The sequence below is a fragment of the Roseateles sp. P1_C1_2 genome (assembly GCF_056406535.1).
In genome coordinates this window covers 57,672-112,589 of record NZ_JBFUAB010000008.1, presented here as the reverse complement: position 1 = coordinate 112,589, position 54,918 = coordinate 57,672, and the positions used below count along the sequence as shown (strand labels likewise).

The following is a 54,918-nucleotide window of genomic DNA, read 5'->3' as shown; positions in this document are numbered from 1 at the left end:
CGGTGAGCAAGCGGGTGTGGCAACTGCAAGACGGCCTGGCCATGGCATCGCCCCAGAGCAACGGCGGCGCCTTCGTCTACGCGAGCACCCTGGCCATTGCGGGCCACGCCGTCATCGAGGCGGTGGCGACAGGCGCCGGCACGCAGGTCGGCCGCATCGGCGCGTCGCTGGCGGCCATCGAAACAGCAGCCACGCCGCTGGAGCAGCATCTGCGCCGGCTGGTGCGTGTCTTCGGCCTGGGTGCCGCTGCCATTTGCACGGTGATCGTGGTGGTTTACGGCCTGCTGCGGGGCGAGTGGATGCAGGGGCTGCTGTCGGCCGTCGCCATCGGCATGGCGATGCTGCCCGAAGAGTTCCCCATGGCACTCGCGGTCTTCCTTTCGCTGGGAGCCTGGCGCCTGGCGCGCATCAAGGTGCTGGCACGTCGTCCCGCCGTCATCGAGGCGCTGGGTGCGGCCACGGTGTTGTGCGTGGACAAGACCGGAACCCTCACCGAAAACCGGATGCAGCTGTCCCGCCTCGTGACCGGGGAGGTCGACGTCAAGCTCGAGGCCGGCAAGGACCTGCCCGAGGCGGTGCATCGGCTGCTCGAATTCGCCATGCTGGCTTCGCGCAGGGACGGCAGCGATCCGATGGATCGCGCACTGATCGCGCGAGGCGATGCCGTGCTGGCCGGCACCGAACATCTGCACCCCGACTGGACGCTGACACGCGAATTTCCGCTCAGCCCCGAGTTGCTGGCAATGTCGCATGAGTGGACGGACGCGGCCGGTCGGCTCCGCATCGCGGCCAAGGGCGCGCCGGAAGCCGTGTTTGATCTGTGCCACCTCGACCCGCAACGCACTGCCGATCTTTTGAGCCGGGTGAAGGGTCTGGCCGCACAGGGCCTTCGCGTGCTGGCTGTGGCCGAAGCCTGTTCGCCGCACGGTGAAACGGTGATGCACCCGCATGACCACGACTTCACGCTGCTGGGCCTGGCCGCCTTCGAGGATCCGCTGCGTGAAAGCGTGCCGGGCGCGGTCGCGCAGGCGCGTGAAGCCGGCATTGCGGTGGCGATGATCACCGGCGACCATGCGGCCACGGCGCTGGCCATCGCCGAGCAGGCCGGCATCGACGTGCAGGCGGGCGTCCTGACCGGCGCCGAAATCGATGCGCTGGGAGAACTCGCCCTCGCCGAGGCCGTGCGGCATGTGCGCGTGTTTGCCCGCGTGATGCCGGAGCAGAAGCTCAAGCTGGTGCTGGCGCTGCGGCACAACGGCGAGACCGTGGCCATGACCGGCGATGGTGTCAACGACGCGCCGGCGTTGAAGGCGGCGCACATCGGCATCGCGATGGGCGTGCGCGGCACGGACGTCGCGCGCGAGGCCGCCGGCCTGGTGCTCCTGGACGAAGACTTCGGGCGCATCGTGGGTGGCGTTCGCATGGGGCGGCGCATCTTCGACAACCTTCGCAAGGTGATGACCTACATCACCGCCATCCATGTCCCGGTCGCTGGCCTGGCGCTGCTGCCCCTGCTGTTCGGCCTGCCGCCGCTGATGTTGCCGGTGCATGTGGTGCTCACCGAGATGGTGATTGATCCGGTGTGCTCGCTCGCCTTCGAAGGTGCGGCAGAAGCGCCGGGGCTGATGCAGCGACCGCCGCGCCGCACGGATGATGGCATCGTGGGTTGGGCGATGTTGTGGCGGGGCTTGGTGCAGGGCGGCTGCCTGCTCGCGGCGACCCTGGGCGTGTACCTGCTGGCGCTGCAGGCCGGGCGTGAGGCCGACGTGGCCCGCACGCTGGCCGTGATCGGCCTGACGCTTGGGAATCTGATGCTGGTGGCGGCCAACATGGCCATCGGCAGCGGGCTTCGCACCTTGGCGAATGCGAGCTCCCGGGCCTTCTGGGCAGTCACCGTCGTTGCCGCCTCCGCGCTGGCGACCGCCGTGCTGGTGCCGGGCCCGAGGCGATTGCTGCACTTCGGCGTTCCCGCGGCGGAGGACCTGGTGCTGACCTTGGTGACGGTGGCGCTTGCCGTGAGCGCCGGGGCTGCATGGAGCGCGCGACTGCGCAGCGCTGCGGCCGCTTGACCGGCCGGCTTGCGCGCTCGACAAGGGCAAAAAAAAAGACACCCTCGCAAGGGTGTCTCGTGGACGCTGACGGGCAAGCCCGTCCTCGATACCGGCTCAGAGCAGGTGCTTGACGCCGTCCTGCTCGTCCGTCAGTTCCTTCAGCGTCTTGTTGATGCACTCCTGCGAGAAGGCGTCGATCTCGATGCCTTGCACGATCTTGTACTCGCCGCCTTCGGTGGTGACCGGGTAGCCGAACATGACGTCCTTGGGGATGCCGTATTCGCCGTTCGACGGGATGCCCATCGTGACCCACTTGCCGTTGCTGCCCAGCGCCCAGTCGCGCATGTGGTCGATGGCGGCGTTGGCGGCCGAGGCGGCCGACGACAGGCCGCGAGCGGCAATGATGGCCGCGCCGCGCTTGCCGACGGTGGGCAGGAACACTTCACGGTTCCACTGCTCGTCGTTGATCAGGGCCTTGACCGGCTGGCCGTCGATGGTGGCGTTGCGGTAGTCGGCGTACATCGTGGGCGAGTGGTTGCCCCACACGGCCAGCTTCTCGATGCCGGCGACGGCCTTGCCGGTCTTGGCGGCGATCTGCGAAGCCGCGCGGTTGTGGTCCAGGCGCAGCATGGCGGTGAAGTTCTTGGCCGGCAGGTCCGGGGCCGACTTCATCGCGATGTAGGCATTGGTGTTGGCGGGGTTGCCGACCACCAGCACGCGCACATTGCGCGAGGCGACGGCGTTCAGGGCCTTGCCCTGCACCGTGAAGATCTGGGCGTTGGCGGCCAGCAGGTCGGCGCGCTCCATGCCGGGGCCGCGCGGGCGGGCGCCGACGAGCAGGGCGTAGTCGGTGTCCTTGAAGGCGGTCATCGGGTCGCTGTGGGCCTCGATGCCGGCCAGCAGCGGGAAGGCGCAGTCTTCGAGTTCCATGATCACGCCCTTCAGCGCGTTCTGAGCCTTCTCGTCGGGGATTTCCAACAGTTGCAGGATGACGGGCTGGTCCTTGCCCAGCATTTCGCCGGAGGCGATGCGGAACAGCAGGGCGTAGCCAATCTGGCCAGCTGCGCCGGTGACGGCGACGCGAACGGGTTTCTTGCTCATGGAGGTCTCCGAGGGACAGTTGATAAAGCTGGGCTAGGGCGTTTCGCCCTCAACCTGTCGAGTGTACGGGCATACCCTGTGCTGCAATGCGCGCATGCCAAAGTCCCCCGCGCCGCTGTACGAGCAAATCCGCCAGTTGATCGTGGCCGCCCTCGCGGCGGGCGAGTGGCGGCCAGGGGATGCCCTGCCCAGCGAAGCGGCCCTGGCCGAGCGCTTCCACGCCAGTGCGGGCACGGTCAGAAAGGCGATGGATGAACTGGCGGCGGCGCATGTCGTCGAGCGCCGCCAGGGCGCCGGCACCTTTGTCGCGACGCACACGGCGCCGCGCGACGCCTATCGCTTCCTGCGCCTGGTGGCCGACGACGGCGCCACCGGCTTCACCCGCGAGCTGCTGCATTGCCGCCGCGCCCGTGCCACGGCCGAGACGGCGCGGGCCCTGCATCTGCGCACGGCGGAGCCCGTCATCGAGGTCAGGCGGCTGCTGCTGCGCCGTGGCCGCGCTGTCGTGCTGGACGATCTCTGGCTGCCGGAACGGCATTTCCGCGGGCTGAGCAGCGAAGTCATCAACGCCTACGCGGGCACACTGTACGCGCTCTTCGAGGAGCGCTACCAGGTGCACATGGTGCGCGCCGAGGAGAAGCTGCGCGCCATCGCGGCCACCGCCGGTGCCGCCGAACTGCTGGGCCTGCCCGACGGCGCCCCCCTGCTCAGCGTCGAGCGCGTGGCCTACACCTATGGCGACCGACCGGTCGAATTGCGACGCGGTCTCTACCACACGCAGGCGGACTTCTACCTCAATGAGTTGAACTGAATCTGACAATGCCGCAGTGCAGCAACCGCGAAGCTCGGCCTTTGTCTCTGGCCTAGAATCTTTCGGTTTCACATTGATTACGCAGGCTCGACCATGACGGACAGTGCCAAGACCCGACCGGTCTTCAGAAATATTCACGTCACGCAGATCGTCAGTTACCGCCTTCCACCCGCCGGCATCGTCTCCATCCTGCATCGCATCAGCGGCTTGCTGATGTTCCTGCTGCTGCCCTTCGTGGTGTGGATGCTGGACAGCAGCCTGAGCACGGAAATCTCCTTCGAGACTTTCACCAACGTGTTCGTGGCGGGCTTCGCCGGCATCCCCGGCTGGTTCGTCAAGCTGGTGACGCTGGCCCTGATCTGGGCTTACCTCCTGCACTTCATCGCCGGCGTGCGCCATCTGTGGATGGACGCGACGCACAGCGTCAGCAAGGCCCAGGGCCACAGCTCGGCTCTGGTCACGCTGACCCTCAGCACGCTGCTGACGCTGCTGCTGGGTGCCAAGCTGTTCGGTCTGTACTGAGGAAGAACAAGAATGAGTACTTTCGGTTCCAAGCGCATCGTCGTCGGTGCGCATTACGGTCTGCGTGACTGGCTCGCGCAGCGCGTCACCGCCGTGCTGATGGCCGTCTTCACGGTCGTGCTGCTGGCCCAGCTGCTGATGCCCGGCGCCCTCGGCTACGACCGCTGGGCGGCGATCTTTTCCCAGCAGTGGATGAAGCTGCTGACCTTCGTGACCATCCTGTCGCTCGCGTATCACGCCTGGGTGGGCATGCGCGATATCTGGATGGACTACATCCAGCCCGTCGGTGTTCGCCTCGCGCTGCAGGTGCTCACCATCGTTTGGTTGTTGGGTTGCGCCGGTTGGGCAATCCAGGTTCTGTGGAGACTGTGATGGCGGCGCTCGCTACCCGTAAGTTCGATGTGGTGATCGTCGGGGCCGGTGGCTCCGGCATGCGCGCCTCGCTGCAACTGGCATTGGCCGGCCTCAACGTGGCCGTGCTGTCCAAGGTCTTCCCGACCCGCTCGCACACCGTCGCCGCGCAGGGCGGCATCGGTGCCTCGCTCGGCAACATGAGCGAGGACAACTGGCACTACCACTTCTTCGACACCGTCAAGGGTTCGGACTGGCTGGGTGACCAGGACGCCATCGAGTTCATGTGCCGCGAGGCGCCCAAGGTCGTCTACGAGCTCGAGCATTTCGGCATGCCGTTCGACCGCAATGCCGACGGCACCATCTACCAGCGCCCCTTCGGCGGCCACACCGCCAACTACGGCGAGAAGCCCGTGCAGCGTGCCTGCGCCGCAGCCGACCGCACCGGCCACGCGATGCTGCACACGCTGTATCAGCAGAACGTCAAGGCGCGCACGCAGTTCTTCGTCGAGTGGATGGCGCTGGACCTGATCCGCGACGCCGAGGGCGACGTGGTCGGCGTGACCGCGCTCGAGATGGAGACCGGCGAGGTCCACATCCTGCGAGGCAAGACCGTGCTGCTGGCCACCGGCGGTGCCGGCCGCATCTTTGCCGCCAGCACCAACGCCTTCATCAACACCGGCGACGGCCTGGGCATGGCGGCGCGCGCCGGCATCCCGCTTGAAGACATGGAGTTCTGGCAGTTCCACCCGACCGGCGTGCACAACGCCGGCGTGCTGCTGACCGAAGGCTGCCGTGGCGAAGGCGCCATCCTGCGCAACGCCGATGGCGAGCGCTTCATGGAGCGCTACGCGCCCACGCTGAAGGACCTGGCGCCGCGCGACTTCGTGTCACGCTGCATGGACCAGGAGATCAAGGAAGGCCGGGGCTGTGGTCCGAACAAGGACTACATCAACCTCGACATGACCCACCTGGGCGCCGACACCATCGCCAAGCGCCTGCCCTCGGTGCTGGAGATCGGCCACAACTTCGCCAACGTCGACATCACCAAGGAACCCATCCCCGTGGTGCCGACCATCCACTACCAGATGGGTGGCATTCCCACCAACATCCACGGCCAGGTGGTGGCGCCCAAGAACGGCAACCCCAACGAGGTCATCAAGGGCTTGTACGCCGTGGGTGAATGCGCCTGCGTCAGCGTGCACGGCGCCAACCGGCTGGGCACCAACTCGCTGCTCGACCTGTTGGTGTTCGGCCGCGCGGCCGGCAACCACCTGGTGGCCGCAGACCTGGGCAAGCAGTCGCACAAGGACTTGCCTGCGGACGCGGCGGACCGCTCGCTGGCCCGCCTGGCGCGCCTGGACAACAGCACCAGCGGCGAATATGCCCAGGACGTGGCCAACGACCTGCGTGCCGCGATGCAGCAGCACGCCGGCGTGTTCCGCACCCAGGCCATGCTCAACGAGGGTGTGACCCAGGTCGCGGCGATTGCCGAGCGGGTCAAGAACATCACGCTCAAGGACAAGTCCAAGGTCTTCAACACGGCTCGCATCGAGGCGCTGGAGGTCGAGAACCTGATCGAGGCGGCGCAGGCCACCATCGTGTCGGCGGCGGCCCGCACCGAGAGCCGCGGCGCCCACACCGTCAACGACTACGGCGACACGCCGGCCCACCCGAACGGCCGCAATGACGAGCAGTGGATGAAGCACACGCTGTGGTACTCCGACGGCAACCGCCTGGACTACAAGCCGGTCAACCTCAAGCCGCTGACCGTTGAATCGATCCCGCCCAAGGTCAGAACCTTCTAACGCGTCCTGTCTGTCGAGAAAAACCTCATGAAGCGCACCTTCCAGATTTACCGCTACGACCCGGACAAGGACGCCAAGCCCTACATGCAGACCCTCGAGGTCGAGCTGGATGGCTCGGAGCGCATGCTGCTGGACGCCCTGAACAAGCTCAAGGCCGTCGACCCCAGCCTGTCCTTCCGCCGCTCCTGCCGCGAAGGCGTCTGCGGCTCGGACGCGATGAACATCAACGGCAAGAACGGCCTGGCCTGCCTGACGAATATGCGCACGCTGCCGGGCGTCATCACGCTCAAGCCGCTGCCGGGCCTGCCCGTCGTGCGCGACCTGATCGTCGACATGACGCAGTTCTTCAAGCAGTACAACTCGATCAAGCCCTATCTGGTCAACGACAACGTGCCGCCCGAGACCGAGCGGCTGCAGTCGCCCGAGGAGCGCGACGAGCTCAACGGCCTCTACGAGTGCATCCTGTGCGCGAGCTGCTCGACGAGCTGCCCGAGCTTCTGGTGGAACCCCGACAAGTTCGTCGGCCCGGCAGGTCTCCTGCAGGCCTACCGCTTCATCGCCGACAGCCGCGATGAGGCCACCGCCGAACGCCTGGACAACCTCGAAGACCCGTACCGCTTGTTCCGCTGCCACACCATCATGAACTGCGTGGACGTCTGCCCCAAGGGCCTGAACCCCACGAAGGCCATCGGCAAGATCAAGGAACTGATGGTCCGCCGCGCGGTCTGACGCATGCCCGAACTGATCGGTGAACGCGAACTCTCCAAGCTGCGCTGGCGCTGCCGCCGTGGCCTGCTGGAGAACGACCTCTTCATCGAACGATTCTTTACCCGGCATGCCGACGAAGGCATCAGCGTCGTGCAAGCCGAAGGCCTGACGATACTGATGGACCTGGCCGACAACGACCTTCTCGACCTGTTACTGCGCCGCAAGGAGCCCAGTGGTGAAATCGACACCACTGCCGTGCACCAAGTCCTTGCCGACCTGCGCACCTGATTTCAAAACCCTAAGGACTGCAACATGACCCCGTCCGACGTGAAAGCCACCCTGTCGTTCTCCGACGGCAGCCCTTCGATGGATCTGCCCCTGTACAAGGGCAGCATCGGCCCGGATGTCATCGACATCCGCAAGCTGTACGGCCAGACCGGCAAGTTCACCTACGACCCCGGCTTCCTGTCCACGGCGTCGTGCAACTCCACCATCACCTACATCGACGGTGACAAGGGCGAGCTGCTGTATCGCGGCTACCCCATCGAGCAACTCGCGGTGAACTGCGACTACCTCGAGACCTGCTATCTGCTGCTGTACGGAGAGCTGCCGAACGAAAGCCAGAAGGCGACGTTCGAGGACAAGGTCATGCACCACACGATGGTGAATGAGCAGATGCAGTTCTTCCTGCGCGGTTTCCGCCGTGACGCCCACCCGATGGCCGTCATGACGGGCCTGGTGGGTGCGATGTCGGCCTTCTATCACGACAGCACCGACATCAATAACCCCGAGCACCGCGAGATCGCGGCGATCCGCCTGATCGCCAAGATGCCGACGCTGGTGTCCATGGCCTACAAGTACACCATTGGCCAGCCCTACATCTATCCGAAGAACGACCTGAGCTACGCCGRCAACTTCATGCGCATGATGTTTGCCACGCCCTGCGAGGACTACAACCCCAACCCGGTGCTGGTCCGCGCGATGGACCGCATCTTCACGCTGCACGCCGACCACGAGCAGAACGCTTCCACCTCGACCGTGCGCCTGTGCGGCTCGTCGGGCACCAACCCCTTCGCGGCCATCGCCGCGGGCGTGGCCTGCCTGTGGGGCCCCGCTCACGGCGGTGCCAACGAGGCCTGCCTGAACATGCTGGGCGACATCCAGAAGCAGGGCGGCGTGGCCCGCATCGGCGAGTTCGTCAGCAAGGTCAAGGACAAGAACTCCGGCGTCAAGCTGATGGGCTTCGGTCACCGTGTCTACAAGAACTACGACCCGCGCGCCAAGCTGATGCGCGAGACCTGCCACGAAGTGCTGGGCGAACTGGGCCTGGAAAACGACCCGCTGTTCGAACTGGCCATGAAGCTCGAGAAGATCGCGCTGGAAGACGAGTACTTCGTCGCCCGCAAGCTCTACCCGAACGTCGACTTCTACTCGGGCATCGTGCAGCGCGCCATCGGCATCCCCGTGCCGCTGTTCACCGCCATCTTCGCGCTGGCCCGCACGGTGGGCTGGATCGCCCAGCTCAATGAGATGATCGGCGACCCCGAGTACAAGATCGGCCGCCCGCGCCAGCTCTTCGTCGGCGCCACCCCGCGCGACGTCAAGCCCATCGCACAGCGCTGATCGGCTCTCGCATCACCGCGAACCCCTCGGTCCTCCGAGGGGTTCTTTCGTTTGGGAACCTTGATGACCCGTCCTGAGATCCTCGTCCTCGGCAGCGTCAACCGCGACCTCATCGTGCATGCGCCGCGCCTGCCGCTGCCGGGCGAGACGCTGCGCGGCCAGCGCTTCGGCTCCTGCCTGGGCGGCAAGGGCGCGAACCAGGCGGTCGCAGCAGCACGGCTCGGTGCGCGCGTGGCTCTGGCTGCGCGCGTGGGCCTGCTGGAGAACGGCGCGGCCATGGTCGAGCAGCTGAAAGGCGAGGGCGTCGACACCCATGCGGTTGCCCAGCCCGCCGACGAAGTGCCGGGTGTTGCGTTGATCGTCGTCGGCGCCGAGGATGCCGAGAACCAGATCGTCACGGTGGCCGGGTCCAACGGCACGCTGCCGCTGGAGCAGGTGGAGGCCCTGGAGCTGAACGGCTTGCGCTGGCTGGTCGCTCAGCAGGAACTGCCGCTGCAAAGCGTCGCGCGCGCCTTTGAACGCGCCCATGCGGCCGGCGTGAAGACGCTGCTGAACGCGGCGCCGTTCCGCGCCGGCTGCGAGGCGCTGCTGCCCCTGGTCGACCTGCTCGTCGTCAATGCATTGGAGGCCCAGGCCTTGGTCACGACCCTGGGTGGTGGCGTCGCCGAGCCCGAGGCGCTGGCCCGAGCGCTGCGCGCCAAGGGCCCGGGTGCCGTCCTCGTGTCCCTCGGTGCCGATGGCCTGTGCTGGCTCGATGACCAGGGCATCCTCCGCGTGCCCGCCCGCCCGGTGAAGGCCGTCGACACCGTCGGCGCCGGCGATACCCTCGTCGGCGCTCTCGTCACCGCGCTGGCCGAGGGCCAGCCCATTGCCCAGGCGCTCGCCTTTTCCCAAGCCGCCGCGGCCATCGCCGTGTCGCGCCCCGGCGTGCAGGACGCGATGCCGCGCCGCGCCGAAGTCCAAGAATCGTTGAAGCACTGAATCCCACAAGGAGAACAAGATGTCCCAGACCCTGCTGCTGCCCCGTTGGCTGCTGACCATGAAGGCCGGCGAAGGCACGCTTGAAGATCACGCGCTGCTGATCGACGGCGAGCGCATTGCCGCCGTCGGCCCGCGCGCTGACCTGCTCGCGAAGTACCCGCAAGCCGAGCGTGTCGAACTGCCCGAGCAGATCCTCATCCCCGGCCTCATCAACGGCCACGCCCACTCGGCCATGACGCTGCTGCGCGGTGTCGCCGACGACGTGCCGCTGATGGACTGGCTGCAGAACCACATCTGGCCGCTCGAAAAGAAATGGGTCAGTGAGGAGTGGACCTATCTCGGCTCCAAGCTCGCAGCCGCCGAAGGTCTGCGCAGCGGCACGACCTATATCAACGACATGTATTTCTTCCCGACCGCCATGGCCCGCGCCGCCGTGGACTCGGGTGTGCGTGCCGCCGTGTCGATGAACGTCATCGACTTCCCCACCGGCTATGCCTCCGGCCCGGACGACTACATCGCCAAGGGCATCGCGGCCTACGAACAGTACAAGGGCGAGAAGCTGCTCGACTGGACCAGCGCGCCGCATGCGCCCTACACGGTGTCCGACGAGACCTTCATCAAGCTGCGCGATCTGGCCGAGAAGCTCGACATCCAGATGCACTGCCACATCCACGAGACGGCGGGCGAGGTCAGCGACGGTCTCAAGGCCCACGGTGTGCGTCCCATTGCGCGCCTGGACAAGCTGGGCCTGTTCAACGAGCGCATGATCGCCGTGCACATGGTCCACCTTGACGAGGCCGAGATCGAGCTGATGGCCAGGAAGGGCGTGCATCTGGTGCACAACCCCAACTCCAACCTCAAGCTGGCTTCGGGCGTCATGCCGCTGAAGGCGCTGGAGGCCGCCGGCGTCAATACAGTACTTGGCACCGACGGCGCGGCGTCCAATAATCGTCTCGACATGTTCGGTGAGATCCGCTCAGCAGCGCTGTTAGCCAAGGGCATCACCGGTGACCCGACGGTGGCCTCTGCGCGCACGGCCCTCGAAATGGCCACGATCCGCGCCGCCAAGGCCATGGGCCGCGGCGACGACCTCGGCTCGCTGGAGGTCGGCAAGCTGGCTGACTGCGTCGCCGTGTCGCTGGACAGCATCGAATGCCAGCCCGTGTACAACGCCGCGGCCCAGCTCGTCTACGTCGCCGGCCGCGAGCAGGTCAGCAATGTCTGGATCGGCGGCCGCCAGGTGCTGCGCGAGCGCCAGCCGACGACCATCGATGTGCCGGCCCTGCTGGCCGAGGTGCGCGACGTCGTCGGCCGAATGCAGGCCCCATGAGCCCAGTGTGGAGCCAGCATGGCCGCTTCAGCCTCACCTGGCGTGGCGACGTGCTGGTTCTGCGTCTGGAGGGCACCTGGAACGAGATCGCCGCAGCCCGGCTGCAGGAAGAGGGCGGACGCCTGGCGCGCGAGCGTGCCGGCCGCCCCTGGGGTCTGTTGAGCGACACGGCCGCCTGGGAAGGCGCCACGCCCGAGGCACTGGATGGCATCTGGGCCTTCTTCGAGGACGCCCTGGCCCACGACCTCGCCGCCGCGGCCACGGTCATTCCGGACAGTTTCCAGGCTCTCATCATCCAGCCGATGGCGGCTCGCGCGGCCACGCTGACCAACTTCCACGGTTGCGCCAGCGTCGCTGAGGCCGAGGCCTGGCTGCGCAGTCGCGGCCTCAGTCTGGGCGCATAGCTGGCGCAGGGCGGACTGCCGCCTAGAATGCTGGTTTCCCCTTACGCCGGCCGCGCGGCCCCGCCTCCCGACGCCATGACCCGCACCCTGCATCTGCAATGTTTCGAGGGCGGCAACGCCTTGTCCACGTTCCGCGCCCAGGCCTTGCTGGGCCGGCTGCAACAGGTCAACGAGCGCATCAGCGCCGTCAGCGCCCGCGCGGTGCACTGGGTCTGGACCGACACGGCCATGGCGGCCGGCGCTCAGCAGCGTTTCGAGGCGCTGCTGACCTACGGCGAACCCGCCGATGCGGCTGCCAGCGGCGATCTCGTCGTCGTCGCGCCGCGCTTCGGCACCGTCAGCCCCTGGGCGTCCAAGGCCACCGACATTGCGCGCAACTGCGGCCTGGCCTTGAAGCGCGTCGAGCGCGTCGTTGAATACCGCATCGCGCTGAAGTCCGGCCTCCTTGGAAGCCTTGGCGGCACCAGGCAGCTGAGCGAGGCCGAGCTGCAGGCCTGCGCCGAACTGCTGCACGACCGCATGACCGAGTCGGTGTGCTTCACGCGCGAGGCCACCGCCCATCTGTTCGACGAGCGCACGGCCGAGCCGTTGGCGCATGTGGACGTGCTCGGCCAGGGCCGTGCAGCCCTGGAGAAGGCCAATGTCGAATTCGGCCTGGCCCTGTCGGCCGATGAGATCGACTACCTCGACACCAATTTCAAGAAGCTGGGCCGCAACCCCAGCGACGTCGAGCTGATGATGTTCGCCCAGGCCAACAGCGAGCATTGCCGGCACAAGATCTTCAACGCGAGCTTCATCGTCGACGGCGAGGCCCAGCCGCTGAGCCTGTTCGGCATGATCCGCAACACCGAGAAGCTGAACCCGCAGCACACGGTCGTCGCCTACTCGGACAACGCCGCCATCATGGAAGGCCATGCCATCCAGCGCTGGATGGCGGCCGATGCGCCGGGCTCGGCCTACACGGCCCGTGCCGAGCAGGCCGAGGTGCTGATGAAGGTCGAGACGCACAACCACCCGACGGCCATCTCGCCCTTCCCGGGGGCGTCCACGGGCGCTGGCGGCGAGATCCGCGACGAAGGTGCTACGGGCCGCGGCTCCAAGCCCAAGGCGGGCCTGACCGGCTTCTCGGTCTCCAACCTGCACCTGCCGGGCCTGGTCGAATCCTGGGAGCAGAACCCGGTCGGCAAGCCGGCGCACATCGCGTCGGCGTTGCAGATCATGATCGAGGGCCCGCTGGGTGGCGCGGCCTTCAACAACGAGTTCGGCCGGCCCAATCTGGGTGGCTATTTCCGCGTCTACGAGCAGACGGTGGATGGCATCCGCCGCGGCTATCACAAGCCCATCATGATCGCCGGCGGCCTGGGCCAGATCCGCGCCGACCTGACCCGGAAGATCGAGTTCCCCGCCGGCAGCCTGCTGATCCAGCTGGGCGGCCCGGGCATGCGCATCGGCATGGGCGGCAGCGCGGCCAGTTCGATGGCGGCCGGCACCAACACGGCCGACCTCGACTTCGACTCCGTGCAGCGCGGCAACCCCGAGATCGAACGGCGCGCGCAAGAGGTCATCAACCACTGCTGGGGCCTCGGGCAGGAGAACCCGGTGCTGGCCATCCACGACGTGGGCGCGGGCGGCATCTCCAACGCCTTCCCCGAGCTGGTCAACGACGCCGGCCGCGGTGCGCGCTTCGACCTGCGCAAGGTGCCGCTGGAGGAGTCGGGCCTCGCCCCCAAGGAAATCTGGTGCAACGAGAGCCAGGAGCGCTATGTGCTGGCCATTGCGCCGGGCAGCCTGGACCGTTTCGCGGCGATGTGCGCGCGCGAGCGCTGCCCGTTCGCTGTCGTCGGTGTCGTCACCGAGGAGCGCGACCTGAAGCTGGTGGACGGCGACGCGGAAGTCACCGATCACCCCATCGACATGCCCATGGACGTGCTGCTGGGCAAGCCGCCCAAGATGCAGCGCGACGTCAAGCGCGTGGCCCGCAGCGGCGGTGCGCTGGACCTGTCCGGCGTCAAACTGGAGCAGGCCGCCTTCGACGTGCTGCGCCACCCGACGGTGGCCAGCAAGCGCTTCCTCGTCACCATCGGCGACCGCACCGTGGGCGGCCTCAACCACCGCGACCAGATGGTCGGCCCCTGGCAGCTGCCGGTGGCGGACTGCGCCGTCACGCTGGCCGACTTCAACGGCTTTGCCGGCGAGGCCATGAGCATGGGCGAGCGCACGCCGCTGGCGTCCGTGAACGCACCCGCCTCGGGCCGTATGGCCGTGGCCGAGGCCATCACCAACCTGCTGGCCGCGCCCTTCGAGCTGCCGCGCGTGAAGCTCAGCGCTAACTGGATGGCTGCCTGTGGCGAAGCCGGTGAAGACGCCGCGCTGTTCGACACCGTCAAGGCCGTCGGCATGGAGCTGTGCCCGGCCCTGGGCATCTCGATCCCGGTCGGCAAGGACTCCCTGTCGATGCGTACCAAGTGGGACAGCAACCAGGTCACCGCGCCGGTGTCGCTGATCGTCACGGCCTTCGCCAGCATCGCCGACGTGCGCGGCACGCTGACGCCCGAATGGCAGCGCGAAGACTCCGCGCTCATCCTCATCGACCTGGGCCAGGGCCAGCACCGCATGGCCGGCTCCATCCTGGCGCAGACGCTGAACCAGTTCGGCAGCGATGTGCCGGACCTCGACGACCCCAAGCTGCTGGTGTCGCTGGTCAACGCGATCAACGAACTGCGGGCTGCGGGCAAGCTGCTGGCTTATCACGACCGTTCGGACGGCGGCCTCTGGGCTGCTGCCTGCGAAATGGCCTTTGCCGGCCAGACCGGCCTGAGCCTGAACGTCGACATGCTGGTTACCGAAGGCGACGGCATCAACGACAGCCGCGCCGACATGGGTGACTCCAAGAACTGGGCCGGCCAGGTCAGCGCCCGCCGCGAAGAGCTGACGCTGCGCGCGTTGTTCAGCGAGGAACTGGGTGCGCTGATCCAGGTGCGCGCGGGCGACCGCGATGCCGTCATGCAGGTGCTGCGCGCGCATGGCCTGTCCAGGCATTCCCATGTCGTCGCCAAGCCAAACCCGAAGCGGCAGATGGAAGTCTGGCGCGATGCGAAGAAGGTGTTCGCCGCCGACCTGACGACGCTGCAGCAGACCTGGGACGAGGTGTCGTGGCGCATCGCGCAGCTGCGCGACAACCCGGCCGGCGCCGATGCCGAGCATGCCGCTGCCGGCAAGGCCGACGACCCGGGCCTGCATGTCCACACGACGTTCACGCCCGAGGCGCCGTTCATCGTCACCGGCGCGAAGCCCAAGGTCGCCATCCTGCGCGAGCAGGGCGTCAACTCGCACATCGAGATGTCCTATGCGATGGCACAGGGCGGCTTCGACAGCTTCGACGTGCACATGAGCGACCTGCAGTCCGGCGCGGTCAAGCTGGACGGCTTCGCGGCCTTCGTGGCCTGCGGCGGCTTCAGCTACGGCGACACCCTGGGCGCCGGCGAGGGCTGGGCGCGCAGCATCATGTTCAACCCCGTGCTGGCCGAGCAGTTCCGCGCCTTCTTTGCGCGCCCCGACACGCTGGCCCTGGGTGTCTGCAACGGCTGCCAGATGCTGGCCGCCCTCGCGCCCATCATCCCGGGCGCCGACGCCTGGCCGCGCTTCACGCGCAACCAGAGCGAGCAGTTCGAGGCCCGCCTGTCGCTGGTCGAGGTGCTGGAGTCGCCCAGCGTGTTCTTCCAGGGCATGGCCGGCAGCCGCCTGCCCATCGCCGTTGCACACGGTGAGGGTTACGCCAACTTCGCGCGCCAGGGTGACGCGGCCAAGGTCCTCCAGGCCATGCGCTTTGTCGACAACCATGGCCAAGCGACCGAGGCCTACCCGTTCAACCCCAACGGCAGCCCGGGCGGCCTGACGTCGGTGACGACGCCGGACGGCCGCTTCACGGCGCTGATGCCCCACCCGGAGCGCGTCTTGCGCAATGTGCAGATGAGCTGGACCTCGGGCGACCGCGCGCTGCACAGCCCGTGGCTGCGCATGTTCCAGAGCGCGAGGAAGGCGCTGGGCTAAGCCGCATCCACCTCGAGCAACAGCCGGTCGAGGCCCTCTTCGGTGCCACGCCGGCGCTGCTCCAGGTCCTGGTGGCCGTCGAGGTAGGCCAACTGCTCGGTCAGCTTCAGCGTCGAGCCGGCAGGCGTGTTGGCGAACTCCACGGTGACCAGTGACGCCGATAGCGCGCGGCCGTCCGCTGCCATTGAGTAGGCGAACACGATGCGGGCCTGCGGCACGATGTCGAGGAAGACCTTGTCGACGGCGAGCTGCGTTCCATCGGGCAGCTCGCTGCGGTAGATCTCCTGCCCACCGGGGCGGAAGTCCATGCTGAACTCGGTGGCGTTCATCTCGGCATGGCAGTCGGACCAGCGCTGCTTGGTGGCCGGGTCGGCCCAGGCAGCGAACACACGGCTGGCCGAGGCCTTGAAGCGGCGCTCCAGCACGAAGCTGGTGTGGGCGGCGGGAGTCGTCGTCACGGTGGGTTGTCCTGTTCTTCGAGAAGGGCTTCAAGGGCGTCGAACTGGCGATGCCACATCGCCTTGCGCGTGGCCACCCAGTCTTCCAGGCCGCCAAAGGCATCCGGCGCGATGCGGTAGGTGCGCACGCGGCCGGCCTTGTCCGACTGCACGACGCCGCCGGCCTCCAGCACGGCCAGGTGCTTCAGCGCCGAGGGCAGGCGAAGAGACAGCGGCTTGGCCAGGTCCGACACCGAGGCCGGCCCGCGCGCCAGCTGGTCGACCATGGCGCGGCGGTTGCCGTCGGCCAGGGCGGCGAAAAGACGGTCCAGGCCTTCAGCCGAGGAAGCGTGCAGGGAGGGCATGACGCAGGGGGTAGTACTGGAAGACCGGTCGGGCTTCGACGATGCAGCGCCACACGGAGGGACGGGCCAGCAGGCGCTCGAAGTAGGCGCTGAGCTTGACATGGGCGGGCGAGAAGGGCCGCACGATGGCCGCGTAGAACAGGGCCGGCGCTGCGGCGCAATCGGCCATCGTGAAGGCCTCTCCCGCTGCCCAGGTACGGTCGCCCAGGCGGCTTTCGATGAGGTCATAGGCCAGCCCCAGGTCATTGACGGCGCCGGTCAGCGTGGCCGCGTCGCGCTCGGCGTCGGGGCGCAGTTGCTGGCCGATGAAGCGCTGCATGGGCGTCATCACGTGCAGGTCGAAGACGCGGTCCCACAAGCGCACCTCCAGCTGCGCCTCGAAGTCATCGGGCAGCAACTGCACGGCCCCCGGATGGCGGCGATCCAGGTACTCGATCTGGATCGAGGTCTCGGGCACGACGCGGTCCCCGTCGACCAGCAGCGGGATCTTGGCCGTGGGCCAGAGCGCAGCGTAGGCCGCGCGTGCTGCCGGGTCACCGAGATTGACGGTGCGGGCTTCGAAAGGCGCACCGTTCTCGTAGAGGGCGATCAGGACCTTCCAGCAATAGGAGGAGAGCGGGTGGTAGTGCAGGGTCAGGGACATGGTGGCTCTAAAGTTTCCGTGATGGCTAAGTGTATGGAAACTTTCAGGAAAAGGAAACTGTCGAGGCAAAACAAAGGCGGGCCTCGGCCCGCCTTGTCTGGATGGCGAACCGGATCAGTCCTGCACGACGGCGGCCGCCTGCAGCCGCTTGTTCACCCGCAGCGCCACCAGCGTGCAGACCACGCCGGACAGCAGGTAGAGGCTGAGCGACACCAGGCCGAAGCGTGACGACAGGAAGAGGGCCACGACGGGCGCAAAGGCCGCGCCCAGCAGCCAGGCCATGTCGGCCGTCAGCGCTGCGCCGGTATAGCGGAAGTGAGGCAGGAAATTGGACGTCACCGAGCCGGCGGACTGGCCATAGGACAGGCCCAGCAGCACGAAGCCGATCAGGATGAAGGCGGCCTGGCCGGGTTTGCCACCGCCCAGCATGAAGGGCGCGAACAGCGCAAACACGCCGATGGCCATGGCCATGGTGCCGAGGTAGCTGCGCCGGCCGATCTTGTCGGCGATGAGGCCGGACATGGGCATGGCGACGGCCGCGAAGGCGGCGCCGAGAAGCTCCATCTTCATGAAGTCCTCGACCCCTTCGGTGCCGTACAGCGCCACCCAGGACAGCGGGAACACGCTCACCAGGTGGAAAAGGGCATAGCTGGCCAGGGCCGCAAAGGCGCCGATGACGATGTGGTGGCCCTGGGCGGGCAGCAGCTCGCGCAGATAGGCGGGGTCGAGCTCATGCTCCTCCATGCGCTTCTCGTACTCGTGCGTGACGACCAGGCGCAGCCGGGCGAACAGCGCGACGACGTTGATGGCGAAGGCGGTGAAGAAGGGGAAGCGCCAGCCCCAGGACAGGAAGTCCTTGGCGTCCAGGCTGCCGAACACGTACAGGAACACGCCCGAGGCGACGAAGAAGCCCAGCGGCGCGCCGAGCTGGCCCAGCATGGCGTACCAGCCGCGGCGGTGCGGCGGGGCGTTCAGGGCCAGCAGCGAGGGCAGGCCGTCCCAGGAGCCACCCAAGGCCAGGCCCTGGCCGACGCGTGCGAGCGCCAGCAGCCAGATGGCTGCGCTGCCGGCCTCGGCGTAACCAGGCAGCAGGCCCATGCCGACCGTGGAGCAGCCGAGCAGGAAGAGGGCGGCGGTCAGCTTGGCCGAGCGGCCGAAATGGCGCTGGATGGACATGCCGATCAGCGTGCCGACCGGTCGGACGACGAATGCCAGCGCAAAGACCAGGAAGGCGTAGAGCGTGCCCGTCAGGCGGTCGGCGAAGGGGAAGAAGACCTGCGGGAAGACCAGCACCGAGGCGATGCCGAAGACGAAGAAGTCGAAATATTCGGACGCGCGGCCGATGATGACGCCCACCGCGATGTCGCCGGGGGCCAGGTCCTCGTCCGTCCGGGTGGTCAGCGGGCCGGAATTGGGGCTATGGAAAGTACTACCTGCAACTGCCATTTCGGGCTTGTCTCCGTCTGTGCCTTGGACAAAATGTCCAATCGTTGATTTACCTCAATCAACTTACATTCCATCGCTGCGAGCAAGATCGTTAACCCTTGCGCGCACCTCAGGATGTACCCCAACAAGTCTCTCCTCAACAGCGCCCTGGTCTTGTCAGCCAGCTTCGCTTTGTCCGGCTGCGATTGGATCGTGATGAAGCCGCATGGCGACATCGCGCAACAGCAGGCGCAGCTCATTGTCACGTCCACGCTGTTGATGCTGCTGATCATCGTCCCGGTGATCGCGCTGACGCTGTTCTTTGCATACCGTTACCGCCAGTCCAACGAGGAGGCGACGTATGCGCCGGACTGGGACCACTCCACCCGCCTGGAACTCGTCATCTGGGGTGCGCCGCTGCTGATCATCATCGCGCTGGGCGCCATCACCTGGATCAGCACCCACAAGCTCGACCCTTTCCGCCCGCTGGACCGCATCGCCGAAGGCAAGCCCGTGGCGGCCGACGTGAAGCCGCTGGAGGTCTACGCGGTGTCGATGGACTGGAAGTGGCTCTTCATCTACCCCGAGCAGGGCATCGCGACCGTCAACGAACTGGCCGCGCCGGTGGACCGCCCCATCCACTTCCGCTTCACGTCCACCTCGGTGATGAACACCTTCTACGTGCCGGCCCTGGCCGGCATGATCTACGCGATGCCGGGCATGCAGACTCAGTTGCACGCTGTCATCAACAAGGCCGGTGTCTATGACGGCCTGTCGGCCCAGTACAGCGGTGCCGGCTTCTCCGACATGCGCTTCAAGTTCCATGGTCTGACGGACGAAGAATTCGCGCGCTGGGTCGACGGCAACAAGGCCGGCGGCAACACGCTGACCCGCGCTGACTACCTGAAGCTGGAACAGCCGAGCGCCAAGGAGCCCATCCGCCGCTTCGCCAGCGTCGAGCCCGGCCTGTGGAGCGCCATCGTCGACCGCTGCGTCGACGGCAAGAAGATGTGCGCCAGCCAGATGATGGCCATCGACGCGGCCGGCGGTGCCGGCAAGGGTGGCGTGGCCAGCACGATGCGCAGCCCCTGGCGTGATGCCGAGGGCACGCAGCGCGAACGCACCGTCGTCGCCGCGCTGTGCACGCCGACCAACCTGCTGGGTCTGCCCGTCGAAGCCCCCGAGGCTTCACCCGCCGCGCTGAAGAACTGAGACCGACCGATGTCCAATCCCGTCGTTGCCCAACACCAGACGCTCGATCAGCTGCATCCCATCCTCGGCCGCCTCGGCTGGGACTCGCTGCCGCTGCACGAGCCCATCCTCGTCGCCACCTTCATCGCCGTGATGCTGGGCGGCGCGCTGGTGTTCGCGCTGATCACCAAGTTCAAGCTCTGGGGCCATCTGTGGACCGACTGGATCACCAGCATCGACCACAAGAAGATCGGCATCATGTACATCATCCTCGGCGTGGTGATGCTGCTGCGCGGCTTCGCTGACGCGCTGATGATGCGGGCCCACCAGGCCATGGCCTTTGCCGACAACGCCGGCTTCCTGCCGCCGCACCACTACGACCAGGTCTTCACGGCCCACGGCGTCATCATGATCTTCTTCGTCGCGATGCCCTTCGTGACCGGGTTCATGAACTATGTCGTGCCGCTGCAGATCGGCGCGCGCGACGTCGCCTTCCCTTTCCTGAACAACTTCAGCTTCTGGATGACGGCCGGCGGCGCCGTGCTGGTCATGATCTCGTTGTTCATCGGCGAGTTCGCCAAGACCGGCTGGCTGGCCTACCCGCCGCTGTCGGGCATCCTGGCGAGCCCGGATGTCGGGGTGGACTACTACCTGTGGTCACTGCAGATCGCGGGCGTGGGCACGACGCTGTCGGGCATCAACCTGATCGCCACCATCATCAAGATGCGCGCGCCGGGCATGACCATGATGAAGATGCCCGTCTTCACGTGGACCTCGCTGTGCACCAACGTGCTCATCGTCGCGACCTTCCCCGTGCTGGCCGCGACGCTCGCGCTGCTGACGGCCGACCGCTACCTGGGCACCAACTTCTTCACCAACGACCTTGGCGGCAACGCCATGCTCTACGTGAACCTGATCTGGATCTGGGGCCACCCCGAGGTCTACATCCTGGTGCTGCCGGTGTTCGGCATCTTCTCGGAAGTGGTGTCCACCTTCAGTCGCAAGAAGCTGTTCGGCTATGCGTCCATGGTCTATGCCACGGTCGTCATCACCATCCTGTCCTACCTCGTCTGGCTGCACCACTTCTTCACCATGGGCTCTGGCGCCAGCGTGAACAGCTTCTTCGGCATCACGACGATGATCATCTCGATCCCGACGGGCGCCAAGATCTTCAACTGGCTGTTCACGATGTACCGCGGCCGCATCAAGTTCGAAGTGCCGATGCTGTGGACCGTGGGCTTCATGATCACCTTCACCATCGGTGGCATGACGGGCGTGCTGCTGGCCGTGCCGGCGGCGGACTTCGTGCTGCACAACAGCCTCTTCCTGATCGCCCATTTCCACAACGTCATCATCGGCGGCGTGGTGTTCGGCGCCTTCGCCGGCATCAACTACTGGTTCCCCAAGGCCTTCGGCTTCCGCCTCGACGCCTTCTGGGGCAAGGTCTCGTTCTGGTGCTGGTTCATCGGCTTCTGGGTCGCGTTCACGCCGCTGTATGTGCTGGGCCTGATGGGCATCACGCGCCGCGTCAGCCACTTCGACGACGTGACGCTGCAGCCTTACTTCGTCGTCGCCGCCATCGGTGCGGGCATCGTGGCCTGCGGTATCGGTGCCTTCCTGGTGCAGATCGCCGTCAGCATCTGGCGTCGCAAGGAACTGGCCGACACGACGGGCGACATCTGGGGTGGCCGCACGCTGGAATGGTCCACCTCTTCGCCGCCGCCGGACTACAACTTCGCCTTCACGCCCGTCGCCCACGAGATGGACGCCTGGCACGACATGAAGCAGCGCAATGCCGAGCGCCCTCGCCAAGGCTTCGTGGCCATCCACATGCCCAGGAACACCGGCGCCGGATTCATCATCGCCATGCTGGCCACGGCCATGGGCTTCGCGCTGATCTGGCATATGTACTGGATCGCCGCGGCGACCTTTGCCGCCACCGTCATCGCGTCCATCGTCCACACCTTCAACTACGACCGTGACTTCCACATCCCGGCCGATGCGGTGACCCGCACCGAGGACGAGCGCACCCGCGCGCTTGCATCCGCTGCCTGACCGGGAGACCGCTGACATGACTGCAACTGTGACCTCTCACGTCAACGGCGCCGCGCCCGTCTTCTACGACACGGGTGACCACCACCCGCAGCCCAGCACCATGCTGGGCTTCTGGCTCTACCTGATGAGCGACTGCCTCATCTTCGCGGTGCTGTTCGCCGTCTACGCCGTGCTGGGCCGCAACTACGCGGCCGGCCCGTCGGGCGCCGACCTCTTCGACCTGCCGCTGGTGGCCGTCAACACGGGCCTGCTGCTGTTCTCGTCCATCACCTATGGCTTCGCGATGATCGCGATGCAGGCCAAGCGCAAGAACCAGGTCTTGGCCTGGCTGGCCATCACGGGCCTGTTCGGCCTGGGGTTCCTCGGCATCGAACTGTTCGAGTTCCATCACCTCATCCACGAGGGCGCCGGCCCCGGCCGCAGCGCCTTCCTGTCCAGCTTCTTCACGCTGGTCGGCACCCACGGCCTGCACGTCACCTTCGGCTGCATCTGGCTGGTCACGCTGATGGTGCAGGTGCAAAAGCTCGGCCTCACGCCGGCCAACCGCCGCCGCCTGATGTGCCTGTCGATGTTCTGGCACTTCCTGGACGTCGTCTGGATCGGCGTCTTCACCTTCGTCTACCTGATGGGAGTGCTGTGATGGCCGACCATGCCCACGATCACCACGACGACCATCACGACGGCGAAGGCGACTTCCACGTCAGCTTCAAGGGCTATGCCGTCGGCTTCATGCTGTCGGTCATCCTGACGGCGATTCCCTTCTGGCTCGTCATGGGCAAGGTGCTGCCCACGCCCAAGCTCACCGGCCTGGTCATCCTCGGCTTCGCGGCCGTGCAGATGGTCGTGCACATGATCTATTTCCTGCACATGAACGCCAAGGTCGAGCAGGGCTGGTCCCTGCTGGCGCTGCTGTTCACCGGCGCCCTGGTCGTCATCATGCTGTCCGGCTCGGTCTGGGTCATGTATCACATGAACGCCAACATGATGCCGACGCCCGATCCCGCCGCGATGCGCAACATGCCGTGATCCGCGCGGCGCGCCTGGCACTGATCGTCGCCACGGCGCTGGCCAGCGTGGGCTTCCTCGCGCTGGCCGTCTGGCAGTTCCAGCGCCTCGGCTGGAAAGAAGATCTCATTGCCCGCGTCGAGCGCCAGGTTCATGCGGAGCCGGTGTCTCCGCCAGCCGCATCGGTTTCGGTATCGAAGGCCGACGAATACCGCCGCCTGCGCCTGCACGGCCGCTTCGAGCCGCGTGAGGTGCTGGTGCAGGCCACGACCGAACTGGGCGGTGGCCACTGGGTGCTGGCGCCGCTGCGCCTGGACGACGGCACGGCCGTCCTCATCAACCGCGGCTTCGTGCCGCCCGAGCAGCGCGCGCCCGACCGGCATGCCGCGCCCGCCGGCGCCGTCGAGCTGACGGGCCTGCTGCGCCTGACCGAAACCGGCGGCGGCCCGCTGCGCCAGAACGTGCCCGCGGAGGGGCGCTGGTATTCGCGTGACGTCGCCGGTATCGCGGCCCAGCTTGGCGTCCGCGGTACGGTCGCGCCTTTCTTTGTCGACGAGTCCGCCGATCCCGCCCAGCCGCTGCGTTATCCGCGCCCCGGCCTGACGGTGATCCGTTTCGCCAACAATCACGCCGTCTACGCCATCACCTGGCTGGCGCTCGCGGCCATGTCTGCGGCTGCCGCCATCTATCTGCTCCGCGAAGAGCGCCGCCGCTCCCTGCCTTGAACCCCACGCCGCTGACCCCCACCGCCGAACCCGCTGAGCCGGTCATCGTCGCGCCCGAGCGCCGCGCCGGCCGTGCCAACCTGCGCCAGCTCATCGAGCTGCGCTGGCTGGCGGTGGGCGGCCAGCTCGCCACGGTGCTGGTCGTGCACGTGGGCCTCGCCATCGCGCTGCCCTGGGCCGAGATGCTGAGTCTGCTCGGCATCCTCGTCGTCTTCAACCTCTTCAGCATCTGGCGCAACAAGCTCACGCAGCCGGTCTCGCAGATCGAGCTCTGCATCGCGCTGCTCGTCGACGTCGGCGTGCTGACGGGCCAGCTCTACCTGGCCGGTGGCAGCGACAACCCCTTCATCTACCTCTATCTGCTGCAGGTGGCCGTCGCCTCTGTGCTGCTGCGGCCGGCCTACCTTGGTGTCATCGTGCTGAGCACGCTGACCGGCTTTGTCGCGCTGACGCAGTGGCACCGCCCGCTGCTGCTGGATACCTCCTCGCCGACGACGCTGTCGCCCAACTACCTTGGCGGCCTGCTGCTGTGCTTTCTGCTCAACGTCGGCCTGCTCAGCGTCTTCATCGTGCGCATCAACCGCAACCTGCGCCAGCGCGACGCCGAGTTGGCCGAGCTGCAGCAGCGCGCCGCCGAGGAAGTGCACATCGTGCGCATGGGCCTGCTGGCCAGCGGTGCGGCGCACGAGCTGGGCACGCCACTGGCCACGCTCAGCGTCATCCTCGGCGACTGGGCGCATATGGCCCCCTTTGCCGCCGAGCCCGAGCTGCGCGAGGAGATCGAGGAGATGCAGCGCCAGATCCTGCGCTGCAAGGCCATCGTCACCGGCATCCTGATGTCGGCCGGCGAAATGCGCGGCGAGGCGCCACGGTTGACGACGCTGCAGGCCTTCACGGAAGGCCTGGCCAAGAGTTGGCGGGCAGCCCACGCAGGAGCCGACCTGGCCCTTCGCAACAAGGACCTGCCCGAGGTCGAGATCATCTCGGACAGCGCGCTGCAACAGGTCGTCGCCAACCTGCTGGACAACGCCCTGGAGGCTGCGCCCGGCATGCCGCTGACCCTCGTGGCCACCTGCCCGGACGAAGCCACGCTGCGCCTGTGCGTGCGCGACAACGGCCCCGGCTTCGACGCCCAGCGCCTCAAGCACTTCGGCGAGCCCTACCAGAGCAGCAAGGGCCAGCCCGGCCGTGGCATGGGCCTCTTCCTGTCGGTTAACGTGGCACGCACCTTGGGCGGCCGGCTGGAGGCGCGCAACCGCGAGGGCGGCGGCGCCGAGGTCGTGCTGACCCTGCCCATGGCCTCATTGCTGCCACGCCGCTGATGTCCGCCGCTGAATCCGACCGCCTGCTGCTCATCGTCGAGGACGACGACAGCTTTGCCCACACGCTGACCCGCTCCTTCGAGCGCCGCGGCTGGCGCGTCGTGCGCGCCACCGGGCTGGACGACATGAAGGCCTTGCTCGACGCCTTGCCCGACGACGAGGAACTGGGCCACGCCGTCGTCGACCTGAAGCTCGCCGGCGGTGCCTCGGGCCTGGCCTGTGTGCAAGCCCTGCATGGCTGGGACCCGGAGGTGCTGATCGTCGTGCTGACGGGCTACGCCAGCATCGCCACGGCCGTCGAGGCCATCAAGCTCGGTGCCTGCCACTACCTCGCCAAGCCGGCCAACACCGACGACATCGAGGCCGCCTTTGCGCGCAGGCAGGGTGATGCCGACGTCGAGGTCACCGAGCGTCAGACGGCGTCCATCAAGACGCTGGAGTGGGAGCGCATCCACGAGGTGCTGGCCGAGACCGACTTCAACATCAGCGAGACGGCCCGCCGCCTGGGCATGCACCGACGCACGCTGGCGCGCAAGCTCGAGAAGCAGCGCATCAAGTGATCAGCTCTCTCAGTGCGTCCTGCAGTTCGGCCCAGCTGTAGGTGGCCTGGGCCGCCAGCAGGCCGGCCTGGCCGAAGACCGGCGTCAAGCCGTAGCGCTGCAGGGCCGCCGGCAGATCCGCGCGGCCGCTGATGGCGTCGGCCAGCCACTCGCCAGCCACCGTCGTCGGGGCCACGCCATGGCCGCCGAAGGCCTGGGCGAACCACAGGCCCGGCGCGAGCTGGCCGATCTGCGGCATCTTGTGGCGGGCATAGCTCATCAGGCCGCCCCAGGCATGCTCGATGCGTACCGCGGCGAGCTGCGGATAGACCTTGAGCAGGTCGGCCTGCAGCATCTGGGCGATGCGCGCCGGGTCGCGCTCCTGGATGGAGATGCGGCCGCCCCACAGCAGGCGGTGGTCGGCGAGCGCCCGGTAGTAGTCGAAGGCGAAACGGTTGTCGTAAAGCGCTGCCGGCGTGCGGATCGGCCGCAGCGCCGGCGGCAAGGGTTCGGTGGCGATGACATAGGTCGCGATCGGCAGGCGCGCGCCCGTCAAGGCCGGCAGCAAGGTCTTCAGATAGGCGCCGCCGGCCACGACGACCTGGGCGGCACGGATCGAGGCCTCCTGCGCGGTACGCAGCTCGAAGCCACCGGCAGGCAGGCGGTCGATGGCCATCACGGCGCTGTGCTCATGCACCCGGCCGCCGGCCTGCTCGATGACGCGCGCCAGGCCCAGCGCGTACTTCAGCGGATGGAAATGGAAGGCATCGCGTTCCATCAGCGCGCCGCCGTAGCGCTCCGTGTCCAGCCACTGCCGCACCTGCGTGGGCTCGATCTCGTCCCAGACGACGCCGAAGTTCTCGCGCAGCCAGCGCGCCTGGTCGCGCAGCTGGCGCTCGGCCCGTGGGCTGTGCTTGAACCAGTTGAGCAGCAGGGCACCGCCTTCCACGCGGTCACAGGCGATCGCATGGCGTTCGATGCGTGATCGGATCAGCGCGACGGCCTCGCGGCTGTGGGCATAGAGCTCGCGCGCCGGCGCCAGTCCCAGGTCGCTCACCAGGTCTGCCGCGTCGCGGCTGTAGCCGCCGAAGACGAAGCCGCCATTGCGCCCCGAGGCGCCATGGCCGATGGTCTGCGCCTCCAGCACCGCGACGCTGGCGATGCCGCGCTCCTGCAGGCCGCGCGCGGTGGCCAGGCCGGCAAAGCCGCCGCCGAGCACGGCCACTTCGACATTGGTGGACGACTCGGCGAGGGGTGGGAAGCTCAGGCGAGGCGCCGTGGCGGCGTAATAGGTCTCCGTTTGCATGCGCTGGCTTCAGGTCGGCGGGGACTCAATGTAGTCTGGCGCATAGACGGTGAATACGCACCGTTGCAGCTGAAAGAGGTGGCGGGCAGAGTCGCATGCCCGATGCCTTCGGATCGACGGGCTGTATCGATCTCTGCCTATGACCGCACCCAAAAAGCTTGCAACCGCGCTCTCGAAACCTGTCGACGCGAGTCTCAAGGTCGCCGACGACGGGCGCTGCACGCTGCAACGCAAGCCCGTCGCGCTATCGGATCTGCGCGCGCGGCTTCTCGAACTCAAGGCCGCCCATCCCGACGTGCAACTCCACGTGTCAGGCAGCGACAAGGTTTCATATGCCCAGATGGCGCCAGTGATGAAGATCGTGGAAGAGACTGGTTTGGTTCGTCTGCGCTTTGTCACGGACTGGCCTGACACGCCGGCCTCCTCAGGGGGGCACGCCATCAGCCTCGGGTGCTCGTCGATGAAATGCTGCGCTATCGACGCGACCGGGCATGCAACTCGAAGCATGCGATGCGGATGGGGGGCTGTGGGGTTCGCGAGCTGGGCCGCCTCCTTGAGGGCCGGACTGATCCGGTGTCTGCTGTTGAGTGCAATCCTGCTGCCGAGCGCCCAAGCCGGCAGCACGGACGTGATCGCGAAGCTCAGAGCCCATGAGTTCTCCGAGCTGGAGCGCCACTACGAAGAAGTCGAATCCAGGTTCGAACGGCGCGAGTTGAGCGAGCGCGATCTGATAGGTGCCTATTACCCGTTCTATCGCAAGGAGGACACGCTGTCTGACGACTTCGCCGCGTGGATCGAGCAGCGGCCCGACTCAGCCCTGGCGCGTCTGAGTCGGGGCATCTATTTCAGGAAGTTGGGGGAATTCCGCAGGGGGCGGGGGTACGCCCGTCAAACACGGGCGGCGGACCTTGAGTACATGACACAGATGCATGCTCGAGCGAAGCAGGACCTGATCGCAGCATTGCGGCAGCACCCCAGGTCATACGTCACGGTTGTGCACCTGCTGAACATTGCGCAGTTTGAGCTGGATCGCGAAGGCGCCCGCGCTTATCTCGACGCCGCCAACAGCCTGCTTCCAGACAATCTCTTCGCGCGGGCTCGCTATCTGATCAGTCTCGCGCCGAAATGGAATGGAAGCCACGAGCAGATGGATGCGTTTGTCCGAGAGGCCAAAGCCAGCGGCGTGACGATGCAGCTTGGGCGCTGGCTCGAAGCCATCGTCAGCGAAGACCGTGCGGATGTCGCCTTCTACCAAGGTGATGACGCAGCTGCGGCGGCCCATGCCGCCGAGGCTCTGAGGCTCGCCGAGGATGCAGGGGAGGCATTTCAGTCCGACTTCTTGAGCTTCTCGGTTTGGTACAAGAAAGCTGGCCAACCGGCTTCGGGCAGAGGGCGAACAGGTCAGTCATGGTGGGTGCCCATCATTCAATGGACGACCTGGGGCGTCCTCATGGCGGCCGTGATGGGTTGGGTGGCTCGAAGCCGGATGAAGCAGCGACCGGAGCAGCTCGGCGATGACATGCGGCACCCTCCGAGCACCCTCGTCATCGGCACCGTCGGTTTCGTTCTCTTTGCGGCCCTCGGCTTGATATCGAACACCATTGGCAAGAACGAGACGACCAGCGTCTGGACGGATCTGCTGTTCCTGTTCCTTTCCCTGATGTCGCTGCCCATGATCGGCGACTACTTCCTGGCCCGACATCGCCTGACACCCGATGGGCTTGAGTTTGGACGGCTGCTGGGGCGCCGCGGGAAGCTCAGATGGGAGGAGGTGAGCAGCGTCGAGTACGCCTCGGTGATGAAGTGGTTCAGGATCAGAACCCAGCAAGGGGCGACGATTCGTATCTCCGCGATGCTGATGGGACTGCCCGCATTTGCGCACCAGGTCCTGTCCCATGTCCCCGCACATCGGATCGCCGAGTCCACGAGGGAGATCCTCGCGCAGACGGCAGATGGAAGGCCGCCCAGTATTTGGGCCTGAGCTCGATGTAGCCCTGGGCACGCGGTTGAACGCCAGGTCCGGATCGGGCGAAAAAAAACCGGCTCGGGAGAGCCGGTCTTTCATGCAGAGCCGCTGGGTTCAGTAGCGGCCACCGCCGAAGCCACCCGTGCCGTAGCCGACATCCGAACGCTTGGTGGCGGTGTAGCCATTCGCGCCGTAGCCGCTCGAATCCTTGCTGGCTTCGCGGGGACGGGCCAGGCTCACGACGATGGAGCGTCCATCGACGGTCATGCCGTGCAGTGCCGAGATGGCGGCCTGGGCGACTTCAGGAGAAGCCATTTCGACGAAGCCGAAACCTTTGGACGTGCCGGTTTCCCGGTCCATCATGACCTTGGCGGAGGAAACGCCACCGAACTCGGCAAAGTTGCTTTTCAGGCTGGAATCGGTCACGGAGTAGGGCAGGTTGCCCACGTAAATCTTGCTGCTCATGGTTGAGCCTTTCTGAGTGTTTGCGCACGGTCTGGGCGCGGTTGTGCGAATCTGCACTCGGCAGTTCGCAGCGAGTGGGACGTCAGCACGCGTTAGGTAGCGGCATGCACGCTTGAAGCCAGCCCTGGGTGACGGCGTACAGCCGCGCAGCTTCGCGTGAGGCAAAGGTGGTGTCGAAGCGGAATACGCGGCGACAACCTTCGTTGCCCTGGGCGGGGCGAACCGAGAACGAGGCGCGAAAGCGGCCACAGTCGGTCGGGTGTGTCGCGGGCGAAACGACGTACTTGCCCATGGGGATGGTGTTGTTCGAAATCTTGTTCAGTCAGAACTGCGGGCTTGAATCGCCCGCCGGGGCACGTCTTCGCGCGGTCAGTTTTGCCGGCAAATAACGCGTGGAAGTTCGCTAATCGCGCCTTGGGTGGGCGCGAACGGCCATTGGGAATGGCGCGGCGACCGCGGATTATATCTATTTAGATATGTTTCCGAGAATTTATATTTCTTCGGGTGTTGATGGGGCTGTGTCCGATGCCAGTCAAAGCCCCGCCAGCAGCTCGTACGAGCGCCGCCGCAGCGCATGGTCGTGCACGGCGCAGGCCACGATGAACTCATCGGCCTGCGTGCGCTCCCTGGTGGCGGCCAGGCCGGCGCGCACGGTCTGTGGCGAGCCGACGATGGATTCGCTCAACATGCGCTCGACCTGCATCGCCTCGGCGGGCGACCACAGCGAGTCCATGCTCGCCACCGGCGGCGGCAGTTTGCCGCGCCGGCCGCGCACCATGCCGAGGAAGCGCTGCTGGGCCGAGGTGAAGAGGAACTGCGCCTCCTCGTCCGTCGGCGCGACGATGACATTGAGCCCGACCATCGCATGCGGCTTGGGATGCCGGGTGCTGGGCTTGTAGGTGCTGCGATAGATCTGCAGGGCCTGCATCAGCATCTCGGGCGCGAAATGCGACGCGAAGGCAAAGGGCAGGCCGAGGTAGGCGGCGAGCTGGGCCGAATAGAGGCTGGAGCCCAGCAGCCAGATCGGCACCTCGGTGCCCTGGCCTGGCACGGCGCGCACTGGCGCCTCGGCGTCCGCCGGCGCGAGATAGGACTGCAGCTCCAGCACGTCGTTGGGAAAGCCATCCTCGCCGGTGCTTTCCAGGCTGCGGCGCAGCGCGCGCATCGTCGGCCGGTCGGTGCCCGGCGCGCGGCCCAGGCCCAGGTCGATGCGGCCAGGGAAGAGTTCGGCCAGCGTGCCGAACTGCTCGGCGATGGTCAGCGGCGCATGGTTGGGCAGCATGATGCCGCCGGCGCCGACACGGATGCGTCGGGATGCCGCGGCCAGCTGGCCGATCAGCACGGCGGTGGCCGAGCTCGCCACGCCTTCCATGTTGTGATGCTCGGCGACCCAGTAGCGCGTGTAGCCCAGTTCGTCGGCCAGGCGCACCAGGTCCAGGCTGTTCAGCAGGGCTTCGCGCGTGGTGGCGCCTTCGACGACGGGCGCCAGGTCGAGGATGGAGAGCGGGGGCAGGGCGGTCATGCCGCCATCTTGCCCAGATCGGTTTCGCCCCATGCGACCGGGGCTTTGCGCAGATGTGATTGCAGCCAAGGCAACAGGCGGGCCTCATAAGCCTGGCGGTCGAAGTCGCGCAGGTCCTCATGGCCAGCGCCCGGCACTGCCCACAATTGCTTGGGTTCGGGCGCGGCATTGAAGAGCTGCTCGGTCTCGACCCAGCGCGTGGAGCGGTCTTCGGTGCCCGAAGCCACGAGCAAGGGCGCGCGAACGCTGCGGATGGCTTCGATGGGCCGCAGCTCGTGCACACCCAGGCCCAGGCGCAGCGGGATCTGCAGCAACAGCAGCGGCGCGGCCCAGGCGCCGGCCGGGCCGAGGCGATTTGTGAGCCGATCCTGGACGGCGTCCGTGATGGTGGGGTAGACCGACTCCAGCACCAGTGCGTCCAGTTCGGGCTGGCGGTCGGCGAACAGCAGCGAGGCGCCGCCCAGCGACACGCCGATGCCGCCCAGTTTCTCGCCCGGCAGGCGCCCCCGCAGCCAGCCCAGCGCGGCCTGCACACCCAAGGCCTCGCGGCGACCGAAGCTGATGCGGTCGCCGCTGCTCTCACCGTGGGAAGGCAGGTCGATCAGCAGGCATCCAATGCCCTCGCGCTGCAGCCAACGCGCGCGCTCCAGCATCTGCAGTCGACTGCCGCGCACGCCGTGAAGCAACAGCACGGCGCCTTCGTCCGTGCGCCCGGGCAGGAACCAGCCGCTGACCTGCTGGCCATCGCCGTAGGGGATGCGCAGGGCTTCGCCAGGCACGCCGGGCGGCGGTGCGCCGAGAGCCGCGCGGGCGGGCCGGGTCAGCCATTCGCCGGCGGCCAGGCTGATCACGACGACGCCCAGGGCCAGCAACAGGGTGATCAAGAGGATGCGATTCATGCGACGTAAGGCTGCCCGCGACAGGGTGACGGGCTTGTCAGCGCACAGGCTGCAAAGCGGTAGGTTGATGCGCCCAGCCTGCAGTGTCGCGCGGCCCGAGCGTCGCCGGGCTGGGGCACCCGTGTTTCGTCGCTGCCGGTTGGCTGGCCGCTCAGCTCAGGTCCAGCACCGCGCGCACCAGCTGCGGGCCATCCGGATGCGGGGTCAGGCGCGCGCCGAACTCGCGCATCAGCGCCAGCATGCGGCGGTTGTCGGCCAGGATGTCGCCGTGCAGGCGCTGCACGCCATGGCGGCTTGCATGAGCGGCGAGGTGGGCGATCAGCCGCCGGCCCAGGCCGCGGCCCTGCCAGTCGTCGGCGACGGCCAGCGCGAACTCGGCGCGCTCGGGGCGGTCGACATCGTGCACATAGCGCGCGTCGGCGATGACGGGGTGGCCGGGCTCGCGGGACTCCACCACCCAGGCCACATGCTGGCTCTGGTCGACCTCGGTCAGCAGCTTCAGCAAGGCGGGGCTGAGCTCGCGCAGGCCGACATGGAAGCGCTTGTGGCGCGAGTCCAGTGACAGCGCGCTGAAGAAGGCCTGTTCGGCGGCGGCGTCGGTCGCGGCGATGAGGCGCAGGCCGACCTCTTGGCCGCCGCTCAGCCGCCAGTGCTCGGGCGCCTCGGTGGCGACGGGCGCCGCCGCTGCCAGCAGCGTGTTCACACCCGCGCCTCGGCCGGCCGCAGGTCCAGCACCGCCGGGCCACTCAGCGCGCTGACGGTGACGGCCTCGTCGCTCTGCACCACGAAACATTGGCCGGGCTCCAGCACGATGTCGCGGGTGTCGTGGTCGATGGTGATCCACAAGGTGCCGGAGGCGCTGCACAGATGGGTGGCGCGCGCCTCGGGCAGGCGGGAGATCTGGCCGCGTTGCAGCAGCAGCCGGGTGCGGGGGACGTCGATCAGCATGGTTTGCTCCTCGGGCCGGGATCCGGTCTTGGCTGCATGCCGGGTTGGCATGCTTGCGCCGGGGCCGTCTGGGGCGGATAGTGACGGTTCCACGCTGTGCCGACAAACGATGATTTGGAAGGCTTCGCATTCCTTCAGCTCATGTCAACAAAGCCGGTCGACCATCTCCCGCCGCTGCAATTGCTGGCCGCCTTCGAGGCGGCCGCGCGCCACCTCAGCTTCACGCAGGCCGCCGCGGAGCGCTTCGTCACGCAATCGGCCATGAGCCGCCAGATGCGTGCACTGGAGGACGAACTCGGCGTGACGCTGTTCGAGCGTCGCCACCGGGCGCTGGCGCTGACGGAGGACGGCCAGCGCCTGTACGCCGCCTGTTCGACGGCCCTGAACACGCTGCGCGTGGCCGTGCGGGCAGTGCGCGAACCCCACCAGCGCCAAGTGCTCGCGCTGACGACGACGCCGGGCTTCGCGTCGCTGTGGCTGATCCCGCGGCTGACGGCCTTCACACGCGCGCACCCGGGCATCGATGTGCGCCTGGACGCGGGCCTGGGCAACCGCAACCTGGCCAGCGAGGGCTTCGACCTCGCCATCCGGTACAGCCCCATCGGTGCGGTCCAGGGACAGCAGTTGTTTGCCGAAGCCATGCTGCCGGTCTGCAGCCCGCGCCTGGTGGGGGAACTGGGCCTGCCGCTGCGCGAGCCGCCCGACCTGGCGCGCCACACGCTGCTGCACCTGGCCATGGACGGCGACAGCGCCGGCATGCCGGCCGAGTGGGAGCCCTGGTTGACGGCCTGGGGCCTGGCCGATCTGCGTCCGGCGGCACGGCTGAGCTTCTCCAGCTATTCGGAGGCGATTGCCGCCGCGGTGGCGGGGCAGGGCGTGGCGCTCGGGCGCCGCCCCCTCGTCGATGCACTGCTGGCCTGCGGGCAACTCGTCACGCCCTTCGACGCCGGCATCGCCTCGGCGCGGGCCTATCGCCTCATCATCGACCCGGCGGCCCGCCATCGGCCGGCCGTCAAGGCCTTCGAGCAGTGGTTGCTGGCGCAATGCGCCGGCGAATCCCTGCCCGCCTGATCGCTTGGGCGCGGCGGGCTCAGCCCGCGCCGTTCAAGTGGCTCGCGATGCCAGGGTCGGCCGACTGCGCGCGCAGCTGCCATTCCCGGGCCCGGGCGGTGCCCGGATCGCGCGCCTCACGCAGCAGTGCGGCGGCAAGGCGGGCCCGCGAGCGCTCGGCCGCGGCCAGCGCCCAGGCCTGCTCGCTGAGCGCCAGGCAGGCGCCGCGGTAGAGCTTGAGCGCGGCTTCCAGGGCCGCTGATGCGATCGTGCTGCCGGCGGGTGCGTGCTCGTGCTCGGTCAGGCGGTCGTTCAGGGCCTGCACATCAATCCAGACGCAGTCCGCGTTCAGGCGGATGCCGTGGTCCTGCACCAGCAGGGCAGCATCGTGGCCCAGCAGCCGGCGCAGTCTCGCGACCGTGACCTCGAAGGCCTTCTGACGACCTTCCCGGCCGTCGCCGGGCCACAGCTCACGGGCCACCGACTCGGTCGAGCTGGCCTCGTTGCCGCGGCAGGCCAGATAGCGCAGCAGTTCGAGCGGCTTGCTGGCGGCCTTGCGGCCCTCCGCCGAGCGGCCTGGGGCGCCGCCATCGTCGGTGCCCACCTCGAAGCCGCCCAGTGCGCGGATCGTCACCGACCAGGGCCAGGTCTCGGGCGCCCCGGCCGGTGCCGCGAGCCGGCGCGTGCGGATGGCCGAGCGCACCCAGTCCGTCTCGGTGCCATGCACCAGGGCCTGGCAGAAGATCTGGCCGATGTGCAGCGGCAGCAGGGGCAGCACGCCGGGCCATTCCAGTTCGCGCAGCGTGCGCATGACGCGGGCCAGGGCGGCGTTCGGCAGGGCGTGCCAGCCTTGGCGCTGGCCGACGGCGATCAGTGCGGTCAGGTCCGCCAGGCAGCGCAGGCGTGCCGCCAGATAGCGCGGCAGCTGCATCTCGCTCAAGCCTTGAAAGCGCCCGGCCGCTTCCTCCGCATTGCCGCAGCCGATCAGCGCATAGCCCTCCTGCACGAGGTAGGTGACCTGGTAGCCGGGCCAGGCGCCGCTCATCTGCAGATGGCCCAAGGCACGCCGGGCGTGGCCCAGGGCGGCGTGGAAGTCGCCCGCGCGCAGGGCCACGCGGCAGCGCACATCGGCCTGATCGGCCCACCACAGCGGCGTGCTGGCCGCATCGCCCGCGGCCGCGGCCTGGGCTGCCAGGGCCAAGGCCGCAGCGGGGTCGCTGGTGCACTCCACGAGGCGTGCCCGCTGCAGCGCCGCGACGGCGGCCAGCCCCGGCAGCTGGTGCTCGGCCGCCAGCTGCTGCGCCAGCACCAGCCGCTCCCGCGCTTCGTCCACCTTGGCGAAGGCGCTCAGATGCCAGGCCGCGGTGATGGCCCAATGGCCGCGCCAGAAGGGCGAGGCGTCCGGCTGCTTCTCAAGGGACGCGACCTGCGCGAACAGCAGTTCGAACTCCGCGTCCTCGCCGTGGCGCTCGCACAGCTCACCCAGCGCGCAGGCCAGCGCCAGTGACACGTCTGTGGGAGTGCCGCGGGCGCGCTCCATCAACAGGGCCGCCTTGGCGGGCGGCCACGAGGGCAGCACGCCGTAGTCATGCGCGATCGAGGCCCCGGCCCAGGCCAGCAGGCCCTCGGTCGCGGTACCGGCCGCGTCGGGGCCGACGGCTGCCAGCACGCCCAGCATGGCCATGGCGTGGCGGTAGGCGGCCGCCTGCAGATGCTCCACCAGCACCACCAGGCCAGCGGCTCCCGCGGCGAGCGGCGCCTGTCCGTCCGCTTGCGCCCGCAGGGCCAGCGCCGCCGCGCTGTCCAGCGCGCCCGGGGCCTGGGCCGACAGCGCGCGCAGGGCATCCAGCAATTCACCCGACCGCTGCGCGGCTGCCGCTTCGGGCTGCGACGGGTTCATCGCTGCATGCTAAGCCCGTGCTGTGGGTCATTTGTGGGTGGCGTGGGCTGGGCGCGCCTTTCATCATCAATACGCAGCCAGCGCCCTGCCGGCGGCATACCTGGGAGTTGCAATGAACACTGATCTCCAACACGCAAGGCGCTCGGTGGCCGTGACGGCCGTCGCCTTTCTTGCCGCCGCCTGCAGTGGGGCCGCGTGGGCGCTGCCGCTGGCATCGGGCGTCACCCGCGAAATCAACTTCGTCTCCGACCACTCGACGTGTACCGGCCTGCTGCCGCTGGGCGGCGACTCCGTGTCGTGCACGCTGACGAATGGCGCGGACCTGACGGCTTCGTTTGCCGACTACTACGGCAGCCCTTCGAGCGGCAGCGCCCATGTCTTCGTCAACGGGATGGACATGCACTTGTCCGTCACGTCGACCCGCTCCACGGTGCCAACCTCCGTCATCGATGCCGTCCAGTTCGACCAGTTCATGATCACGGGGCCGACGCCCACGGTGCAGGTCGGCGTCACGGTCACCCTCGATGGCACCACGGTTCGGAACGGTTCAGGTTTTGTGCTGACCAGCTACACCTTCATCAGCGGCAAGCGCTCGCCAGCGCCGAGTGCGTCGGCGAATTCGTACGCCGATCGGATCAGCAATGACCCGTCCCGCGACGTGCTCGCCTTCGGTCGCACCGCAACCTTCGGTGGCGGCGTCACTCAGCCCATCCTCCATCGCGTGGATGCTGCCTCGTTCACAGCGGTGGTCGGCACGCCTTTCGAACGCGGCTTCGAGTTCGGGTTGTCCAGCCTGAACACATCCCTGAGCTTCAGCGCGCGCATCGAATACTCGCTGCCGGCCGGCTACACCCTGACGTCGGCCCGCGGACTGATGGTGAACGCCGTGCCGGAAAACGGCAGTTGGGCGTTGATGCTTGCCGGGTTGGTCAGTCTGGGCGGCATGCGCTTGGCACGGCGAAGCGGCGCTGGACCTGAAGGCGAATGAGCGAATTCGTCAGGCTTTGAATGAGATCTCGCAGCTGCACGCCAAGCCTTCCCATCACAAATGCGATGGAGGCTGATCGTCGCTTGCAAGTTGCGCCGCTGCATCAGGTACGGCTGGTGCGGGATCCACATCTTTGTCGGCACTCTGTTTGTTGGCCGACCTGCTCAGCATCCAAGCGGTCAAGAGTGCCAGCGGGATGACGGCAATGGAAATCTCGTCTAACCAGAGCGGTGTGAACGGCAGCCAGAGTTTGTAAAGGATGCCCCAGAAAATTGCGGCGATGCAGGCGACGCCGATCACGGCCAGTACCGCCTTCTTGATCAGGATGCCTAACCGAATCAGCAGATTCATTTCGACCCTGAGCAGCGTCAAGGGAAGCTGTGGCCGGCGCCGCCCAGAAGCGCTGTCTCAGCCCGCCAGCCCGGCGTACACGTGCTGCACGTCGTCGTTGTCGTCCAGTGCGGCGAGAAAGCTCTCCACCTCTTCGAGCTGTTCGGCGTTGAGGCTGGCCGGGTCGACAGGGTTCTTGGGGCGGTAGCCCAGCTTGGCGCTGAGCACCGTGAAGCCCTGGGCGGGCAGAGCGCGGCTGACGAGGTCGAGGTCGGCCGGGTCGGTCAGGAAGACGGTGACGCCGTCTTCGTCGGCCGGCAGCAGGTCCTGGGCGCCCGCCTCGATGGCCGCCATGTCGGCGTCGGCCCCGGGCGCAGCAGGCTCGGCTTCGATCATGCCGAGGTGGTCGAAGTCCCAGCCCACCGAGCCGGCACCGCCGAGCTGGCCCTTGCGGAACAGCACGCGCATGTCCGACGCGGCGCGGTTCACGTTGTCGGTCAGCACCTCCACCATCACCGGCACGCGGTGCGGCGCAAAGCCCTCGTAGATGGCCTGCTCGAAGTGCACGGTCTCGCCGGTCAGGCCGGCACCCTTCTTGATGGCGCGGTCCAGCGTGTCCTTGGGCATGGACACCTTGCGCGCCTGCTCCACCACCAGCCGCAACCGGGCGTTGTCCTTGGGGTCAGCACCGCTGCGCGCGGCAATCATGATGTCCTTGGCCAACTTGCCAAAGAGCCGGCCCTTGGCATTGGCGGCGATGTCCTTGTGTTTGGCTTTCCATTGCGCGCCCATGGGGTGTCCTGTCTGATCTGTGATTGCGGCTTGACGTGACGCCGCCGAGGGGCGCTACTTTACGGGGAGCTTGATTGGGCTATTCGCAAAGGCTGCAGGGCGAGCATTTGGCGATGGAGTTCAGCCTTTTGCCGCGCTGATCATTCGCCGTCCGAAGGCAAATTTCCAGGAGTTCATGTTGACGCCGGCCCCAATAGCCCGTGTCCTCCGTCGCCTCGTCTTCGCATCGCTTTCTTTCTATCCGCTCCCATTGGCGCTGGCGTGCAAGGACTCGGCTTGCACAAGTCTTTGTCGTCGTGCTGACAAGCCGCGCCATTTGCTCCTTCACCTTGATCTCTGCGCCGAATCGATAGAACCACTGGCAAAAGCGAATGTTGCGGTCGAGATCGCAGTTGTTAAGCGCTTCTCGCACATCGGCTTCGGGGATGTTGTTTTCCTTGACGAAATGCGGGATCAACCGTTCGGTCTGCAAACAGTCGGGATCCCCGTTGCAACGGGCGACTGAACCTGCGGGATCGGCGCAAGCCATCGTCATAGGCAAGACAAGTAGAGCGATGAGCCAGTGAGACATTGCCATATCTGGGCGCCTTCTCGCAGCAGCTTAGTCCGAGCTGCCCAGCGTCGCCGCCACCTTCCGCGTCTGCCCCGCCCGCCAGACCGTCAACGTCACCTTCTCCCCAATCTGCCGCGTCTCCAGCAGCGACAGCATGTCATCCAGGTCCGCCACCGCCTGGCCATCGACCGCCGTGATGACGTCGCCCTGCACGATGCGCCCGCTGCGGTCGCGGCCAAAGGGTTTCAACCCGGCCGCCGCCGCCGGGCTGCCATCCGCCACATTGACGAGCAGCACGCCCTTGGGCGCCCCCAGCGCCTTGGCCAGGTTCTCCGGCCCGGCCGTCACGCCGAGTGCGGGCCGGATGAAGCGCCCGTCGCGGATCAGCCGCGGCACGATGCGGTTGACTTCGTCGACGGGAATCGCGAAGCCGATGCCCGCGCTCGCGCCGCTCGGGCTGTAGATCGCCGTGTTGACGCCGATCAGCCGCCCCGCCGAGTCCAGCAGCGGGCCGCCTGAATTGCCCGGGTTGATGGCGGCGTCCGTCTGGATCGCCCCCTTGATCGTGCGCCGCGTGACCGATTCGATCTCGCGGTTCAACGCCGAGACGATGCCGGTCGTCAGCGTCTGGTCCAGCCCGAAAGGGTTGCCGATGGCATAGACCTTCTGTCCCACCTGCAGGTCGCGACTGGCGCCAATGCCGATGGCCGGCAGTTTCTCGCGCGGTGCCTCGATGCGCAGCACGGCGATGTCGCGGTCGGGGAAGGCGCCGACGAGCTTGGCCGGGTAACTGCTCTGGTCGCTCAGCGTCACGGTGGCTCGGTCGCCGCCCTGGATGACGTGAAAGTTGGTGACGACGTGGCCGGCATCGTCCCAGACAAAGCCGGTGCCGGTGCCGCTGGGCTGTTCGCTGGTGCGCAGCGAGAAGAAGTCGCGCTGCACGCTCAGCGTCGTGATGTGCACCACCGACGGCGAAACCCGCTTGAAGACGCTGATGTTGTTCATCTCCTCGGCGTCCAGCGCGGCGCGCGGGGCCGGCGAGCGAGGCTGGGCCTGGCGGGTTTGAGCCTGCGCGTTCGCGGGCACGGCGATTGCCAAACCCAGGCAGGCGGCGACGGTCAGGATTTCAAGGCGCGAAGGCATGTCGGCGGAAAGTCGGCGATGGCGTTGGCGGCCATTGTGAAGCGGGCGGGTGCCGACTTGCCGACCGTCACGCCGCGTCGGCAATCGATGCAGCAGCAAGGAAAACGGCCATGAAGCAGTTGTTGTTGGGATGGGGCTTGTGTGCGTTGCTGGGCAGTGCTGCCGCGCAGCAGGTGTGGAAATGCGAGCAAGACGGTGTGGTGCGCTATACCGACCAACCCTGCGAAGCGCAGGGCCGGCCCGTGCCCAGCCGCAATCTGCAGCCCAATGGGGTGGATGTCAGCAAGCCCGAAGCGGCCGCGTCGGTGCCGCTCGCAGGCGCCTCGGCGGCCGTGGCGCGCGAGGCATCGGGCGTGGCCGCCCAGGCCAGGCCGGTCTCGGCCATCGCCGAGCGCAGCGCACGCCGACGTGGCTCGGCCGCGCACCGGCGCCCGGCCGACCCGCTGGCACCGGCGCCGCCGGGCTTCATCCAGCGCGGCAACCCGAGGGCGCAGCAACTGGCCGCGTTGCCGCGCGTCAACCCCGTCGAGCCCGCCGGCGAGCTGGACGCAGCACCGCGTTGACCCTGTCAGCGTAACCTCCGGTCGCCGCGTTGTGCGGCGCTCTTGGTGACGGAGGTTTGGGATGAGGGGGATGTTTTGCGGCCTTGCGCTGTCGCTGGCGCTGTCGGGTGCATGGGCGCAGCAGGTCTGGAAATGCGAAGTCAACGGCAAGGTCAACTTCAGCGACAAGCCCTGCCCGCAGGCCGGCCAGCCGGTGTCGGAGCGCAATCTGCGGACCAATGTCGTCGACGCCATCAAGCCGGAAATCGTCGACGCGGCACTGGGCCGGGCGCCGGCGGCTTCGGCGCCACAAGCGTCCGTCGGCAATGCCTGCCCGGGCGATGGCGAGATCCGCAGCATGGAGACGCGCGCCAATTCGACGACGCTGGGCGATGCCGAGCGCCAGTTCCTGCAGGACGAAGTGCGCCGCGTGCGCCAGTGCCGCAGCGGCCAGGGCCGCTACCGGGAGGCCGACTGGGTCATCAGCCGCGAGGCCCAGGCTGCGCAGACCCAGCTCAGCGACCGGGCCCGCTACGACGCCCGCCTTCGCGCCGAGGCCATGCACAGCGCCGCCGACCCGGACGAGGGCGACCGCATCACGCGCCGCCGCATCGCCGAGGAGAAGATGCAGCGCCGTAACCAGCTGCAGCAGCAGAGAGGCCAGAATCCCGCGTCCGCCGTGATTCCCTGACGCCCTGCATGCCCGCATCGCCCGCCCGATCCGATCGCCTTGATGCGCTGCGCGGCCTGGCCATCGTCTGGATGGCGGCCTTCCATTTCGGCTTCGACCTGAACCACTTCGGCTGGATCCGCCAAGACTTCTACCGCGACCCGGTCTGGACCTGGCAGCGTGTCTGCATCGTCAGCCTCTTCCTGTTCTGCGCCGGCGGCGGCCAGGCCTTCGCGGTACTGGCGGGCCAAGGCGCCGCGCGCTTCTGGAAGCGCTGGGCCCAGGTGGCCGGCTGCGCGCTGCTGGTGTCGGCGGGTTCGTGGTTCATGTTCCCGAACAGCTGGATCAGCTTTGGCGTGCTGCACGGCATCGCCGTCATGCTGCTGCTGCTGCGCATGGGCCTCAGCCGGCTGCCGAACGCGGTGCTGCTGGTGCTGGCGGCCGCCGCCATCGCCGCACCGCGGCTGGTGCAAAGCCCCTGGTTCGACATGCGCTGGACCAACTGGATCGGCCTCGTCACCCACAAGCCCATCACCGAGGACTATGTGCCGGTGCTGCCCTGGCTGGGCGTCATGCTGCTGGGCTTTGTCGTCACGCGGGCGCGGCCGCAGCTGTGGGCGGGCAGCGCTCCGCGGCCACTGGCCCTGCTGGGGCGCTGGTCGCTGAGTTTCTACATGGTCCATCAGCCGGTGCTGATCGGCGCGCTGATGGCGGTTCAGTTCTTGAAGGGAATGTGATGCGAAAGATGCTTGTGGCCGCGCTCGGCCTTTTCGTTGCGGCCGCTGCCACGGCGGCACCCTTCGTGTGGCCGAACGGCGCCCAGGCGGCCGTCAGCCTGGGCTATGACGATGGCCTGGACAGCCAGCTCGACCATGTCATCCCGGCATTGAACAAGCGCGGCCTGCGGGCCAGCTTCTATGTGCCCATCAACGGCCCGACGCTGCCCGGCCGCCAGAACGAATGGAAGGCCGCTGCGGCCGCCGGCCATGAGCTGGGCAATCACAGCCTTTTCCACGGTTGCTCGGCCAAGGGGCCGGGCCGCGAATGGGTGGCGCCGCATCGTGACCTGGACAAGCAGACGCCGGTCCAGGTACAGGAGCACATCCTGGCCGCCAACACCTGGCTGCAGTCGCTGGACGGCAGGACCCAGCGCACCTTCACGCCGCCTTGCCTGGACATGAAGGCCGGCGGCCAGGACTTTGTCGCCGCGCTGAAGCCCTACTTCGTCGCCTACCGTGCGGCCGGCCCGGGCATGGTCACCGACACGGCCGGCCTCGACCCCTATGCCATGCCGGTCTATTTCGTCGAGGGCTGGACGGGCGAACAGCTGATCGCCCTGGTCGAGAAGGCGGCGGCCCAGCATGCGCTGGTTTCGCTGCTCTTCCATGGCGTCGGCGCCGAGCACCTGAGCGTGACCCGCGAGGCCCACGACCAGTTGCTGGACCACCTGGCCAAGAACAAGGCGCGCTTCTGGACCGACAGCTTCGTCAACGTGATGACGCAGGTGAGGGCGCAGCAGGCGACCAAGCCCTAGCCCGCAGCACTCATGCGGCCTGGTTCGTCCGCCGCCGTACGACGCTGCCCACCGCGGCGAAGCCCGCGGCCATCAGCAGCCAGGTCGAAGGCTCCGGAACGGGGCTGGGCAGGCCGATCGGCGAGACCAACTCGACGCGCTGGCCTGTGAAGCCCGTGCCGTAGAGCAGCGCGAGTTGCGATGCGTCGGTGCCGACCTCACCGGGGTTGTTGGTGGCCAGCTTGAGCGCGTCGCCGTCGACCATGAACACGCGGTCGCCGGACTGGCTGAACACCGACGGATCCGTGTCGCTGACATGCGTGGACGGGCAAGCCCGGCAAAGGTACTGGACGGCGCGGATTTCGCCCGGCGCCAGGCCTTGGTCGTCCTGATCGCCGACGAAGAACAGCGCGCGATAGCCCGGGTCGGCACTCGTCGACAGGGGCAAGGACTGCAGCACGTTGAAGGGCAGGCCGGAAATGGCGCCGGTGGAGAAGCTGAAGCTGTCCTGGTAGAGCGGGATGTTGAACTYGCCGACGCCACCCGGGCCGGAGTCGTACAGCGGCCCGATCTTGAGGCCGTAGATGTCGGCGGCGAGGGCCTGGACATTGAAGTCACCCTGGACGACCAGCTCGGTCAGGTTGGAAAACGTGAGCTGCAGGGCGGTCGACGGCACCACGCCGACATTGATGACGCTGGACTTCAGCACCAGGTCTTCTCCCAGCGGCACGGTGATCTGCTTGGTGAAGCCACTCCAGGAGCCATCGGCCAGCTGGCGCCGCACGGGGCTGAGGAAATTGAAGGTCTCCATCGGCGTCAGCTGCACGCTGAGGGTCTGCGCCAGGTCCAGCCCCAGCCCCGCGTTGATGCTCAGCAGGTTGTAGCCTATGCCTGCCGCGTTGCCGACCAGCGGGATGCCCACGGCCTTGGACACCATGTTGCCGACGTTGGCGCTCAGCGAAAGGATGCTGTCGCGTCCGTGGCTGTTCAGCTGGGTGGCCGTGCTGTTGGCCGGGCTGGAGACGCCATCGACATTGGGGATGTTGAGCCGCGCCGTCACATTGCCGTCCAGGAAGGTGCGGTACTGCTTGAGCTGGACGATGTCGTCACCGATCTGGATGCGTCCGTCGTTGTTGCGGTTGATGCCGACCAGCGTCCGTGACACGTTGACATCGGGAGGGGCCAGTGCAGGGCCGGTGCAGAAGCCCGCGAAACAGGCCTGCGCGCCGACGAAGGCATGGAATCTCGCATCGAGATCGACATAGGCCTGCAGCGTGGGTGAATGGGTGGTGAGCTTGGCGACCACGCGCTGGCCGTTCAGGTATTCCTGATAGCCCGGCGCCGTATAGCCCGCCACCTTGAAGCTGCTGCTCAGCTTGAAAGGGCTCCCGATGGCGTTTGAAAAAGCCACGGGCTCGTTGATGTGGGCATAGACCGGGTAGAGCAGGTCGTAGGAGCCGCTGTTGAACTTGGCGCCGTAGTTCAGGCCGAAGCTGCCATTGGTGTCGGCGCCTGCGCGCACGCCGGTCGAGCAGTCGTAGATCGGGTCGCAGATGTTGGTGATGCCGCCGTACTCCTTGCCGAAATTGAAGGCCGGCGGGCCCAGGCGCTGGTTGGTGTTGACATCGACGGCGGGGCCGGGCGCATAGACGCTCTGGCCCTTCAGCGAGAACAGCGCGCTGAAGTCGACGGCGCTGGCGGGCATCGACGCCGCGGCGCAGACCACGCCGGAGGCGATGGCCAGCCGGCGGCGGCGATGCACGGCCGCGGTTGACGAGGGCCGTCCAGCCGGACGGGACTTGGCGTTTGAAGGCACGCTCATGTTTCGCTCCTTGGGGGTGAGGCACCGAACGCGATGCCTGAACTGACTCTGCGCCGGCGCCGACTTCATGTCCTTGGGGGGTGGCTGAAGAGTTCTGATATTTGCTGCCCCCTTCGCCCTAAGCTAGGGGGATGAGCCCAGCAGAGCCGGTGCACGGTCGCTTGTCCCGCGAGGAAGGCCGCTTTGGCTCGTTCGAGCTGAGGCCGGCGGCGCGCCTGCTGCTGGTCGAGGGCGAGCCTGCCGCCCTGGGCAGCCGTGCCTTCGATGTGCTGCTGCTGCTGTTCCAGCGCCGCCATGCGCCGGTCAGCAAGGAGGATCTGCTGCAGGCGATATGGCCGGGCAGCGTGGTCGAGGAGAACACGCTGCAGGTGCATATCTCGGCGCTGCGCAAGGTGTTGGGGCCGGCAGCCATCACGACGATTGCCGGGCGCGGCTACCAGTTCACCGCCGCGGTGAACGCCAGCGCCGAGGCACCCCCTCCCAGCCCGGTTTCCCATCTGCCCCGGCCGCGCACGCGCTTCATCGGCCGCGAACTGCTGCTGTCCCAATGCGCCGGGCTGCTGGCCCAGGCCAGCCTGCTGACGCTGACGGGCACCGGCGGCTGCGGCAAGACACGGCTGGCGCTGCAACTGGCGAGTCAGCAGTTGGACGCCTTCCCCGACGGCGCCTGGTTTGTCGACCTGGCGCCGGTGCAAGACCCGCAGCGCGTGATGGCGGCCGTCGCAGCGGCCGTGGGCCTGCGCGAGGACGCCGGCTCGCCCTTGCACGCGCGTTTGTGCGCTCACCTGGGGCCGCGCGGCGCCGTCCTCGTGCTCGACAACTGCGAGCATGTCATCGACGCCGTCGCGGCACTGGCCGACGAGCTGATCTCGTGCTGCGCCGGCCTGAAGATCATCGCCACCAGCCGCGAAAGCCTGGGGCTTGCCGGTGAGCAGATCATGCCGGTGCGGCCGCTGTCACTGCCGTCGGCCACCGACCTGGCGGCCGTGCAGGCCTGCGAGGCCGTACGGCTCTTCATCGACCGGGCCGGTCTGGCCCAGCCCGACTTCGCGCTGGACGCCGGCAATGCCCCGGCCGTGGCCGACATCTGCCGGCGCCTGGACGGCATCGCACTGGCCATCGAGCTCGCGGCGGCCCGCGTGGCCATGCTGCCGGTGGCGCAGATCGGCGCGCTGCTGGACGACCGCTTCCGCTTCCTGACCGGCGGCAGCCGCGCCGTGCCGCGCCACCAGACCCTGCAGGCCACGCTGGACTGGAGCCATGGCGCGCTGACGCCGGACGAGCAGGGGCTGTTCCGGCGGCTGTCCGTCTTCGTCGGCGGCTGCACGCTGGCCGCCGCCACCGCGGTGGCCGATGCGGGCGACGATTACGCCGTACTGGCGCTGCTGCAGCGGCTGCACGACAAATCGCTGCTGGAGGTGGAGCAGCAAGGGGCGGCACCGTCGCGCTACCGGATGCTGGAGACCGTGCGCCAGTATGCCCAGGACAGGCTGGCCGGCGCTGGCGACGCCGAGGCGGCCCGCAACCTTCACCTGCGCCATTGCGTGGCGCTGGCGCAGGCCGCCTGGGGCGAGATGCAGGGTGCCGAGCAGGGCGCCTGGATGCTGCGCCTGGCCCAGGAGCAGGAGAACCTGCTGGCCGCGCACCGCTGGTGCGAACACGCGCCGGACGGCGAGCAGGCCGGCGTCCTGCTGGTGGCCTGCCTGTGGCGCTACTGGGTCGCCTCGGCTCAACTGGAGCGTGGCCACGCGTTGGCCGCTGCGGTGCTGGCCCGCGCCGGCCCCGATGTCGAACCGCTGTGGCACAGCCGTGCCCACTCGGCGCTGGGACAGATCGCCTTCCGCATGGGCCGCTACGACGAAGCCCAGGCCCATGCCGAGCGCAGCCTGGCCATCGCGGCTCCCCTGGATGACGCGGAACAGACCGCCACCGGCCTGGGCTTGCAAGCCAAGAGCCTGCAGGCCCTCGGGCAGATGGAGGGCGCGCGGGCTCGGTATGAGCGTGCCTGCGCAGTCGCTCGCACACTGGACGGCCCGTTCGCGCTGGGCATCCTGCTGAACAACCTGGCCGAACTGCACCGCAGCCAGGGCGAATTCGAGGCGGCCGGGCTCTGCTACGAGGAGGCCATCGCCATTTCGCGGCAATTGCAGTCGCCCGGCGGCCTCTTCGTGCCGCTGTGCAACCTGGCCCGGCTGTCGGTGGCCTGCGGCAACCTCGACCGCGCCCGGGCGCTGCTGCTGGAAAGCCTGCAACTGGCCACCGCCGCCGAGCTGCGGGGCATGGGGGAGGATCTGCTGGAGGTCGCCGCCGGCCTGGCCTCGGCGGGCGCTGAGCCCGCGGTGGCGGCACGCTTCGCTGGCGCGGCTCAGGTGCGCATGGCGCAGGGCGGCAGCCAGCGCGAACCGGTCGACGAGGCTTTCGTGGCGCCGCTGATGGCCAGCGCGCGAGCCGCCCTGGGCGATGCCGCGTTTGCGGCGGCCGAAATCCTGGGCCAGGCCCTGAGCTACGAGGCCGCCATCCTCGAAGTCCGGCAGTGGCTGGAACGGCCGGCCGCTACGATGCGGGCATGAGCGCTTCCGCCAAAGTATTGTTCGGCTTCCACGCCGTCACCGTCCGCCTCAAGACCCATCCCGCATCGGTGGCCGAGGTCCATTTCGACCCCGCCCGGCGCGACCAGCGCATGCGCTCCTTCATCGAGCGCGCCAAGGAGGCCGGCGCCAAGCTGGTGGAGAGCAACGACGAGCGCCTGAGCCAGATCGCCGGCAGCCCGCGCCACCAGGGCGTCGTCGCACGCGTGGCCGCCATCGCCCAACTGCACTCGCTGGACGACGTGCTCGACGCCGTCGAAGGCCCGCCGCTGGTGCTGGTGCTGGACGGCGTGACCGACCCGCACAACCTCGGCGCCTGCCTGCGCGTGGCCGATGGCGCCGGGGCGCATGCCGTCGTCGCCCCCAAGGACCGTGCCGTCGGCCTGAACGCCACGGTGGCCAAGGTGGCCAGCGGCGCGGCCGAGACCGTGCCCTATCTGATGGTCACCAACCTGGCCCGCACGCTCAACGAGTTGAAGGAGCGCGACATCTGGGTGGTCGGCACCTCCGACCAGGCCGAGCGCTCCATCTACGACCTGGACCTGAAGCGCCCCGTCGCTTTTGTGCTCGGCGCGGAAGGCGAGGGCATGCGCCAGCTGACGGCCAAGACCTGCGACGAACTGGTGCGCATCCCCATGGCCGGGGCTGTCGAAAGCCTGAACGTGTCGGTCGCTTCCGGGGTTTGCCTCTACGAGGCCCTTCGTCAGCGTCGATGAGTCAGCGTCGATAATTCTGACTATTCAGAAAAATTAGGAAGCCCGCCATGGCCGTCATCGAAGTCAAGCACCCCCTCGTCAAGCACAAGATCGGCCTGATGCGGGAGGCCGACATTTCGACGAAGAAGTTCCGCGAGCTGACCGGCGAAGTGGCCCGGCTGCTGGCTTACGAGGCGACGGCTGACTTCCCGACCGAGAAGGTCACCATCAACTGCTGGAGCGGCCCGGCCGAGGTTGACCAGATCTCCGGCAAGAAGGTCACCGTCGTGCCCATCTTGCGTGCAGGCCTGGGCATGCTGGACGGCGTGCTGGACATCCTGCCCAATGCCAAGGTGTCCGTCGTCGGCCTGGCGCGCGACCACGAGACGCTCAAGCCGGTGAACTACTTCGACAAGTTCGTCGGCAACCTCGACGCCCGCACCGCGCTGATCATCGACCCCATGCTGGCCACGGCCGGCAGCATGATCGCCACCGTCGACCTGCTGAAGGCGCGCGGCTGCAAGGACGTGCGAGCCCTGGTGCTGGTGGCGGCCCCCGAGGGCGTGAAGGCCCTGCAGGCGGCCCACCCCGATGTGCGCTGCTGGACGGCGGCCATCGACAGCCACCTGAACGACGTCGGCTACATCATCCCGGGCCTGGGCGACGCCGGCGACAAGATCTTCGGCACGACGCAAGGTTGAGCCCCCCGCCCAGTTCGCCGCGTTGAACGCGGGCGAGTTGGTCGGCCCCCCCGAGGGGCGGCGATGCTTGCGGCATTGAGCCGCAAGCACGTCGCCATACGCGGGCCGGCTAGGGGCGGCCCGGCGCTCGGCCCGCAAATACGTTCACCCGAGCACCTCGCGCAGCGCCTGGCGCAGCAGCGCCAGCCCTTCTGCCATCTCGGCATCGCTGATGTTCAGCGCCGGCATCAGCCGTATGAGATGAGGGCGGGGCGCATTGAGCAGCAGGCCGACGGGTTCCAGCGCCTGTGCCGCGGCGACCACCTCGCCCGCGCCGTCTGACGGCAGCACCAGCGCGCGAAGCAGCCCCAGACCGCGCTCGCCCCCCAGGCCGAGGTCACGCGAAATGGCCTGCAGCCCGGCAGACAGCTGCTCAGCACGCTCGCGCACGCCGGCAAGAAAGTCCTCGCGGCAGACCTCGTTCACCACGGCCAGTCCGACGGCGGCCATCAACGGGTTGCCGCAGAAGGTGCCGCCCTGGTCGCCGGGCTCGAAGCAGTTCAATTCCTCCTTGCACAGCAGCGCGGCCAGCGGCACGCCGCCACCCAGCCCCTTGGCCAAGGTCATCACGTCGGGCTCGATGCCGAAGTGCTCGTGGGCGAAAGCATGGCCGCAGCGGCCGATGCCGGTCTGCACCTCGTCGGCGATCAGCAGCACGCCACGCTCCGCCGTCAGCGCCCTCAGCTCGCGCACGAAACCCGGGTCGGCGACAACGACGCCGGCCTCACCCTGCACCAGCTCGATCATCACGGCCGCCGTGCGCGGCGTCATCGCCCGCTCGACCGAGGCGATGTCGTTGAAGCGCGCCTTCACGAAGCCCGTGGGCATGGGCGGGTAGATCTCGCCCCAGCCCGGCTTGCCCGAGGCGCTCATCATCGCCAGCGTGCGGCCATGGAAGGCCTGCTCGAAGCCGATGATCTCGTGGGCGCCGCCCCGCGTGCGGCTGCCCCAGCGCCGCGCGAGCTTGACGGCACCTTCATTGGCCTCGGCGCCTGAACTGGCCAGGAAGACCCGGTCGAAGCAGCTCACCTCCACCAGCCGCCTGGCCAGGTCCAGCAGCGGGCGGTTGTAGTAGGCCGGGCTGGGGTTGAGCAGCTGCCGGGACTGCGCCAACAGTGCCTGCGTGATCAGCGCCGGGCTGTGGCCGAGGCTGTTGACGGCCCAGCCCTGCACGAGGTCGAGGTGGCGCTTGCCGCCCTCGTCGGTCAGCCAGGCGCCCTGGCCCTGGACAAACACCGTGTCCGGGCGGTGGGTGATGGTGATGAGGTCGTGGCCAAGGTCGGTCATGGCTTGTCCTTCCAGTCGTAATCCATCTGTCGCGCGGTGCGCAAGGCCAGCTCGCGGCTGTGCAGGCGCTGCACGAGGTGCAGGCACATGTCGATGCCCGCCGAGATGCCGGCCGACGTGACCACCTCGCCCTCGTCGACCCAGCGCAGGCCTTCGCGCACCCGCACGGCCGGCCGCAGCGAACGCAGCGCGTCGAGGTCTTCCCAATGCGTGGTGGCGGCCAGGCCGTCCAGCACGCCGGCCTCGGCCAGCAGCAGGGCGCCGGTGCACACCGAGGCCAGCACGAGAGCCGTGCGCCGCTGGGCGGCGATCCAGGCCAGCGCCTGCGGCTGCCGCAGTTCGGCGTCCACCACGCCACCGGGCACGATGGCGCAGGCGAGTGGCGGGTGCTCGCCCAGCGCGAAGTCGGGCTGCACCTGCAGGCCGGCCCGGGCGCGCACGGGTGCGGTCCCGCGCGCCACGGTGCTCACCGTGAACAGCGGGGCGCTGCCCGCTGGCTGGCTGCGTCCATGCACCCGCGCCGCCGTCGTGAACACCTCGTAGGGGCCGGCCATGTCCAGCAGTTCCATCTCGTCGAAAACCAGGATGCCAACGTTCATTGGATGCGGCCTCCTGCCGCGTTGCGTCGTCGATGTCCGGCAGTTTGCAGGCTGGCCTTCATGGCCGCCATGACGCAGTTCCCACCTTTTCTGCCATATCCTGGAAACGGCGGTTGACCGCTCGCGACTCATCGAAACTCGGGGGATCAACGCGTTGGCGATGAGGCCGTCGTCATCATTTCGCTGAGCAGCGCTGCACGCCCGCTGGTCTGGCGCCTCGGGCCGCTGGCTGCGTTGCTCCTCCTCGCGGGCACGAGCCCGCAGCGTCGTCGCGCCTTGCCGGCAGCCCGCTTCGCCAGCCCCTCGGGCGCGCCCAACCGCCGTTTCTAGGATCTGCTCATGACCTGCCGCATCGCCTTCGTGCTCTTCCCGGGCTTCCAGCAACTCGACCTGGCCGGGCCGATGGCGGTGTTCGAGGTGGCCCGCCTGGCCCACCCCGGCAGCTACGACTGGCGCCTGGTGGCCAGCACGCCGCCGGCGGTGCGCAGCTCGGCGGGCGTGGACTGGCCGGTGCAGGCCTTGCCGCGCCGCCTGGGCGATCTCGACCTGGTCATGGTCATCGGCGGCGACGGCGTGGACGGCGCCTGCCGGGACGGCCGCCTCATCGCCTGGCTGCGGCGGGCGGCACAGTCGGGGGCGCGCATCGCCAGCATCTGCAGCGGCAGCCTGGTGCTGGCGGCGGCTGGCCTGCTGGACCAGCGCACGGCGACGACGCATTGGTCGCGCAGCCGGCAGTTCGCCACCGACTATCCGGCCGTGCGTCTGCAGCCCGACCGCATCTATGTGCGCGAGCCCGCCGTGCGCGAGCAGCGCTGGCCCGAGCTCTGGACCAGCGCCGGCATGACGGCCGGCATCGACCTCTGCCTGGCCCTGCTGGTCCACGACCACGGCGAAGACATCGCCCGCGAGGCCGCGCGCCAGCTCGTCGTGGAGAGGCGGCGCCCCGGCGGGCAGTCGCAGTTCTCGCCGCTGCTGGAGCTGCAGCGTCCGGAGGGCCGCTTCGGCGCCTTGCTGGACGACTTGCGCCGTGACCTGCGGCGCGACCACCGCGTGGAGGATCTCGCCGCCCAGGCCTGCATGAGCCCGCGCCACTTCGCGCGCTGCTTCCGCGCCGAGACGGGAGCCACGCCGGCGCAGGCGGTGGAGCGCCTGCGGGTGGAGGCCGCGCGGGCGGCGCTGGAGAGCGGGGCGGCGTCGGTGCTGCGGGTGTCGCTGGACTGCGGCTTCGGCAACACCGAGCGCATGCGGCGGGCCTTTCTGCGGCTGCTCGGCCGGCCGCCGGCGGCCTTCCGGCCGGGCGGCCCGGGTGCAGGTGAACTTTCACCCTCCGCAGCTTGATCCCTGCGGGCGCCTGCCTGCGTCAGTACAGGCAGGCAAGCCAATCCCTGGTGAGCCACCACCTGACCCAGGAGCCCCTCATGGCCACCCTCTCCACCCCCACCATCACCCTCGGCGCCACCAGCGCCGGCAAGCGCGACGTGACCGTTGCCGGCACGATGACCTTCGATGCCAGCGATGTCGGCCGCACCTACCGCCTGGAGATCGAGCTGTTCGGTGAAGACCTCGCCGGTGACAACCTGCCCTCGGGCGACAGCGGCGCCGACGACCTGATCAGCACCTTCACCTGGCTGGCCGGCGGCCTGATCCTGCGCCCCTACAAGGCGGTGTCGGTGCTGTCCGCGGGCACGGTCAACTACTCCGAGAAGCGGGCCATCGACACCGCCAAGCTCGACGAGGACGCCGGCACCCAGATCGTCGGCTGGGCCGACATCCACACGCCCATCATCATGCCGCGCTCCGATGAGGTCTATGCGCAGGTCACGCTGGGCATGTCGCCCGTCAGCAAGCGCTCGGTGACGACCCAGGCCGGCCTGGGCGTCTAAACCAGGCCGAGAGCGCCCAGCACGCCGCCACCCAGCACCATCCAGACGAGGCCCAGCCTCGTCTTCAGCGTCAGCAGCACGGTGACGGCGATCAGGGCCAGCGTCGTCCAGCGATGCTCCTCGGCCTTCAGGAAGGGCAGGGCGAGCAGCCAGCCCGTGGCGATGATCAGCCCCAGCGTCAGCGGCATCATGCCGGCCGAGAAGGCCCGCACGTTGATGTTCTCGCGGTTGTTGCGCGCCCAGCGCGTGGCTGTCACGGTCAGCACGCTGGACGGCAGCATGATGCCGGCCATGGCGGCCGCGGCGCCCTGGAGGCCCGCCACGTTGTAGCCCAGCACCGCGACGAACAGGATGTTGGGCCCCGGCGCGGCCTGGGCCAGCGCGATGGAGGACGTGAACATCGTGTCCGTCAGCCAGCCCGTCTTGTCGACGAGGTAGCGGTGCATCTCCGGCACCGTCGTGATGGCGCCGCCGATGGACAGCAGCGACAGCGTCAGGAAGTGCAGGAAGAGGCTGAAGAGGTCGACCGGCGTCGTCACGGCTTGATCCTCCACCAGGCGATCAGCATGCCGCTGCCGCCAAGCAAGGCCAGCACATAGATCAGAGGCCAGCGCAGCAGCGCGATCAGCACGAAGGCCAGCAGCGCCAGGCCCAGGGCCAGCGGCCGCCCCAGCGGGCTTTTCTTCAGCGCCGGCAGCAGCTTGATGCCGGTGGCGAGGATGAGGCCGGCGGACACGGCGCCCATGCCGCGCAGCGCGTTCACGGCCATCGGGTGGCGGGCCAGCTCGCTGTAGGCCACGGCCAGGCACAGCACGATGACGGCCGGCGCCAGCAGCATGCCGGCCAGCGCGACGACGGCACCGCGCAGGCCGAAGAAGCGGTCGCCGATCATCATCGACAGGTTGACGACGTTGGGCCCGGGCAGTACCTGGGCGATGGCCAGGGTCTCGACGAACTCTTCCTTGCTCATCCAGCCCAGGCGTTCGACCAGCTCGCGCTGGGCCACCGCCAGCACGCCGCCGAAACCCTGCAGGGCCAGGCGCGTGAACGCCAGGAACAGGTGGGTGAGGGACTGCGGCCGATTCACTTCAGCGGTGAACCTTCAACGCTTCCGGATTGACGATATTGCTCGGCTGCGCCTTGATGAAGTTCAGCACGTTGTCGAAGGCCGCATCGAAGTAGAGCTCGTAGCTGTCCTGCTCCACATAGCCGATGTGGGGTGTGCAGACGGCGTTTTCCAGGCGCAGCAGCGGGTGGCCCTGCAGGATGGGCTCGCTCTCGAAGACGTCGATGGCCGCCATGCCGGGCCGGCCGCGGTTCAGCGCCGACACCAGCGCGCCTTCGGCAAGCAGTTCGGCCCGCGAGGTGTTGACGAACAGGGCCGTCGGCTTCATCTGGGCCAGGTCCTCGGGTGTGACGATGCCGCGGGTGGCGTCGCACAGGCGCAGGTGCACGGACAGCACGTCGGCCGTGCCGAAGAAGGCTTCGCGGCTGGGCGCGGCCTGGTAGCCGTCGGCCTCGGCGCGCAGCCGCGAGGCCTCGCTGCCCCAGACCAGCACCGTCATGCCGAAGGCGCGGCCATAGCTGGCCACCAGCTGCCCGATCTTGCCGTAGCCCCAGATGCCCAGCGTCTTGCCGCGCAGCACCATGCCGACGCCGAAGTTGGCCGGCATGGACGCCGCCTTCAGCCCGGCCTGCTGCCAGGCGCCATGCTTGAGGTTGCCGATGTACTGCGGCAGCCGGCGCATCGAGGCCATGATCAGCGCCCAGGTCAGCTCGGCCGGCGCCACCGGGCTGCCGACGCCCTCGGCCACGGCAATGCCGAGCCGCGTGCAGGCCTCCACGTCGATGTGGCTGCCGACGCGCCCGGTCTGCGAGATCAGCTTGAGCTTGGGCAGCTTTTCCAGCAGCTGGCGCGGGAAGGCCGTGCGCTCGCGAACCAGCACCAACACCTCGGCATCACGCAGCCGCACGGACAGCTGGCCTATGCCCTTGACGGTGTTGGTGAAGACCTTGGCATTCAGCGGCTCCAGTTTGGCCGCGCAGCGCAGCTTGCGCACGGCATCCTGGTAGTCGTCGAGGATGATCACATTCATGGTCGGGGCCCGCGCAGCGAACGGCGTCAGCTTGGGGGCATCAGGTTTTGGGGCATTGTGCCCTTGGCCGATGCAGGCTCCGGGCATGCTGGCTACGATCGCTTTCCCTCAAGGAGACACCCGATGACCACGATTTCCATGCACAGCGCCAGTGCACCGGCCTTTGCCAAGATGCTGTCCAACATGCTGAACTGGCTGGAGGCCGCCAAGGCTCATGCCGAGGCTCGCAAGTTCCCGGCCGACAACTACCTCACGCTGCGCCTGGCCCCTGACATGCTGCCCTTCACCAAGCAGATCCAGATTGCCAGCGACGCCGCCAAGGCCTGCGTGGCCCGCCTGGCCGGCCAGGATGCTCCCAAGTTCGAGGACAACGAAGCCTCGCTGGACGAGTTGATCCAGCGCATCAAGAAGACGCGCGACTATGTGCTGTCCGTGCCGGCGGCGGCCATCGACGGCAGCGAGGACCGGGAGATCACCATCCCGCGCCGCACCGGCGACCCGCTCAGGTTCGACGGCGTGACTTATCTGCGCCATTACGCCCTGCCGAACTTCTATTTCCACGCCACGACGACCTACGCCCTGCTGCGCCACGCCGGCGTGCCGCTGGGCAAGTCGGACTATCTTGGCGGGTAATTCCCCAGTTTGAGGTCGCCCGGGCGGGAAATGCTGCGCAATCCGCGGCCTATTCCCCGCTCCCGGCGGGGCAGTCCGGCTTGAAAATCAAGAGAACATCCGCTCAAGCCGCCCGTCGCATGGACATGTCGTCGCCTCCCGCCGCCCAGCCCCAAGGCATTGCCCTCGTCGAGCAATGGCTGGCCCTGGCCCGCAGCGGCCAATGGCCCTTGCCCCAGGTCATGGAGGCGGCCTCGCGCCTGCAGGCCGCCGGGGCGCTGGAAGCCGCCGCGCTGCTCTACCAGAGCTGGGTGGGCTCTACGAATTCGCCGCTGCGCCATGTGGCCTGCTTCAACTGGGGCGCCATCCTCGGCGAGATGCGCCGCCATGCCGACGCCGAAGGCGTCTATCGCATGGCCCTGACGCTGGCGCCGACCTTTGCCCAGGCGCGCCTGAACCTCGGCCACCAGCTCGAGCACCAGGGCCGCCCGGAAGAGGCCCTGGGCGAATGGCGCACCGTCTACGACGTCGAAAAACCCGAAAGCGTGGGCGCCGATCCGCT

The 54,918-nt window shown here is 68.0% G+C and carries 56 protein-coding genes (2 of these 56 running past the window's edge); 33 read left to right on the top strand and 23 right to left on the bottom strand.

Annotated elements, in window-relative coordinates; genetic code table 11:
- Positions 1–2,069: the 3' portion of a cation-translocating P-type ATPase gene (locus AC1D2H_RS09665; protein WP_478010783.1), read on the top strand. 532 nt of this gene lie to the left of the window's left edge; 2,069 of the gene's 2,601 nt are visible here — the last part of the coding sequence; its start codon lies beyond the left edge, outside the window; its stop codon occupies positions 2,067–2,069.
- 96 nt (positions 2,070–2,165) lie between these two features.
- On the opposite strand, the gene AC1D2H_RS09660 is transcribed toward AC1D2H_RS09665, so the two are convergent.
- Complete coding sequence (locus AC1D2H_RS09660; RefSeq protein WP_478010782.1) at positions 2,166–3,152, bottom strand: malate dehydrogenase; 987 nt, start codon at positions 3,150–3,152, stop codon at positions 2,166–2,168.
- Positions 3,153–3,246: 94 nt separating this feature from the next.
- On the opposite strand from AC1D2H_RS09660, the gene AC1D2H_RS09655 reads away from it, so the two are divergent.
- From AC1D2H_RS09655 to purL, 11 genes are all read left to right on the top strand, one after another.
- The gene (locus AC1D2H_RS09655; protein WP_477932298.1) at positions 3,247–3,963 is read left to right on the top strand and encodes a GntR family transcriptional regulator; all 717 of its coding nucleotides are present in this window, start codon (positions 3,247–3,249) and stop codon (positions 3,961–3,963) included.
- A gap of 93 nt (positions 3,964–4,056) precedes the next feature.
- A complete protein-coding gene (gene sdhC / locus AC1D2H_RS09650; RefSeq protein WP_477932300.1) occupies positions 4,057–4,485 on the top strand; it encodes a succinate dehydrogenase, cytochrome b556 subunit in 429 nt (142 codons plus the stop codon).
- A 12-nt stretch (positions 4,486–4,497) separates the two neighbouring features.
- Positions 4,498–4,857 carry a succinate dehydrogenase, hydrophobic membrane anchor protein gene (gene sdhD / locus AC1D2H_RS09645; protein WP_477932301.1) on the top strand — a complete coding sequence of 120 codons (360 nt, stop codon included), beginning with the start codon at positions 4,498–4,500 and terminating at the stop codon, positions 4,855–4,857.
- Entirely contained in the window at positions 4,857–6,644 is a 1,788-nt protein-coding gene (sdhA, locus tag AC1D2H_RS09640; RefSeq protein ID WP_477932302.1) for a succinate dehydrogenase flavoprotein subunit, read from the top strand. The genes sdhD and sdhA overlap by 1 nt, the downstream gene beginning before the upstream one ends.
- Before the next feature lie 27 nt (positions 6,645–6,671).
- Positions 6,672–7,373, top strand: a complete 702-nt coding sequence (locus AC1D2H_RS09635) for a succinate dehydrogenase iron-sulfur subunit (RefSeq protein ID WP_477932303.1) — start codon at positions 6,672–6,674, stop codon at positions 7,371–7,373.
- A 3-nt stretch (positions 7,374–7,376) separates the two neighbouring features.
- Entirely contained in the window at positions 7,377–7,640 is a 264-nt protein-coding gene (locus AC1D2H_RS09630; protein WP_477932305.1) for an FAD assembly factor SdhE, read from the top strand.
- A gap of 24 nt (positions 7,641–7,664) precedes the next feature.
- Complete coding sequence (gene gltA, locus AC1D2H_RS09625) at positions 7,665–8,975, top strand: citrate synthase (protein WP_478010781.1); 1,311 nt, start codon at positions 7,665–7,667, stop codon at positions 8,973–8,975.
- A 63-nt stretch (positions 8,976–9,038) separates the two neighbouring features.
- Positions 9,039–9,956: a ribokinase gene (locus tag AC1D2H_RS09620; protein WP_478010780.1), complete on the top strand. Its 918-nt coding sequence runs from the start codon at positions 9,039–9,041 to the stop codon at positions 9,954–9,956.
- Positions 9,957–9,975: 19 nt separating this feature from the next.
- The gene (locus AC1D2H_RS09615) at positions 9,976–11,286 is read left to right on the top strand and encodes a TRZ/ATZ family hydrolase (protein WP_478010779.1); all 1,311 of its coding nucleotides are present in this window, start codon (positions 9,976–9,978) and stop codon (positions 11,284–11,286) included.
- The gene (locus AC1D2H_RS09610) at positions 11,283–11,690 is read left to right on the top strand and encodes a hypothetical protein (RefSeq protein ID WP_478010778.1); all 408 of its coding nucleotides are present in this window, start codon (positions 11,283–11,285) and stop codon (positions 11,688–11,690) included. The genes AC1D2H_RS09615 and AC1D2H_RS09610 overlap by 4 nt, the downstream gene beginning before the upstream one ends.
- Positions 11,691–11,765: 75 nt before the next feature.
- Positions 11,766–15,740, top strand: a complete 3,975-nt coding sequence (purL, locus tag AC1D2H_RS09605; RefSeq protein WP_478010777.1) for a phosphoribosylformylglycinamidine synthase — start codon at positions 11,766–11,768, stop codon at positions 15,738–15,740.
- Here purL and AC1D2H_RS09600 read toward each other — a convergent pair.
- The 4 genes from AC1D2H_RS09600 to AC1D2H_RS09585 all read right to left on the bottom strand — a co-directional run bounded on the left by AC1D2H_RS09600 (position 15,737) and on the right by AC1D2H_RS09585 (position 18,631).
- Complete coding sequence (locus tag AC1D2H_RS09600) at positions 15,737–16,198, bottom strand: SRPBCC family protein (RefSeq protein WP_478010776.1); 462 nt, start codon at positions 16,196–16,198, stop codon at positions 15,737–15,739. The genes purL and AC1D2H_RS09600 overlap by 4 nt on opposite strands.
- Positions 16,195–16,542 (bottom strand): ArsR/SmtB family transcription factor, encoded by a 348-nt coding sequence (locus tag AC1D2H_RS09595; RefSeq protein WP_478010775.1) that lies wholly within the window; start codon positions 16,540–16,542, stop codon positions 16,195–16,197. The genes AC1D2H_RS09600 and AC1D2H_RS09595 overlap by 4 nt, the downstream gene beginning before the upstream one ends.
- Entirely contained in the window at positions 16,514–17,185 is a 672-nt protein-coding gene (locus tag AC1D2H_RS09590; protein WP_477932321.1) for a glutathione S-transferase family protein, read from the bottom strand. Before AC1D2H_RS09590 ends, AC1D2H_RS09595 begins: the two co-directional genes overlap by 29 nt.
- 114 nt (positions 17,186–17,299) lie before the next feature.
- Positions 17,300–18,631 carry an MFS transporter gene (locus AC1D2H_RS09585; RefSeq protein ID WP_477932323.1) on the bottom strand — a complete coding sequence of 444 codons (1,332 nt, stop codon included), beginning with the start codon at positions 18,629–18,631 and terminating at the stop codon, positions 17,300–17,302.
- A 114-nt stretch (positions 18,632–18,745) separates the two neighbouring features.
- Between AC1D2H_RS09585 and cyoA the strand changes: the two genes are divergently transcribed.
- Genes cyoA through AC1D2H_RS09550 form a run of 7 tightly spaced genes read left to right on the top strand, consistent with a single transcriptional unit; the run spans position 18,746 to position 25,468 of the window.
- Positions 18,746–19,822: a ubiquinol oxidase subunit II gene (gene cyoA / locus AC1D2H_RS09580; RefSeq protein ID WP_477932325.1), complete on the top strand. Its 1,077-nt coding sequence runs from the start codon at positions 18,746–18,748 to the stop codon at positions 19,820–19,822.
- Positions 19,823–19,831: 9 nt separating this feature from the next.
- Entirely contained in the window at positions 19,832–21,856 is a 2,025-nt protein-coding gene (cyoB, locus tag AC1D2H_RS09575) for a cytochrome o ubiquinol oxidase subunit I (RefSeq protein WP_478010774.1), read from the top strand.
- A gap of 16 nt (positions 21,857–21,872) precedes the next feature.
- Positions 21,873–22,496: a cytochrome o ubiquinol oxidase subunit III gene (gene cyoC, locus AC1D2H_RS09570; RefSeq protein ID WP_477932329.1), complete on the top strand. Its 624-nt coding sequence runs from the start codon at positions 21,873–21,875 to the stop codon at positions 22,494–22,496.
- Positions 22,496–22,882 (top strand): cytochrome o ubiquinol oxidase subunit IV, encoded by a 387-nt coding sequence (gene cyoD, locus AC1D2H_RS09565; protein ID WP_477932331.1) that lies wholly within the window; start codon positions 22,496–22,498, stop codon positions 22,880–22,882. Before cyoC ends, cyoD begins: the two co-directional genes overlap by 1 nt.
- Entirely contained in the window at positions 22,879–23,586 is a 708-nt protein-coding gene (locus AC1D2H_RS09560) for an SURF1 family protein (protein ID WP_478010773.1), read from the top strand. The genes cyoD and AC1D2H_RS09560 overlap by 4 nt, the downstream gene beginning before the upstream one ends.
- Positions 23,583–24,908 carry an ATP-binding protein gene (locus AC1D2H_RS09555; protein ID WP_477932335.1) on the top strand — a complete coding sequence of 442 codons (1,326 nt, stop codon included), beginning with the start codon at positions 23,583–23,585 and terminating at the stop codon, positions 24,906–24,908. Before AC1D2H_RS09560 ends, AC1D2H_RS09555 begins: the two co-directional genes overlap by 4 nt.
- Positions 24,908–25,468 carry a response regulator transcription factor gene (locus AC1D2H_RS09550; RefSeq protein ID WP_477932337.1) on the top strand — a complete coding sequence of 187 codons (561 nt, stop codon included), beginning with the start codon at positions 24,908–24,910 and terminating at the stop codon, positions 25,466–25,468. Before AC1D2H_RS09555 ends, AC1D2H_RS09550 begins: the two co-directional genes overlap by 1 nt.
- Here the strand turns inward: AC1D2H_RS09550 and AC1D2H_RS09545 are convergent.
- On the bottom strand, positions 25,461–26,753 hold the full coding sequence (locus AC1D2H_RS09545) for an NAD(P)/FAD-dependent oxidoreductase (protein ID WP_478010772.1): 1,293 nt from the start codon (positions 26,751–26,753) through the stop codon (positions 25,461–25,463). The genes AC1D2H_RS09550 and AC1D2H_RS09545 overlap by 8 nt on opposite strands.
- A gap of 139 nt (positions 26,754–26,892) precedes the next feature.
- Here AC1D2H_RS09545 and AC1D2H_RS09540 point away from each other — a divergent pair, with 139 nt between their 5' ends.
- Positions 26,893–28,734 (top strand): biopolymer transporter ExbD, encoded by a 1,842-nt coding sequence (locus AC1D2H_RS09540; RefSeq protein WP_478010771.1) that lies wholly within the window; start codon positions 26,893–26,895, stop codon positions 28,732–28,734.
- 99 nt (positions 28,735–28,833) lie between these two features.
- Here the strand turns inward: AC1D2H_RS09540 and AC1D2H_RS09535 are convergent, their stop codons facing one another.
- The 6 genes from AC1D2H_RS09535 to AC1D2H_RS09510 all read right to left on the bottom strand — a co-directional run bounded on the left by AC1D2H_RS09535 (position 28,834) and on the right by AC1D2H_RS09510 (position 32,553).
- Complete coding sequence (locus AC1D2H_RS09535; RefSeq protein WP_477932347.1) at positions 28,834–29,184, bottom strand: RNA recognition motif domain-containing protein; 351 nt, start codon at positions 29,182–29,184, stop codon at positions 28,834–28,836.
- 82 nt (positions 29,185–29,266) lie between these two features.
- Positions 29,267–29,476: a hypothetical protein gene (locus AC1D2H_RS09530; RefSeq protein WP_477932349.1), complete on the bottom strand. Its 210-nt coding sequence runs from the start codon at positions 29,474–29,476 to the stop codon at positions 29,267–29,269.
- A 240-nt stretch (positions 29,477–29,716) separates the two neighbouring features.
- The gene (locus tag AC1D2H_RS09525) at positions 29,717–30,697 is read right to left on the bottom strand and encodes an LLM class flavin-dependent oxidoreductase (RefSeq protein WP_477932375.1); all 981 of its coding nucleotides are present in this window, start codon (positions 30,695–30,697) and stop codon (positions 29,717–29,719) included.
- Positions 30,698–30,702: 5 nt separating this feature from the next.
- A complete protein-coding gene (locus AC1D2H_RS09520) occupies positions 30,703–31,605 on the bottom strand; it encodes an alpha/beta hydrolase (RefSeq protein WP_478010770.1) in 903 nt (300 codons plus the stop codon).
- A gap of 151 nt (positions 31,606–31,756) precedes the next feature.
- Positions 31,757–32,308, bottom strand: a complete 552-nt coding sequence (locus AC1D2H_RS09515) for an N-acetyltransferase family protein (RefSeq protein WP_478010769.1) — start codon at positions 32,306–32,308, stop codon at positions 31,757–31,759.
- Positions 32,305–32,553 (bottom strand): DUF2917 domain-containing protein, encoded by a 249-nt coding sequence (locus tag AC1D2H_RS09510; RefSeq protein ID WP_477932355.1) that lies wholly within the window; start codon positions 32,551–32,553, stop codon positions 32,305–32,307. Before AC1D2H_RS09510 ends, AC1D2H_RS09515 begins: the two co-directional genes overlap by 4 nt.
- A 141-nt stretch (positions 32,554–32,694) precedes the next feature.
- Here AC1D2H_RS09510 and gcvA point away from each other — a divergent pair, with 141 nt between their 5' ends.
- Positions 32,695–33,624, top strand: a complete 930-nt coding sequence (gene gcvA, locus AC1D2H_RS09505) for a transcriptional regulator GcvA (protein WP_477932357.1) — start codon at positions 32,695–32,697, stop codon at positions 33,622–33,624.
- Positions 33,625–33,643: 19 nt separating this feature from the next.
- Here the strand turns inward: gcvA and AC1D2H_RS09500 are convergent, their stop codons facing one another.
- Complete coding sequence (locus tag AC1D2H_RS09500) at positions 33,644–35,503, bottom strand: AfsR/SARP family transcriptional regulator (protein ID WP_478010768.1); 1,860 nt, start codon at positions 35,501–35,503, stop codon at positions 33,644–33,646.
- Between the two features lie 112 nt (positions 35,504–35,615).
- Between AC1D2H_RS09500 and AC1D2H_RS09495 the strand changes: the two genes are divergently transcribed.
- Positions 35,616–36,491 carry a hypothetical protein gene (locus AC1D2H_RS09495; protein WP_478010767.1) on the top strand — a complete coding sequence of 292 codons (876 nt, stop codon included), beginning with the start codon at positions 35,616–35,618 and terminating at the stop codon, positions 36,489–36,491.
- 54 nt (positions 36,492–36,545) lie between these two features.
- Here AC1D2H_RS09495 and AC1D2H_RS09490 read toward each other — a convergent pair whose 3' ends face one another.
- From AC1D2H_RS09490 to AC1D2H_RS09475, 4 genes are all read right to left on the bottom strand, one after another.
- On the bottom strand, positions 36,546–36,842 hold the full coding sequence (locus tag AC1D2H_RS09490; RefSeq protein WP_477932363.1) for a hypothetical protein: 297 nt from the start codon (positions 36,840–36,842) through the stop codon (positions 36,546–36,548).
- Between the two features lie 57 nt (positions 36,843–36,899).
- Positions 36,900–37,613 carry a YebC/PmpR family DNA-binding transcriptional regulator gene (locus tag AC1D2H_RS09485; protein ID WP_477932365.1) on the bottom strand — a complete coding sequence of 238 codons (714 nt, stop codon included), beginning with the start codon at positions 37,611–37,613 and terminating at the stop codon, positions 36,900–36,902.
- A 79-nt stretch (positions 37,614–37,692) separates the two neighbouring features.
- Positions 37,693–38,184 (bottom strand): hypothetical protein, encoded by a 492-nt coding sequence (locus AC1D2H_RS09480; protein WP_478010766.1) that lies wholly within the window; start codon positions 38,182–38,184, stop codon positions 37,693–37,695.
- A 30-nt stretch (positions 38,185–38,214) separates the two neighbouring features.
- On the bottom strand, positions 38,215–39,309 hold the full coding sequence (locus AC1D2H_RS09475; RefSeq protein WP_478010765.1) for a S1C family serine protease: 1,095 nt from the start codon (positions 39,307–39,309) through the stop codon (positions 38,215–38,217).
- A gap of 110 nt (positions 39,310–39,419) precedes the next feature.
- Between AC1D2H_RS09475 and AC1D2H_RS09470 the strand changes: the two genes are divergently transcribed.
- From AC1D2H_RS09470 to AC1D2H_RS09455, 4 genes are all read left to right on the top strand, one after another.
- A complete protein-coding gene (locus AC1D2H_RS09470) occupies positions 39,420–39,872 on the top strand; it encodes a DUF4124 domain-containing protein (RefSeq protein ID WP_478010764.1) in 453 nt (150 codons plus the stop codon).
- Between the two features lie 70 nt (positions 39,873–39,942).
- Positions 39,943–40,542: a DUF4124 domain-containing protein gene (locus AC1D2H_RS09465; RefSeq protein ID WP_477933871.1), complete on the top strand. Its 600-nt coding sequence runs from the start codon at positions 39,943–39,945 to the stop codon at positions 40,540–40,542.
- A gap of 8 nt (positions 40,543–40,550) precedes the next feature.
- Positions 40,551–41,258 (top strand): acetyltransferase domain-containing protein, encoded by a 708-nt coding sequence (locus AC1D2H_RS09460; protein WP_477933873.1) that lies wholly within the window; start codon positions 40,551–40,553, stop codon positions 41,256–41,258.
- Entirely contained in the window at positions 41,258–42,055 is a 798-nt protein-coding gene (locus AC1D2H_RS09455) for a polysaccharide deacetylase family protein (protein ID WP_478010763.1), read from the top strand. The genes AC1D2H_RS09460 and AC1D2H_RS09455 overlap by 1 nt, the downstream gene beginning before the upstream one ends.
- 10 nt (positions 42,056–42,065) lie before the next feature.
- On the opposite strand, the gene AC1D2H_RS09450 is transcribed toward AC1D2H_RS09455, so the two are convergent.
- Positions 42,066–43,856 (bottom strand): PEPxxWA-CTERM sorting domain-containing protein, encoded by a 1,791-nt coding sequence (locus tag AC1D2H_RS09450; RefSeq protein WP_478010762.1) that lies wholly within the window; start codon positions 43,854–43,856, stop codon positions 42,066–42,068.
- Between the two features lie 131 nt (positions 43,857–43,987).
- Between AC1D2H_RS09450 and AC1D2H_RS09445 the strand changes: the two genes are divergently transcribed.
- From AC1D2H_RS09445 to upp, 3 genes are read left to right on the top strand one after another with little or no spacing between them, the layout of a single operon-like run.
- The gene (locus AC1D2H_RS09445; protein WP_478010761.1) at positions 43,988–46,426 is read left to right on the top strand and encodes an ATP-binding protein; all 2,439 of its coding nucleotides are present in this window, start codon (positions 43,988–43,990) and stop codon (positions 46,424–46,426) included.
- Positions 46,423–47,160, top strand: a complete 738-nt coding sequence (gene rlmB, locus AC1D2H_RS09440) for a 23S rRNA (guanosine(2251)-2'-O)-methyltransferase RlmB (RefSeq protein WP_477933881.1) — start codon at positions 46,423–46,425, stop codon at positions 47,158–47,160. The genes AC1D2H_RS09445 and rlmB overlap by 4 nt, the downstream gene beginning before the upstream one ends.
- Positions 47,161–47,207: 47 nt before the next feature.
- On the top strand, positions 47,208–47,840 hold the full coding sequence (gene upp / locus AC1D2H_RS09435) for a uracil phosphoribosyltransferase (protein ID WP_477933882.1): 633 nt from the start codon (positions 47,208–47,210) through the stop codon (positions 47,838–47,840).
- 144 nt (positions 47,841–47,984) lie between these two features.
- Here the strand turns inward: upp and AC1D2H_RS09430 are convergent, their stop codons facing one another.
- Both AC1D2H_RS09430 and AC1D2H_RS09425 read right to left on the bottom strand, forming a co-directional pair.
- Positions 47,985–49,166, bottom strand: a complete 1,182-nt coding sequence (locus AC1D2H_RS09430; protein ID WP_478010760.1) for an aminotransferase class III-fold pyridoxal phosphate-dependent enzyme — start codon at positions 49,164–49,166, stop codon at positions 47,985–47,987.
- Entirely contained in the window at positions 49,163–49,765 is a 603-nt protein-coding gene (locus AC1D2H_RS09425; protein ID WP_478010759.1) for a DJ-1/PfpI family protein, read from the bottom strand. The genes AC1D2H_RS09430 and AC1D2H_RS09425 overlap by 4 nt, the downstream gene beginning before the upstream one ends.
- Before the next feature lie 339 nt (positions 49,766–50,104).
- Between AC1D2H_RS09425 and AC1D2H_RS09420 the strand changes: the two genes are divergently transcribed.
- Positions 50,105–51,103, top strand: a complete 999-nt coding sequence (locus AC1D2H_RS09420) for a GlxA family transcriptional regulator (protein WP_478010758.1) — start codon at positions 50,105–50,107, stop codon at positions 51,101–51,103.
- An 80-nt stretch (positions 51,104–51,183) separates the two neighbouring features.
- A complete protein-coding gene (locus AC1D2H_RS09415) occupies positions 51,184–51,648 on the top strand; it encodes a hypothetical protein (RefSeq protein ID WP_477933890.1) in 465 nt (154 codons plus the stop codon).
- On the opposite strand, the gene AC1D2H_RS09410 is transcribed toward AC1D2H_RS09415, so the two are convergent.
- The 3 genes from AC1D2H_RS09410 to AC1D2H_RS09400 are packed head-to-tail and all read right to left on the bottom strand — an operon-like array spanning position 51,645 to position 53,744.
- The gene (locus AC1D2H_RS09410; RefSeq protein ID WP_477933891.1) at positions 51,645–52,187 is read right to left on the bottom strand and encodes a chromate transporter; all 543 of its coding nucleotides are present in this window, start codon (positions 52,185–52,187) and stop codon (positions 51,645–51,647) included. The two genes, AC1D2H_RS09415 and AC1D2H_RS09410, sit on opposite strands and share 4 nt — an antisense overlap.
- A complete protein-coding gene (locus AC1D2H_RS09405) occupies positions 52,184–52,735 on the bottom strand; it encodes a chromate transporter (protein ID WP_478010757.1) in 552 nt (183 codons plus the stop codon). The genes AC1D2H_RS09410 and AC1D2H_RS09405 overlap by 4 nt, the downstream gene beginning before the upstream one ends.
- 1 nt (position 52,736) lies before the next feature.
- Entirely contained in the window at positions 52,737–53,744 is a 1,008-nt protein-coding gene (locus tag AC1D2H_RS09400) for a D-2-hydroxyacid dehydrogenase family protein (RefSeq protein WP_477933895.1), read from the bottom strand.
- Between the two features lie 123 nt (positions 53,745–53,867).
- On the opposite strand from AC1D2H_RS09400, the gene AC1D2H_RS09395 reads away from it, so the two are divergent.
- Both AC1D2H_RS09395 and AC1D2H_RS09390 read left to right on the top strand, forming a co-directional pair.
- Entirely contained in the window at positions 53,868–54,377 is a 510-nt protein-coding gene (locus AC1D2H_RS09395; RefSeq protein WP_478010756.1) for a DUF1993 domain-containing protein, read from the top strand.
- Positions 54,378–54,502: 125 nt separating this feature from the next.
- A protein-coding gene (locus tag AC1D2H_RS09390; protein ID WP_478010755.1) for an O-linked N-acetylglucosamine transferase, SPINDLY family protein crosses the window boundary here: on the top strand, positions 54,503–54,918 show its start. The gene runs 1,435 nt beyond the window's last position; only the first 416 of its 1,851 coding nucleotides appear in the window; the start codon lies at positions 54,503–54,505; its stop codon lies beyond the right edge, outside the window.

Bases quoted from the DNA above. Each gene is read 5' to 3' on its own strand.
- upp (WP_477933882.1), top strand. From the start codon at position 47,208: ATGGCCGTCATCGAAGTCAAGCACCCCCTCGTCAAGCACAAGATCGGC.
- purL (WP_478010777.1), top strand. From the start codon at position 11,766: ATGACCCGCACCCTGCATCTGCAATGTTTCGAGGGCGGCAACGCCTTG.
- AC1D2H_RS09630 (WP_477932305.1), top strand. From the start codon at position 7,377: ATGCCCGAACTGATCGGTGAACGCGAACTCTCCAAGCTGCGCTGGCGC.
- cyoD (WP_477932331.1), top strand. From the start codon at position 22,496: ATGGCCGACCATGCCCACGATCACCACGACGACCATCACGACGGCGAA.
- gcvA (WP_477932357.1), top strand. From the start codon at position 32,695: ATGTCAACAAAGCCGGTCGACCATCTCCCGCCGCTGCAATTGCTGGCC.
- AC1D2H_RS09475 (WP_478010765.1), bottom strand. From the start codon at position 39,309: ATGCCTTCGCGCCTTGAAATCCTGACCGTCGCCGCCTGCCTGGGTTTG.
- AC1D2H_RS09510 (WP_477932355.1), bottom strand. From the start codon at position 32,553: ATGCTGATCGACGTCCCCCGCACCCGGCTGCTGCTGCAACGCGGCCAG.
- AC1D2H_RS09445 (WP_478010761.1), top strand. From the start codon at position 43,988: ATGAGCCCAGCAGAGCCGGTGCACGGTCGCTTGTCCCGCGAGGAAGGC.
- AC1D2H_RS09540 (WP_478010771.1), top strand. From the start codon at position 26,893: ATGACCGCACCCAAAAAGCTTGCAACCGCGCTCTCGAAACCTGTCGAC.
- AC1D2H_RS09550 (WP_477932337.1), top strand. From the start codon at position 24,908: ATGTCCGCCGCTGAATCCGACCGCCTGCTGCTCATCGTCGAGGACGAC.
- AC1D2H_RS09530 (WP_477932349.1), bottom strand. From the start codon at position 29,476: ATGGGCAAGTACGTCGTTTCGCCCGCGACACACCCGACCGACTGTGGC.
- cyoA (WP_477932325.1), top strand. From the start codon at position 18,746: ATGTACCCCAACAAGTCTCTCCTCAACAGCGCCCTGGTCTTGTCAGCC.
- AC1D2H_RS09620 (WP_478010780.1), top strand. From the start codon at position 9,039: ATGACCCGTCCTGAGATCCTCGTCCTCGGCAGCGTCAACCGCGACCTC.
- AC1D2H_RS09520 (WP_478010770.1), bottom strand. From the start codon at position 31,605: ATGAATCGCATCCTCTTGATCACCCTGTTGCTGGCCCTGGGCGTCGTC.
- AC1D2H_RS09655 (WP_477932298.1), top strand. From the start codon at position 3,247: ATGCCAAAGTCCCCCGCGCCGCTGTACGAGCAAATCCGCCAGTTGATC.
- AC1D2H_RS09660 (WP_478010782.1), bottom strand. From the start codon at position 3,152: ATGAGCAAGAAACCCGTTCGCGTCGCCGTCACCGGCGCAGCTGGCCAG.
- AC1D2H_RS09470 (WP_478010764.1), top strand. From the start codon at position 39,420: ATGAAGCAGTTGTTGTTGGGATGGGGCTTGTGTGCGTTGCTGGGCAGT.
- AC1D2H_RS09610 (WP_478010778.1), top strand. From the start codon at position 11,283: ATGAGCCCAGTGTGGAGCCAGCATGGCCGCTTCAGCCTCACCTGGCGT.
- AC1D2H_RS09415 (WP_477933890.1), top strand. From the start codon at position 51,184: ATGGCCACCCTCTCCACCCCCACCATCACCCTCGGCGCCACCAGCGCC.
- AC1D2H_RS09430 (WP_478010760.1), bottom strand. From the start codon at position 49,166: ATGACCGACCTTGGCCACGACCTCATCACCATCACCCACCGCCCGGAC.
- AC1D2H_RS09420 (WP_478010758.1), top strand. From the start codon at position 50,105: ATGACCTGCCGCATCGCCTTCGTGCTCTTCCCGGGCTTCCAGCAACTC.
- AC1D2H_RS09500 (WP_478010768.1), bottom strand. From the start codon at position 35,503: ATGAACCCGTCGCAGCCCGAAGCGGCAGCCGCGCAGCGGTCGGGTGAA.
- AC1D2H_RS09485 (WP_477932365.1), bottom strand. From the start codon at position 37,613: ATGGGCGCGCAATGGAAAGCCAAACACAAGGACATCGCCGCCAATGCC.
- AC1D2H_RS09460 (WP_477933873.1), top strand. From the start codon at position 40,551: ATGCCCGCATCGCCCGCCCGATCCGATCGCCTTGATGCGCTGCGCGGC.
- rlmB (WP_477933881.1), top strand. From the start codon at position 46,423: ATGAGCGCTTCCGCCAAAGTATTGTTCGGCTTCCACGCCGTCACCGTC.
- sdhC (WP_477932300.1), top strand. From the start codon at position 4,057: ATGACGGACAGTGCCAAGACCCGACCGGTCTTCAGAAATATTCACGTC.
- AC1D2H_RS09590 (WP_477932321.1), bottom strand. From the start codon at position 17,185: ATGTCCCTGACCCTGCACTACCACCCGCTCTCCTCCTATTGCTGGAAG.
- AC1D2H_RS09480 (WP_478010766.1), bottom strand. From the start codon at position 38,184: ATGTCTCACTGGCTCATCGCTCTACTTGTCTTGCCTATGACGATGGCT.
- AC1D2H_RS09425 (WP_478010759.1), bottom strand. From the start codon at position 49,765: ATGAACGTTGGCATCCTGGTTTTCGACGAGATGGAACTGCTGGACATG.
- sdhA (WP_477932302.1), top strand. From the start codon at position 4,857: ATGGCGGCGCTCGCTACCCGTAAGTTCGATGTGGTGATCGTCGGGGCC.
- AC1D2H_RS09465 (WP_477933871.1), top strand. From the start codon at position 39,943: ATGTTTTGCGGCCTTGCGCTGTCGCTGGCGCTGTCGGGTGCATGGGCG.
- sdhD (WP_477932301.1), top strand. From the start codon at position 4,498: ATGAGTACTTTCGGTTCCAAGCGCATCGTCGTCGGTGCGCATTACGGT.
- AC1D2H_RS09395 (WP_478010756.1), top strand. From the start codon at position 53,868: ATGACCACGATTTCCATGCACAGCGCCAGTGCACCGGCCTTTGCCAAG.
- AC1D2H_RS09535 (WP_477932347.1), bottom strand. From the start codon at position 29,184: ATGAGCAGCAAGATTTACGTGGGCAACCTGCCCTACTCCGTGACCGAT.
- AC1D2H_RS09495 (WP_478010767.1), top strand. From the start codon at position 35,616: ATGAACACTGATCTCCAACACGCAAGGCGCTCGGTGGCCGTGACGGCC.
- AC1D2H_RS09585 (WP_477932323.1), bottom strand. From the start codon at position 18,631: ATGGCAGTTGCAGGTAGTACTTTCCATAGCCCCAATTCCGGCCCGCTG.
- AC1D2H_RS09595 (WP_478010775.1), bottom strand. From the start codon at position 16,542: ATGCCCTCCCTGCACGCTTCCTCGGCTGAAGGCCTGGACCGTCTTTTC.
- cyoC (WP_477932329.1), top strand. From the start codon at position 21,873: ATGACTGCAACTGTGACCTCTCACGTCAACGGCGCCGCGCCCGTCTTC.
- AC1D2H_RS09455 (WP_478010763.1), top strand. From the start codon at position 41,258: ATGCGAAAGATGCTTGTGGCCGCGCTCGGCCTTTTCGTTGCGGCCGCT.
- cyoB (WP_478010774.1), top strand. From the start codon at position 19,832: ATGTCCAATCCCGTCGTTGCCCAACACCAGACGCTCGATCAGCTGCAT.
- AC1D2H_RS09490 (WP_477932363.1), bottom strand. From the start codon at position 36,842: ATGAATCTGCTGATTCGGTTAGGCATCCTGATCAAGAAGGCGGTACTG.
- AC1D2H_RS09635 (WP_477932303.1), top strand. From the start codon at position 6,672: ATGAAGCGCACCTTCCAGATTTACCGCTACGACCCGGACAAGGACGCC.
- AC1D2H_RS09615 (WP_478010779.1), top strand. From the start codon at position 9,976: ATGTCCCAGACCCTGCTGCTGCCCCGTTGGCTGCTGACCATGAAGGCC.
- AC1D2H_RS09545 (WP_478010772.1), bottom strand. From the start codon at position 26,753: ATGCAAACGGAGACCTATTACGCCGCCACGGCGCCTCGCCTGAGCTTC.
- AC1D2H_RS09400 (WP_477933895.1), bottom strand. From the start codon at position 53,744: ATGAATGTGATCATCCTCGACGACTACCAGGATGCCGTGCGCAAGCTG.